General features: G+C 74.9%; 44 protein-coding genes (1 of these 44 only partly in view). 26 read left to right on the top strand and 18 right to left on the bottom strand.

Annotation, left to right across the window (positions count from 1 at the left end; translation table 11 throughout):
* The first annotated feature begins 217 nt into the window (after positions 1-217).
* Complete coding sequence (locus tag ACWDD9_RS33540) at positions 218-2,329, top strand: phosphocholine-specific phospholipase C (protein ID WP_380745641.1); 2,112 nt, start codon at positions 218-220, stop codon at positions 2,327-2,329.
* An 80-nt stretch (positions 2,330-2,409) separates the two neighbouring features.
* Here ACWDD9_RS33540 and pcp read toward each other — a convergent pair whose 3' ends face one another.
* From pcp to ACWDD9_RS33510, 6 genes are all read right to left on the bottom strand, one after another.
* A complete protein-coding gene (gene pcp, locus ACWDD9_RS33535; protein WP_079272827.1) occupies positions 2,410-3,093 on the bottom strand; it encodes a pyroglutamyl-peptidase I in 684 nt (227 codons plus the stop codon).
* Positions 3,094-3,223: 130 nt separating this feature from the next.
* On the bottom strand, positions 3,224-4,417 hold the full coding sequence (locus tag ACWDD9_RS33530) for an alpha-hydroxy-acid oxidizing protein (RefSeq protein ID WP_449813679.1): 1,194 nt from the start codon (positions 4,415-4,417) through the stop codon (positions 3,224-3,226).
* A gap of 146 nt (positions 4,418-4,563) precedes the next feature.
* Positions 4,564-5,796: an MFS transporter gene (locus ACWDD9_RS33525; RefSeq protein ID WP_449813678.1), complete on the bottom strand. Its 1,233-nt coding sequence runs from the start codon at positions 5,794-5,796 to the stop codon at positions 4,564-4,566.
* A gap of 152 nt (positions 5,797-5,948) precedes the next feature.
* Positions 5,949-6,677, bottom strand: coding sequence for a MerR family transcriptional regulator (locus tag ACWDD9_RS33520; RefSeq protein WP_449813677.1), 729 nt, complete (start codon positions 6,675-6,677; stop codon positions 5,949-5,951).
* A 63-nt stretch (positions 6,678-6,740) separates the two neighbouring features.
* The gene (locus ACWDD9_RS33515; RefSeq protein WP_449813676.1) at positions 6,741-7,655 is read right to left on the bottom strand and encodes an alpha/beta fold hydrolase; all 915 of its coding nucleotides are present in this window, start codon (positions 7,653-7,655) and stop codon (positions 6,741-6,743) included.
* A 95-nt stretch (positions 7,656-7,750) separates the two neighbouring features.
* Positions 7,751-8,743, bottom strand: coding sequence for a GlxA family transcriptional regulator (locus ACWDD9_RS33510; protein ID WP_449813675.1), 993 nt, complete (start codon positions 8,741-8,743; stop codon positions 7,751-7,753).
* Positions 8,744-8,855: 112 nt separating this feature from the next.
* Here ACWDD9_RS33510 and ACWDD9_RS33505 point away from each other — a divergent pair, with 112 nt between their 5' ends.
* The 8 genes from ACWDD9_RS33505 (at position 8,856) to ACWDD9_RS33470 (ending at position 21,947) form a co-directional block, all read left to right on the top strand.
* On the top strand, positions 8,856-9,497 hold the full coding sequence (locus tag ACWDD9_RS33505; protein ID WP_449813674.1) for an HD domain-containing protein: 642 nt from the start codon (positions 8,856-8,858) through the stop codon (positions 9,495-9,497).
* A 201-nt stretch (positions 9,498-9,698) separates the two neighbouring features.
* On the top strand, positions 9,699-11,162 hold the full coding sequence (locus tag ACWDD9_RS33500) for a DUF2079 domain-containing protein (RefSeq protein WP_449813673.1): 1,464 nt from the start codon (positions 9,699-9,701) through the stop codon (positions 11,160-11,162).
* Positions 11,163-11,307: 145 nt separating this feature from the next.
* Positions 11,308-11,733, top strand: a complete 426-nt coding sequence (locus ACWDD9_RS33495) for a GntR family transcriptional regulator (protein WP_449813672.1) — start codon at positions 11,308-11,310, stop codon at positions 11,731-11,733.
* Positions 11,734-11,817: 84 nt separating this feature from the next.
* Positions 11,818-12,750, top strand: coding sequence for an ABC transporter ATP-binding protein (locus ACWDD9_RS33490; protein WP_449813671.1), 933 nt, complete (start codon positions 11,818-11,820; stop codon positions 12,748-12,750).
* Positions 12,747-13,745, top strand: coding sequence for a hypothetical protein (locus ACWDD9_RS33485; RefSeq protein WP_449813670.1), 999 nt, complete (start codon positions 12,747-12,749; stop codon positions 13,743-13,745). Before ACWDD9_RS33490 ends, ACWDD9_RS33485 begins: the two co-directional genes overlap by 4 nt.
* Before the next feature lie 293 nt (positions 13,746-14,038).
* Positions 14,039-18,655 (top strand): AAA domain-containing protein, encoded by a 4,617-nt coding sequence (locus ACWDD9_RS33480; protein ID WP_449813669.1) that lies wholly within the window; start codon positions 14,039-14,041, stop codon positions 18,653-18,655.
* Positions 18,652-19,503 (top strand): hypothetical protein, encoded by an 852-nt coding sequence (locus ACWDD9_RS33475; RefSeq protein ID WP_388052165.1) that lies wholly within the window; start codon positions 18,652-18,654, stop codon positions 19,501-19,503. Before ACWDD9_RS33480 ends, ACWDD9_RS33475 begins: the two co-directional genes overlap by 4 nt.
* Positions 19,504-19,784: 281 nt before the next feature.
* Positions 19,785-21,947, top strand: a complete 2,163-nt coding sequence (locus ACWDD9_RS33470; protein ID WP_449813668.1) for a DEAD/DEAH box helicase — start codon at positions 19,785-19,787, stop codon at positions 21,945-21,947.
* A gap of 5 nt (positions 21,948-21,952) precedes the next feature.
* Here the strand turns inward: ACWDD9_RS33470 and ACWDD9_RS33465 are convergent, their stop codons facing one another.
* Complete coding sequence (locus tag ACWDD9_RS33465) at positions 21,953-22,606, bottom strand: response regulator transcription factor (RefSeq protein ID WP_387974116.1); 654 nt, start codon at positions 22,604-22,606, stop codon at positions 21,953-21,955.
* Entirely contained in the window at positions 22,594-23,919 is a 1,326-nt protein-coding gene (locus ACWDD9_RS33460; protein ID WP_449813667.1) for a sensor domain-containing protein, read from the bottom strand. Before ACWDD9_RS33460 ends, ACWDD9_RS33465 begins: the two co-directional genes overlap by 13 nt.
* Before the next feature lie 168 nt (positions 23,920-24,087).
* Between ACWDD9_RS33460 and ACWDD9_RS33455 the strand changes: the two genes are divergently transcribed.
* Positions 24,088-25,113 carry a hypothetical protein gene (locus ACWDD9_RS33455; protein WP_449813666.1) on the top strand — a complete coding sequence of 342 codons (1,026 nt, stop codon included), beginning with the start codon at positions 24,088-24,090 and terminating at the stop codon, positions 25,111-25,113.
* Positions 25,114-25,196: 83 nt separating this feature from the next.
* On the opposite strand, the gene ACWDD9_RS33450 is transcribed toward ACWDD9_RS33455, so the two are convergent.
* The 3 genes from ACWDD9_RS33450 to ACWDD9_RS33440 form a co-directional block, all read right to left on the bottom strand.
* Positions 25,197-25,949 carry an FAD:protein FMN transferase gene (locus ACWDD9_RS33450; RefSeq protein WP_449813682.1) on the bottom strand — a complete coding sequence of 251 codons (753 nt, stop codon included), beginning with the start codon at positions 25,947-25,949 and terminating at the stop codon, positions 25,197-25,199.
* A gap of 32 nt (positions 25,950-25,981) precedes the next feature.
* Positions 25,982-26,452, bottom strand: a complete 471-nt coding sequence (locus tag ACWDD9_RS33445; protein ID WP_388052154.1) for an FMN-binding protein — start codon at positions 26,450-26,452, stop codon at positions 25,982-25,984.
* A 92-nt stretch (positions 26,453-26,544) separates the two neighbouring features.
* Complete coding sequence (locus ACWDD9_RS33440; RefSeq protein WP_449813665.1) at positions 26,545-27,924, bottom strand: ferredoxin reductase family protein; 1,380 nt, start codon at positions 27,922-27,924, stop codon at positions 26,545-26,547.
* A 227-nt stretch (positions 27,925-28,151) separates the two neighbouring features.
* Here ACWDD9_RS33440 and ACWDD9_RS33435 point away from each other — a divergent pair, with 227 nt between their 5' ends.
* The gene (locus ACWDD9_RS33435) at positions 28,152-28,868 is read left to right on the top strand and encodes a response regulator transcription factor (RefSeq protein WP_449813664.1); all 717 of its coding nucleotides are present in this window, start codon (positions 28,152-28,154) and stop codon (positions 28,866-28,868) included.
* Positions 28,869-28,945: 77 nt separating this feature from the next.
* Entirely contained in the window at positions 28,946-30,376 is a 1,431-nt protein-coding gene (locus tag ACWDD9_RS33430) for a sensor histidine kinase (protein ID WP_449813681.1), read from the top strand.
* Here the strand turns inward: ACWDD9_RS33430 and ACWDD9_RS33425 are convergent.
* Positions 30,357-31,406, bottom strand: a complete 1,050-nt coding sequence (locus tag ACWDD9_RS33425) for a GlxA family transcriptional regulator (protein WP_449813663.1) — start codon at positions 31,404-31,406, stop codon at positions 30,357-30,359. The two genes, ACWDD9_RS33430 and ACWDD9_RS33425, sit on opposite strands and share 20 nt — an antisense overlap.
* A gap of 165 nt (positions 31,407-31,571) precedes the next feature.
* On the opposite strand from ACWDD9_RS33425, the gene ACWDD9_RS33420 reads away from it, so the two are divergent.
* Together ACWDD9_RS33420 and uppS are read left to right on the top strand one after the other, a co-directional pair.
* Positions 31,572-32,162 (top strand): cysteine hydrolase family protein, encoded by a 591-nt coding sequence (locus ACWDD9_RS33420; protein WP_074005777.1) that lies wholly within the window; start codon positions 31,572-31,574, stop codon positions 32,160-32,162.
* Positions 32,163-32,318: 156 nt separating this feature from the next.
* The gene (gene uppS, locus ACWDD9_RS33415) at positions 32,319-34,076 is read left to right on the top strand and encodes a polyprenyl diphosphate synthase (RefSeq protein WP_449813662.1); all 1,758 of its coding nucleotides are present in this window, start codon (positions 32,319-32,321) and stop codon (positions 34,074-34,076) included.
* On the opposite strand, the gene ACWDD9_RS33410 is transcribed toward uppS, so the two are convergent.
* Positions 34,021-34,701, bottom strand: coding sequence for a hypothetical protein (locus ACWDD9_RS33410; protein ID WP_181970893.1), 681 nt, complete (start codon positions 34,699-34,701; stop codon positions 34,021-34,023). The genes uppS and ACWDD9_RS33410 overlap by 56 nt on opposite strands.
* A 339-nt stretch (positions 34,702-35,040) precedes the next feature.
* Between ACWDD9_RS33410 and ACWDD9_RS33405 the strand changes: the two genes are divergently transcribed.
* From ACWDD9_RS33405 to ACWDD9_RS33385, 5 genes are all read left to right on the top strand, one after another.
* Positions 35,041-36,036 (top strand): hypothetical protein, encoded by a 996-nt coding sequence (locus ACWDD9_RS33405; protein WP_449813661.1) that lies wholly within the window; start codon positions 35,041-35,043, stop codon positions 36,034-36,036.
* Positions 36,037-36,340: 304 nt separating this feature from the next.
* The gene (locus ACWDD9_RS33400; RefSeq protein WP_449813660.1) at positions 36,341-37,120 is read left to right on the top strand and encodes a DUF2071 domain-containing protein; all 780 of its coding nucleotides are present in this window, start codon (positions 36,341-36,343) and stop codon (positions 37,118-37,120) included.
* On the top strand, positions 37,117-37,911 hold the full coding sequence (locus ACWDD9_RS33395) for a class I SAM-dependent methyltransferase (protein ID WP_449813659.1): 795 nt from the start codon (positions 37,117-37,119) through the stop codon (positions 37,909-37,911). The genes ACWDD9_RS33400 and ACWDD9_RS33395 overlap by 4 nt, the downstream gene beginning before the upstream one ends.
* Positions 37,908-38,384: a hypothetical protein gene (locus ACWDD9_RS33390; protein WP_449813658.1), complete on the top strand. Its 477-nt coding sequence runs from the start codon at positions 37,908-37,910 to the stop codon at positions 38,382-38,384. The genes ACWDD9_RS33395 and ACWDD9_RS33390 overlap by 4 nt, the downstream gene beginning before the upstream one ends.
* A gap of 48 nt (positions 38,385-38,432) precedes the next feature.
* On the top strand, positions 38,433-38,939 hold the full coding sequence (locus ACWDD9_RS33385; RefSeq protein ID WP_147409341.1) for a hypothetical protein: 507 nt from the start codon (positions 38,433-38,435) through the stop codon (positions 38,937-38,939).
* A gap of 25 nt (positions 38,940-38,964) precedes the next feature.
* Here ACWDD9_RS33385 and ACWDD9_RS33380 read toward each other — a convergent pair whose 3' ends face one another.
* Together ACWDD9_RS33380 and ACWDD9_RS33375 are read right to left on the bottom strand one after the other, a co-directional pair.
* The gene (locus ACWDD9_RS33380; RefSeq protein ID WP_387829590.1) at positions 38,965-39,612 is read right to left on the bottom strand and encodes a response regulator; all 648 of its coding nucleotides are present in this window, start codon (positions 39,610-39,612) and stop codon (positions 38,965-38,967) included.
* The gene (locus tag ACWDD9_RS33375; protein WP_387829592.1) at positions 39,597-40,817 is read right to left on the bottom strand and encodes a sensor histidine kinase; all 1,221 of its coding nucleotides are present in this window, start codon (positions 40,815-40,817) and stop codon (positions 39,597-39,599) included. The genes ACWDD9_RS33380 and ACWDD9_RS33375 overlap by 16 nt, the downstream gene beginning before the upstream one ends.
* Before the next feature lie 109 nt (positions 40,818-40,926).
* Here ACWDD9_RS33375 and ACWDD9_RS33370 point away from each other — a divergent pair, with 109 nt between their 5' ends.
* On the top strand, positions 40,927-41,724 hold the full coding sequence (locus tag ACWDD9_RS33370) for an ABC transporter ATP-binding protein (protein WP_449813657.1): 798 nt from the start codon (positions 40,927-40,929) through the stop codon (positions 41,722-41,724).
* On the top strand, positions 41,724-44,099 hold the full coding sequence (locus tag ACWDD9_RS33365) for an FtsX-like permease family protein (RefSeq protein WP_449813656.1): 2,376 nt from the start codon (positions 41,724-41,726) through the stop codon (positions 44,097-44,099). Before ACWDD9_RS33370 ends, ACWDD9_RS33365 begins: the two co-directional genes overlap by 1 nt.
* 28 nt (positions 44,100-44,127) lie before the next feature.
* Here ACWDD9_RS33365 and ACWDD9_RS33360 read toward each other — a convergent pair whose 3' ends face one another.
* Positions 44,128-44,892 carry an alpha/beta hydrolase gene (locus tag ACWDD9_RS33360; protein WP_369808358.1) on the bottom strand — a complete coding sequence of 255 codons (765 nt, stop codon included), beginning with the start codon at positions 44,890-44,892 and terminating at the stop codon, positions 44,128-44,130.
* A gap of 201 nt (positions 44,893-45,093) precedes the next feature.
* On the opposite strand from ACWDD9_RS33360, the gene ACWDD9_RS33355 reads away from it, so the two are divergent.
* Positions 45,094-45,900: a mechanosensitive ion channel family protein gene (locus ACWDD9_RS33355; protein ID WP_049659068.1), complete on the top strand. Its 807-nt coding sequence runs from the start codon at positions 45,094-45,096 to the stop codon at positions 45,898-45,900.
* 38 nt (positions 45,901-45,938) lie between these two features.
* On the opposite strand, the gene ACWDD9_RS33350 is transcribed toward ACWDD9_RS33355, so the two are convergent.
* Complete coding sequence (locus ACWDD9_RS33350; protein WP_049659067.1) at positions 45,939-46,292, bottom strand: DUF6401 family natural product biosynthesis protein; 354 nt, start codon at positions 46,290-46,292, stop codon at positions 45,939-45,941.
* A gap of 164 nt (positions 46,293-46,456) precedes the next feature.
* Here ACWDD9_RS33350 and ACWDD9_RS33345 point away from each other — a divergent pair, with 164 nt between their 5' ends.
* The 3 genes from ACWDD9_RS33345 to ACWDD9_RS33335 all read left to right on the top strand — a co-directional run bounded on the left by ACWDD9_RS33345 (position 46,457) and on the right by ACWDD9_RS33335 (position 49,306).
* Entirely contained in the window at positions 46,457-47,383 is a 927-nt protein-coding gene (locus ACWDD9_RS33345) for an LLM class F420-dependent oxidoreductase (RefSeq protein WP_449813655.1), read from the top strand.
* 135 nt (positions 47,384-47,518) lie between these two features.
* Complete coding sequence (locus ACWDD9_RS33340) at positions 47,519-48,214, top strand: AAA family ATPase (protein ID WP_449813654.1); 696 nt, start codon at positions 47,519-47,521, stop codon at positions 48,212-48,214.
* Positions 48,215-48,307: 93 nt separating this feature from the next.
* Complete coding sequence (locus ACWDD9_RS33335) at positions 48,308-49,306, top strand: zinc metalloprotease (protein ID WP_449813653.1); 999 nt, start codon at positions 48,308-48,310, stop codon at positions 49,304-49,306.
* Positions 49,307-49,319: 13 nt separating this feature from the next.
* On the opposite strand, the gene ACWDD9_RS33330 is transcribed toward ACWDD9_RS33335, so the two are convergent.
* Complete coding sequence (locus ACWDD9_RS33330) at positions 49,320-49,703, bottom strand: hypothetical protein (protein ID WP_449813652.1); 384 nt, start codon at positions 49,701-49,703, stop codon at positions 49,320-49,322.
* Between the two features lie 148 nt (positions 49,704-49,851).
* On the opposite strand from ACWDD9_RS33330, the gene ACWDD9_RS33325 reads away from it, so the two are divergent.
* Positions 49,852-50,147: the 5' portion of a universal stress protein gene (locus ACWDD9_RS33325; protein WP_049659205.1), read on the top strand. It continues 166 nt past the right edge of the window; 296 of the gene's 462 nt are visible here — the first part of the coding sequence; the start codon lies at positions 49,852-49,854; the stop codon falls past the right edge of the window.

Genomic DNA, 50,147 nt, shown 5'->3' with positions numbered 1-50,147 from the left:
GTACTGCAGGGGGGACCCTGTGGGAGAGTAGGACGCCGCCGAACAATTCTTCAGAAGAACCCCCATCCGGGTCCCGGATGGGGGTTCTTCGCGTTGTCGGGGTGTTGGTCGAATGATCATGCGGCGTTCGCTGGAGGACCGTGTACATGACGGTTCGTGGGCCCCTATGGTCGAGCCTTCTCGTCCGACCATGCACTCACGACGCGAAGGACACCACGTGGCCTCCATCGACCGGCGCCGTTTCCTCCAACTGGGCGGTGCCTCCGCGGCCGCCGCCGGCCTCGCCGCTTTTCCGCCCGCGGTTGCCAAGGCCATGGCGCTGCCCGCGATCGGCAGGACCCGTTCGATCGAGGACGTCGAGCACGTCGTCATCCTGATGCAGGAGAACCGTTCCTTCGACCACTACTTCGGCACCCTGCGCGGTGTCCGCGGGTTTGACGACCCCCGGCCCACGCTGCTGCCGAACGGCCGGCCGAACTGGCACCAGCCCGCCGCCGCCGTGAAGACCGGCCGCTACCACGACCGCGGCCTGCCGGCCTCCGAGCAGGAGGTGCTGCCCTGGTACATCGACCCCCGGAACACCACCGAGTACCAGGCCGGTACCGACCACGGCTGGAGCAGCGGCCACCTCGCCTGGAACGAGGGGCGCCACGACCAGTGGGTGAACCAGAAGCAGGACGTCATGACGATGGGCCACCTCAAGCGCCAGGACCTGCCGTACCACTTCGCGCTGGCCGAGGCCTTCACCGTCTGCGACGCGTACTTCTGCTCCGTCCACGCCGACACCGCCCCCAACCGGATCTACCTCTGGACCGGCACCAGCGACCCGCGCAACGCGTACGGCCGCCGGCCCAACGGGCCCGGCCTGTGGGAGCGCAACGACACCAACGGCTACACCTGGACGACGTACCCCGAGCGCCTGGAGTCGGCCGGGGTCAGCTGGAAGCTCTACCAGGGCGGTTCGGGCGAGCCGGGCACGCCGACGGACAACTACACCGACAACTCGCTGATGTTCTTCGAGCGGTACCAGGTGGCCGAGGGCGCGTCGGGTCCGCTGGTGGAGAAGGGGGCCACCGACCACACGCTCAAGGAGTTCCGGGCCGACGTCGAGCAGGGCCGGCTGCCGCAGGTCTCCTGGATCGTCCCGCCGTACAAGTACAGCGAGCACCCCTCCGCGACGCCCACCGACGGCGCGTACTACATCAACCTCGTACTGGACGCGCTCACCGCGAACCCCGAGGTCTGGGGGCGGACCGTCTTCCTCATCAACTACGACGAGAACGACGGCCTGTTCGACCACGTCGTCCCGCCGATGCCGCCGGTCGCCAGCCGTCCGGGCGGCCCGGGCATGGTCTCCGCCGACCTGGAGGCGAGCCTCGGCGACGAGCTGCTGGACCTCTCGAAGTACCCGGGCGAGATGAGCCCGCTGGTCCCCGGCGCAGACCCGGGCGGACTCCAGCCGATCGGCCTCGGACCGCGGGTGCCGCTGATGGTCATCTCCCCGTGGTCGCGCGGTGGTTGGGTCTGCTCGGAGACCTTCGACCACACCTCGGTCCTGCGGTTCCTGGAGGCCCGATTCGGCATCGAGGAGCCCAACATCAGCGCCTGGCGCCGGTCGGTCTGCGGCGACCTCACCTCGGCGCTCGACTTCCGGGGCACCGACGCGCGGCGCGTCCGGATCCCGGTGCCCGCGCCGATCGCCTCGCAGGGCAAGCCCTACCAGGTGCCGCTGCCGCAGCGGATGCCCACCCAGGAACCGGGCACCCGGCCCGCCCGCGCCCTCCCGTACGACCTGCGGGTCAACGAGGAGGAGACGGACACCGCCGGGCAGTTCCGGCTCGAACTGGAGAACCGGGGCTCGGTCGGCGCGTGGCTCTACGTCTACGACCGGACGGCGCCGACGGCCGCCCCGCGCCGCTACACCGTCTCGGCCGGCGACACCTTCGCCGACTTCTGGCCGCTGACCGGCGCCGGCGACTACCACCTGGCCGCCCACGGCCCGAACGGCTCGGTGCAGGAGTTCGAGGGCACGGCCCGGGCCGGGCTGGTGGCGCGCTTCGACCCGTCGAAGAACCAGGTGCGCGTCACGGTCGCCAACCACGGGCCGGTGGCCAGGACGGTCACCGCCGAGAACGCCTACGCGAAGGGCTCGAAGCAGAGCCGCTCCCTCCGCCCCGGCGCCTCGGCCCGGTTCACCTTCGACCTGCCCGCCGACCGCCGCTGGTACGACGTCACGGTCGCGGCCGCGGACGGTCCGGCCTTCCGCCGCCGCTGGGCCGGACACCTGGAGAACGGCCGCCCCGGCACCAGCGACCCCGGCCCGCGCTGACCGGACGGGCCTCCGCGGACGGAACCGGCCGGCGCTGACGGGCCCTCGTCGACCGGTCCGGTCGACGGGGGCCCGGGCGGTCAGCCGCCCCGGCGGGGCAGCCAGGTCCGTCGGCGCGGGCCGGCCACCGTGCCGACGGGCGGCGAGTGGAGGGCGGCCACGGCGCTGCGGATCAGGATGCGCACCCCCTCGGCCGCCGTCTCCGCCGACATCGACGCGCTCGTGTCCCGGCCGGACACCTGGCTCGGCAGGTACGGCAGACGCGCGAACCCTCCGCGCAGCTCCGGGCGTTCGGTGGCGATCAGGTGCGCCAGCCCGTAGAAGACGTGGTTGCAGAGGTGGGTGCCGGCGGTGTGCGAGACGGTGGCGGGGATCCCGGCCAGCTGGACCGCCGCCACGCAGGCCTTGACCGGCAGCGAGGAGAAGTAGGCGGCCGGGCCCTCCGGCACGACCGGCTGGTCGACCGGCTGGTTGCCCTTCCGGTCGGGAGCGCGGACGGCGTCGTCGAGGTTGACCGCCACCCGCTCGACCGTGAGGTCCGGGCGGTTGCCGCCCTGGCCGGTGGCGATGACCAGGTCCGGCTCGAACCGGGCCACCGCCCGGCGCAGTTCGGCGATCGAGTCGCCGTACACCCAGGGCAGCCCGGCGAACTCCAGGGCCACTCCGGCCGGCGGACCGGCGGCGACCAGCCGGCCCGCCTCCAGGGACGAACTCAGGGGATCGCGGCCGAACGGTTCGAAGGCGGTCAGCAGGACGCGGATGATGGCGGACCTCCCAGCGTACGGGAACGTACGGAACCGATTTGTGCCTTCGAGCGTAGGGCCGTCCCGAATGTCCCGGCAAGCCCCGCAGGTCGGGGTCGGGCACCGTTGGACACCGGGACTTCACCCGGCGTCAGGTCCGGCGCAGCGCGCCGTCCGCACGGAGCGAGTCGAGGGTGGGGTAGCCGTCGACGGCCATCAGGAGGTCGGCCTCGGCGAGCAGCGAGCGCAGCACGTGGACGATGCCGTCGGTGCCCTCCAGCGCCAGGCCGTAGGCGTACGGGCGGCCCACGCCGACGGCGGTGGCGCCGAGGGCGAGCGCCTTGACGACGTCGGTGCCCGAGCGGACGCCCGAGTCGAAGAGGACGGGCAGTCCGTCGGCGGCCGCGACCACGTCGGGGAGCACGTCGAGGGCGGCCAGGCCGCCGTTGGCCTGGCGGCCGCCGTGGTTGGAGCAGTAGACGCCGTCGACGCCGCCGTCCCTGGCGCGGCGCACGTCCTCGGGGTGGCAGATGCCCTTGAGGAGGATCGGCAGGTCGGTGAGCGAGCGCAGCCAGGGCAGGTCGTCCCAGGTCAGCGGGTTGCCGAAGACGCCGGCCCACTCCAGGACGGCCGCCCGCACGTCCTCCTCCGGCGTCTTGGCGAGGCGGGCGCGGAACACCGGGTCGGAGGTGTAGTTGGCCAGGCAGTGGCCGCGCAGCTGCGGGAAGTTGGCGGTGGCCAGGTCGCGCGGGCGCCAGCCGGTGACCCAGGTGTCCAGGGTGACGACGATGCCCCGGTAGCCCGCGGCCTCCGCCCGGTGGACCAGGCTCTCCGCCAGTGCCCGGTCGGTGGGGGTGTAGAGCTGGAAGAAGCCGGGGGTGTCGCCGAACTCGGCGGCCACCTGCTCCAGCGGATCGACCGTCAGGGTGGAGGCGACCATCGGGACGCCGGTCCGGGCGGCGGCCCGGGCGGTGGCCAGGTCCCCGTGGCCGTCCTGCGCGCACAGGCCGATCACCCCGATCGGCGCCATGAACAGCGGGGTCGGCAGCCGCTGGCCGAACAGCTCCACCGACAGGTCCCGCGTGCTCGCGCCGACCATCATCCGCGGCACCAGGCCCCACCGCCCGAAGGCGGCGGCGTTCGCGCGCTGGGTGGCCTCGTCGCCCGCGCCGCCCGCGACATAGGAGAGCACCGAGGGCGGCAGTGCCGCGCCCGCCCGCGCCTCCAGCTCGGCGAAGGCCATCGGCATCGTCGGCAGGACGCCGCCGAGCCCGCGCAGGTAGATCTCGGTCTGGTAGTCGCCGAACCGCCCCTGGAACGCGGGGTCACTCTGCTGGTCGACCATCCGCCGGCCGTCCTTCCGTCCGCACCCGCCCGGGACCGTCCCGGCCGACGCCGCCCGCCCACCCCGCAGGACGGGCGGGCGGGTCGACGGCACCCCGGCATTCTCGCCACGAACCGTGCCGACGGCCAGGGTCGGGGCGCGGGTGTTCAGGGTGTCGGCTCGGGACGCACCCGGTGGCCGTACCGCCACACGGTGGCCGCGGCGAGCAGGGCGACCGCCCCGCCGAGCAGCATGACCGTGGCGGGGGAGGAGTGGTCCACCACCAGCCCGCCGGTCAGCGCGCCGATCGAGAAGCCGGCCTGGAACGCCGAGGTGAAGACCACCCCGGCACCCTCCGGGGCGTGCGGGGCGGCGGCGAGGAACCAGCTGAGCGAACAGACCGGGACGGCGCCGTACGCCACGCCCCAGAGGGCCAGCAGGACGGCGGCGCCCGGACCGCCGGTGCCCAGCAGCGGCAGCAGCAGGGCCGCGGCGGCGAGCAGCACGGCCGCCGTGCCGAACACCGGACGCAGTGCCCCGGCCGCCCGGCCGCCGGCCAGGACGTTGCCGAGCAGTCCGGCGGCGCCGTAGCCGAGCAGCAGGGCGGTGACCAGGCCGGGGCCGGCGTGGGTGGTGCCGGTGAGGAACGGGGTGACGTAGGTGTAGCTGCCGAAGTGGGCCGGCACGATCAGGAAGGTCACCGCGATCCCGGTCCGGGTGCCCCGGCAGGCCAGCAGTGCGCGCAGCACGCCCAGTCCGGTGGCGGTCAGCGGGGGCAGCGGCGGCAGCGACCGCAGGAGGGCGGCCAGCGCGAGCACGGTCAGCGCCGCCATCGCCAGGAAGGCCGCCCGCCAGCCGGCCACGGAGCCGAGGAACACCCCTGCCGGCACGCCGAGCACCGAGCCGAGCGGGACGGCGGAGAAGATCAGCGTGTTGGCCCGGGCCTGCCGGTGCTCCGGGACGAGGCGCGGGGCGAGCCCGGAACCGATCGACCAGAACGCCCCGATGACCAGACCGAGGGCGACCCGGGCGGCCAGCACCGCCCAGTAGGCGGGGGCCAGGGCGCTGAGCAGGTCCGCCAGGGTCAGGACCAGCAGCAGCGCGCAGAGCATCGTCCGCCGGTCCGCACGCCTGGTCGCGACGGTCACCACGGGGGCGGCCACCGCGGCGACGATGCCCGGCAGGGTCATCATCAGCCCGGCCGTGCCGTCGGAGATCCGGAAGGTGGCGCCGATCGGGGTCAGCAGGCCGATCGGGAGGATCTCGGTGGTGACGATGGAGAAGACGCCGGTCGTCACGGCGAGGACGGCGAGGGTGCCGCCGCCGTTGCGGGGGCGGGACTTCGGGGTGGGCGGCTTCGGGGTGGGCTGGGTCGAGCTGAGGGTGGTGCCGGTCGGCATGCCGGAGGTCCCGTCGGTGGGTGGTGGGTGTGTCACCCGAAGTCCACCAATCCGACCGGGGGTTGGGCTGGCGTGAATCCGACGTCAACGCTTCCGCGCGGGGCCGGCGGTCCGGCGTCGCCCTGCGGTTCGGCGCGGCCCGGGGCCCGGTGCTAGTCGGCGGCGTGGCGCTGTCTGGCGCGGTGCGCGATCTCGCCGAGGATGCGCTGCCAGGTCGGCGAGGCCTCGGCGAGCCGGGAGAAGATCACCGCCTGGTTCCCGGGCCGGCTGCTGTCCCGCCCGTGGGCGACCTCCCACGCGTCCAGGTCGTCGATCAGCCGGTCCACGCGCGGATCGTCCGGTGCCCAGTCGAGCGACTGGTCGCAGAGCAGGAACAGCCGCGTCGTCTCGGGGTCGTCGAAGCTTGCGTTCTTCTCCTGGATGCCCCGGCGCATGGCCTCCGGGTCCAGGGCCTGGTGCAGGATCCAGGTGTCGCGTTCGAGCCGTACCGACTGTTCGCCGACCCCGAGCGCGCGCATCCGGTCCAGGATGGCGACCACCTCGGGTGGCAGGGCGAGCCGTTCGCCGCTCGCCAGGTCGGCGATCCGGCGGCGGTGCTCGGCGAGCTGCTCGATCCGGCGCTCCAGTTCGGCGTCGAGCTCGGCGACGGCGGCGGCGAACTCCTCGGGCCGTGCCCGCAGCATTTCGTCGATCCGGGCCAGCGGCACGCCGGCGTCGGCGAGCGTCCTGATCCGGATGAGGTCGACCGCCGCCTGCGCGCTGTAGCGGCGGTAGCCGGAGCCGTCGCGTTCGGGCTCGGGCAGCAGTCCCACCTGGTGGTAGTGGCGCACGGTGCGTACGGTCACGCCGGCGGTCGCGGCGAGTTGACTGATCGTCAGCACCGGTGCGCTCCTGTCGTGTTGACGGCCTGCGGCCGGGGTGGTGCCAGGGGCTGGGGTCGAAGTCTAGGCGCGGCCCGCCCGGTCCACGACGTCGCGGATCGCCTGGACCACGGCGTCGGCCCGCTCGAAGACGAACTGGCTGTGGCCGGTGTCGGGGAGGATACGCTGCTCCCCGTCCGAGACGGCGTCCACCATGGCCGCGTACAGCCGCGTCTTGCCGTCGTGCATCGCCCGCAGGGCCTCCTCGGACATCAGTGCCTGCTGGCCGGGGTCGACGCCCAGCGGGGTGAGCGCGATCAGCGGGACGTCGGGCAGGTCCGCCCCGGCCCGCAGCTCGACGGCCAGGTCGGCCATCGAGGCGCGCTCGGCGATGCCGGCGTGGATCCAGCGCTCGCTCACGTGGTACTCGACCACCGCGTCCCGGACGTCCGCCGGGAAGTCCACGAGCAGTTCCGCGGCCATCTGCCGGATGCCCGGGAGTGCCTGCCGCAGCTGCTCCTCGGTGGGCGACAGCCGCACGCTGGCGGCCAGGCTCGCCTCGGCGGGCATGTAGTCGTCCCAGTCCCGGTGGAAGGCGTCCAGCCAGACCAGCCCGGCCACGTCCTGCGGGTAGCGCTGGGCGAAGCCGTGGGCGTAGGCGCCGCCGAGCGAGTGCGCGACCAGGACGTACGGGCCGGGGACGCCCTGGGCGTGCAGCAGTTCGTGCAGTTCGGTCGCCACCTCGGCGGCGGTGCGCGGCAGGGCGGCGTCGTCGCTGAAGCCGGTGCCGCCGCGGTCGTACACCACGGCGGTGGTGAACCGCGAGGCCCCTTGCTGGACGCCGAAGTAGTCCAGGCCGATGGCGCTCGCGCCGGGCAGGAGGACGACCGCGGGCCCGCCCGTGCCCTGGCGGTGCAGGTAGAGGCGGCGGCCGTCGATCTCCTGGAAGCCGCCGACCGGGGGGTGGAGCGGAGTGCTGGAGGTGCTCTCGTTCGTCATGTGGCAAGCCTGCAACCCTGACGTAGCGTCAAGGTCAAGCGTCCGGTCGCGGGACTTCCCCGGGAGGGGTCGGGCCGCCGGTGCGGGGGTGCCCGTCAGGGGCTCGGGGCGTTCGGGGCGGCCGTGGTGGTGAAGCGGTTGCGGAACTCGGTGGGCGTGGTGCCCAGCCGGCGGGCGAAGGCGCGGCGCAGGGTCTCGTCGCTGCCCAGGCCGCTGAGCCGGGCGGCGGCGGTGATGCCGTGGCCGTCGAGGAGCAGCTGTTGGGCGCGGTCGAGGCGGACGCGCTCGACCCAGCGGGCCGGGGTGGTGTTCAGCTCGGCCTGGAAGAGCCGGGTCAGGTGGCGGGTGCTGACGGCGGCCGCGGCGGCCATCGCGGGCAGGCTGTGGTCGGCGCCCGGGTCGGTGAGGACGGCGTCGGTGAGCGTGCGCAGCAGGCCGCTGCGGGCCGGCGGGGTGGCCAGGGCGGTGGAGAACTGCGACTGGCCGCCCGGGCGCTGCACGAAGACGACCAGCTCGCGGGCGATGGCGCGGGCGGCCTCGGCGCCGTGGTCGTGCTCGACCAGGGCGAGGGCGAGGTCGATGCCCGCGCTGATGCCGGCGCTGGTGTGGTAGCGGCCGTCCCGGACGTGCAGGGCGTCGGGTTCGACCCGCACCCCGGGGTGGCGGAGCGCGAGGGCGGTGGCGTGGCGCCAGTGGGTGGTGGCCCGGCGGCCGTCGAGCAGCCCCAGCGCGGCGAGCACGAAGGCGCCGCTGCACACCGAGGCGACCCGCCGCGCCCGCCCGGCGAGGCCCTCCGCGACGGCGAGCAGGGGCGCGTCCGGGCCCCGGGCGGCCAGGTGGTCGGCGCCGGCGACGACCAGGGTGTCGAGGGGTTCCCGGGGGCCGAGTGCTCCCTGGACGTCGTCCGGTGCGGCGGTGTCCGCCAGGGCCACGCCGTTGGAGGCGGTGACGGTGCCGCCGCCCGGGGAGACCAGGACGGTCCGGTAGGGGTGGCCGAGCCGGCCGGCCTGGTGGAACACCTCCAGCGGACCGCTGACGTCGAGCAGCGTCACCCCGTCGAACACGAGGAAGGCGACCAGGCGCGTCATGTCTGAATCCGAGGTCCGGCTGTCCGTACCGACATGGCGGCAGCGTACGCCACCGGGCGAGGGTGGAGGAGTCGACCGAACAGCCCCCGAAACGAATGAACGCGGAGGAACCATGACGAACGAGACGATCGCGGGCGTGCGCGTCCCGGACAGCGCCCTGGCCCGGGAGGCGACCGAACTGGTGCGGGAGGCGGCCTCGCCCCTGCTGTTCGACCACTCGCGCCGGGTGTTCCTGTTCGGGGCGCTGCGCGGCGCCGAACAGGGGCTGGAGTTCGACCCGGAGCTGCTGTACGTGGGCGCGATGTTCCACGACCTCGGCCTCACCGGCCGCTTCGCCCGGACCGACCAGCGGTTCGAGATCGACGGTGCCGACGAGGCCCGCCGCTTCCTGGCGGCCCACGGCATCACCGGCGAGCCGGCGCAGCGGGTCTGGACCGCCATCGCCCTGCACACCACCCCGGAGATCCCGCTGCACATGGCGCCGGAGATCGCCCTGGTCACCCGCGGCGTGGAACTGGACGTGCTGGGGATCGGCTACCACGCGATCTCCGCGGAGCAGCGGGCCGCCGTGGTCGCGGCCCATCCGCGGCCCGACTTCAAGAACCGCATCCTGGCCGCGTTCACCGACGGCATCAAGGGCCGCCCGGCCACGACCTTCGGCAACGTCAAGGCGGACGTGCTCGCCCACTTCGTGCCCGGCTTCGAGCGCGGCGACTTCGTGGAGGTGATCAAGGGCTCCGAGTGGGAGGAGTGAGCCGGGGCGGGGCCCTCGGCTGAGGGGTTCTGGTCGCGGGCGCTGGCCGTGGGCGTTGGTTGCGGGCATCGGTCGGGGGCGTTGGACGCGGGCTTCTGAGGGCAGCCCGGGGGCCCGGTCGGCGTCGCTCGGCCGGGTTTGACGGGGGATCGGGGTTCCACCACCCTTCCACTAATCGAATAGTGAAAGGGTACTTTGCCGATGCCCGCTCCCTCCTCCGTGTCCCGGGCCGTTCCGAGCACGGCCGCTCTTCCGTCCGTACCGTCCCGCGCCCGCCGCCCCGCCCCGCTCGCGTGGGGCCTGGCGGCCGGGTTCGCCGCGCTGTACGCCTGCGTCGCCGTCAACCGGCACCGGCGCGGCCTCACCAAGGCCTACGACCTGGGCATCTTCGAGCAGGCCGTCCGGGCGTACGCCCACGGGCAGGCGCCGATCGTGCCGCTCAAGGGCCCCGGCTACCACCTGCTCGGGGACCACTTCCACCCGCTGATCGCGGTCCTCGCCCCCGCCTACCGGGCCTTCCCGAGCCCGCTCACCCTTGTCGTCGCCCAGGCGCTGCTGATGGCGCTGGCCGTCGTCCCGCTGACCCGCTGGGCCCACGAGGTGGCCGGGCCGCGGGTGGCGCTGCTCGTCGGCTGCGCCACCGGGGCCTCCTGGGGGATCGTCCGGGCGGCGGCCGACGACTTCCACGAGATCGCCTTCGCCGTCCCGCTGATCGCCTTCGCCGCCACCGCACTCGGCCGGCGCCGGCCGCTCGCCGCCGCGCTCTGGTCGCTGCCGCTGCTGCTGGTCAAGGAGGACCTCGGGCTGACGGTGGCCGCCGTCGGGGTCCTGATCGCTTGGCAGGCCCGGCGGGAGCGGCACAGCAGTCCACTGCCCGGACTCGCCCTCGCCGCCGTCGGGCTCGCCGCGACCGCGCTCACCGTGCTCGTCGTGCTCCCGGCGTTCAACCCGAGCGGGGGCTTCGACTACTGGCGGCAGCTGGACGGCGGCGGGCAGGGCGGGCAGGCCTCGCTCTGGGAACTGCCACTGCGGCTCGGCTGGCCGCCGGTCAAGTGGCTGCTGCTGTTCCTGCTCGCCGCCACCGCCGGCTTCATCGGCCTGCGCTCGCCGCTCCTGCTGCTCTGCGCGCCCACCCTCGCCTGGCGGCTGTTCTCCTCCAACTCGCACTACTGGGGCGTCAGTTACCACTACAGTGCGGTGCTGATGCCGATCGCGTTCGCGGCCCTGGTGGACGTCCTGCGCCGGGTTGACGCGCGCCGCCGCGTCGAGGTGCGCCGGGCCAGGCGCGGACTCGCCGTCAGTGCCCTGGTGGCCGCCGTGACGCTGCCGCTCTACCCGCTGCACGAGGTGGTGATGCCCGAGGCCTGGCGCACCTCGCCCCGGCTCACCGAGACCCGGGCGCTGCTCCACCGGATACCCGACGACGCCACCGTGGCCGCCTCCAACCGGCTGGCGGCCCAGCTCACCCGCCGGACGGAGGTCACCCTGGTGTGCCGGGCTCCGGAGGGCCCTGGCCCGCAGTGGGTGGCCGTCGACCTGCGCGACCCGAGCGTGCAGGCCCCGTGCGCCACCGCCGACACCGCCCGGATGCTGGCCGTCTACCGGGAGCGCGGCTACCGGCCGCTGGTCGAGCAGGACGGCCTGCTCCTGCTGCAACGCCCCTGAGCCGCCTCCCGGGTCGGACAACCCCCGAGCACCGGACAACCCCAGACCCGACAGCTCCAGACCGGGCACCCCCGGGTCCGGCTTGACCCGCGCGGCGCCGTGCGCCACCATTCCACTATTGAACTAGTGAAAGGCTGAATCGCCGGTGATCGAGTACCGCATCGAGCGGCGCAGCGGCGTCTCCACCTACCAGCAGATCGTGCAGCAGACCAAGCAGGCCCTGCGGCTCGGACTGCTCCAGCCCGGAGACAAGCTGCCGACCGCCCGAGAGGTGGTCGAACTGACCGCGATCAACCCCAACACCGTGCTGAAGGCCTATCGCGAGCTCGAACGCGAAGGCCTCGTCGAACCCCGCCCGGGGCTCGGCACCTTCGTCCGGCGCTCGCTCGCCCGGCCGGAGGCGGCGGCGGACGGGCCGCTGCGGGCGGGCCTGGTCGGGTGGGTGGACCAGGCCCGGGAGGCCGGACTGGAGCGCGAGGACATCACCGCGCTGATGGCCTCCGTCCTGGAGCAGCGCTTCGACACCGGGGTCTCTGCTTCTGGGACCTCCGACTCCGACACCGGGGCCTGAGGTCCCGACGCCGGGGCCCGAAACCCCGACACCGGGGCCTGCGGCTCCCCGGCAACACCGAACCGAGAACAGTGGGGGGACCGGGTGGACGACCCGACGACCACGGCGCCCGCGACGGCGCCGGCCCTGGAGGCCGAAGGCCTCGGCAGGAGGTACCGCGGCGGCTGGGCGCTGCGCGGCTGCGACGTCACCGTCCCGGCCGGGCGGATCTGCGGCGTGGTGGGCCCCAACGGCGCGGGCAAGAGCACCCTGCTCTCCCTCGCCGCCGGCCAACTCGCGCCCACCGAGGGCAGGGTGCGGGTGCTCGGCGCCACCGCCGGTGCGCCCGAGCTGCGCGCCCGGGTCGCCTACGTGCCGCAGGACAAGCCGCTCTACCCGGGCCTCACCGTCGCCGAGACGCTGCGGATGGGCCGCGAGCTCAACCCGGTGTGGGACGAAGCCGTGGCCCAACAGATCGCAGAGCAGGGCGAGTTGAACCCCAAGGCGCGGATCGGCTCGCTCTCCGGCGGCCAGCGCACCCGGGTCTGCCTCGCCCTCGCCCTCGGCAAGCTCCCCGACCTGCTGCTGCTCGACGAACCGATGGCCGACCTCGACCCGCTCGCCCGGCACCAGCTGATGGGCACCCTGATGTCGGTCGCCGCCGAGCGCGGCGCCGGGATCGTACTGTCCTCGCACATCCTCCCCGAGCTGGACGGCGTCATCGACCACCTGCTCCTCGTCCAGCGCGGACGCGTCCGGCTGGCCGGTGACCTGGAGGAGATCCTCGACGGGCACCGACTGGTCACCGGGCCGGCCGCCCAGGGTTCCTCCCTGGCCGCCGAGACGGTGGTCGAGCAGCGCGTCAGCGGCCGCCGGGCCGTCGCCCTGGTCCGCACCGACGAGCCGGTGGACGGCGACTGGGAGAGCGAACGCCCGAGCCTGGAGGACCTGCTGCTCGGCTACCTCCGGGCCTCCGCCGACACCTCCGCCGACAACCCGAACCACGTGAAGCCCGACCCGAACGGGGTGGCCGCATGAGCACCGACCTCCTGCCCGACCGGGCCCCCACCTCCGCACCCGCCGACCGGCGGCCCGCCACCCCCGCCCTGCGCGGGCTCATATGGCTGACGCTCCGTCAGAACCGCTTCCTGCTCTGGACCCTGGGCGCGCTGCTCGTCCTCGCGGTGGCGGACCTCGTCTGGATCCACGTCGCCCTCCGCCACATCATCGGCGTCCTGCGGCGGACCGGCTGCTACTACCCCGACTCCTGGTCCGAATCCGAGTGCTGGGCCCTCCTCGCACCGATCAACCGCCCCAACTTCTGGTACCTGGAGGTCCTCCAGCCCGCCGTCACCGTCCTCCCGCTGCTGATCGGCGTGTTCATCGGCGCCCCGCTGCTGGCCCAGGAGTACGAACGCGGCACCATCCGGCTGATCCGCGCCCAGTCCGTCAGCCCGGCCCGCTGGCTGGCCGTCCGCCTCGCCGTCCCCGGCCTCGCCGTCCTGGCCGTCAGCGGTGTGATCGCCGTCCTGATGACCTGGGTGTGGTGGACGGACATCGCACACGGTCCGGACGCCTTCGACCCGCCGTTCCAGTTCTTCACCTACCCGGCCATCGGCCTCGCCCCGGTCGCCTGGTCCCTGTTCGCGCTGGCCCTCGGTGTCCTGGTCGGCCAACTCGTCCGCCGCACCCTCCCCGCGATGTTCGCCACCGGCGCCCTCGTCGCCACCGCCCACGGCCTGGTCGTCTGGGCCCGCCCGCTCTTCTACCCGGTCGTGGAACAGGTGGCCCCCGTGGGCACCGCCCAGCCCACCAACGCCTGGCTCATCGACCAGGGCGTCATCTTCCCCGACGGCACCCGCGTCACCACCGACTCCTGCGCCCTCAACACCACCTGCAACACGGCCAGCGCCTCCTGGCTCCGCTTCCACCCGGCCGCCCACCTCACTCCCATCCAACTCGTCGAAGCCGGCATCCTCCTGGCCCTTGCCGCGGCCCTCCTGATCGCCGTCTTCCGCCGCATTCGCGCCTGAGGCGACGGTTGTCCGCGGCGACGAAAACCGTCGCCGACAGTTCCTATTCCTCGTCAATCCCCCGGCATCGCCGGGGGATTTTCCATGTCCGAAACCGCCTGGTCGGGCGGCTCTTCAGGTGTTCGATGACAGGAAATACGTTCGCTTTCCGGTGCCGTTGAAATGGCCATCCGAATTTCCGCCGAGTGAAAGTCGGCCATCGGTCGGCGGGAATTCGGCCACTCTGGCCCGACCGGCTTCCGGTCCCCGAGGCCGCCCCCATGCTGGAACGTTCGTCACCGACTGAAGGGAGAATGGTGAGCGTTCCACGACGACATGCGGGTGACCCCGATGTCATCGGTCAGACCGCCGCGCTGGTCGGATTCCTGCGCGAGGTCGTGCAGAGCAGCCATCAGCGGCTCCGGGACACGCGTTCCTGGGGGCCGCTCTGGCTGGCCGACCTGCCGGCGAAGGTGCCCCGGCCGTCCGGGGACGACGACCGTCCGTTGTTGGTCCTGGACCACGTTCCGCAGGCCGCGGCGCCGGAACTGCCGCCGGTGCTGGAGGGGTGGGTCGACGAGCGGCTGTGCCAGGACGCCGATGCCGAGGACCCGCCGCTCGCGGAGGAGGGTCCGTACCGGACCGGGGAGCCGGCGGCGGGTGGAGTCGACGGGTGGCAGGGCGACGAGGCGGTCGTCGCGCGGAAGGAAGCCGCGGAGGTCCTGCGGGCGTACGGGCCGTGGCTCGCGCGCTGGCGGATCTGGGCCGAGCGGGAGCGGTCCGAGCGGTCGCAGCGTCAGCTCTACGAGAAGGTCTACCACTGGCACCAGCAGTTGGCGCGGCAGGACGACCAGCAGGAACTCGTGCTCGCCGCAGGCCTGTTGAGCTGGCGGGAACCGAACGGCGGGGTGATCCACCGGCACGTGCTCTCGCGGCGGGTGGAGACCCACGTGGATCGGCGGACCGCGCAGATCACCGTACGCCTCACGGAGAGCGGAGCGGTCCGGCTGGAGGACCGGGACTTCCTGGACGCGGACGACGGCTGGGTGCCGGAGCGTGCGGCGGCGTTCAACGAGGAGCTCTCCGCGCTGCCCTTCCACCTGTTGAGCGAGGAGGCGCTGGAGTGCCTCTCGCAGTGGCTGGACCTGGTCCTGCCCAGGCCGGTGGCGTTCAGCACCAACTGGCGTCCGCCGGCGGGACCGGATGAGGGCGCCAGGCTGACCTTCGCGCCCGCCCTGCTGAAGCGGCCCAGGGACCGCAACGAGGTGTTGAGGTTCTACGACCGGATCGCGGAGAGCGTGGTGTCCGAACGCCGGGCCCCGCTCGGGCTGGCGCAGTTGGTGATGTCGCTGAACCCCGAGGACCGGCAGAACTGGGGCGGGCGGCAGGCGCCGGCGCTCTTCGGCGACGAGCCGCTGTTCCCCGGCAAGACCAATGCCCAGCAGCGTTCCGTACTCCAGCGGCTGCAGCGGGACACCGGCGTGGTGGTGCAGGGCCCGCCCGGCACCGGAAAGACGCACACCATCGCCAACCTGGTGTCCGCGCTCCTGGCCCAGGGCCAGCGGGTGCTCGTGACCAGCGCCAAGGACCAGCCGCTGACCGTGCTCCGGGACAAACTCCCGGCGGCTGTCAGGGACTTGTGCGTGTTGCTGCTCAGCACCACCAGCCAGGACGGTGCCAGCGAACTGGAACGCACCATCAACGCGCTGAGCGATCGGGTGGCGGCGGGCGACACCGACCAGCTGCGGGACGAGATCCAGCGGCTGACCCAGCGCCGGTACGAGGTGCGCAGCCGGATCAAGCTGCTGACCGAGCAGGTGGTCTCGCTGCGGGAGGCGGAGGTCTACCAGCACCCGGAGGTCGCACCGGGCTACTCGGGGACGCTCGCCGCGGTCGTGCGGAAGGTGCAGGACGAGGCGGTGCGGCTGGGCTGGATCGGCAGGCTGCCGAACCGGGCGCCGGAGGCACCGCCGCTCTCGCCCGTCCAGGCGGAGGAACTGCTCGCGCTGCTGCGGGACGGCGCCGGGCAGTGGACGGAGTCCGGGGTGTTCCCGGCGGCGGAGACGCTGCCGACCTCCGGCCAGGTCGCGGCGGCCCTCGCGGTGAGCCAGTTGAGCGTCAACGGTCTCTCACCGGCGGCGATCGAGGTGCGCAACGTCCTGGCCGCCCTGGAGACCTCCACCACGGACCGGCTGACCGAGCTGCTGGGCTCCGGCCGAAACCGACTGCACCGTCTGGGTGTTCACCGGGAGGCCGCGCGCTGGGGCGACGAGGGCTGGGTGGAGCGCGCGCTGACGGACCGGCTGGCCCGGCGCCACCCCGATCTCTGGCGGCGTGTCGCCGACGTCGCGCGCGTGCTCCCCGAGGTGGCCGAGGGCCTCGACCGGGTCGGTCTGCGCACGGTGGTCCTCCCGGACCTCCTGGTCCCCGAGCGCGCCCGCCGGATGGCGGCCACGATCCCGGCCCTGATGGAGCAGCTGTCGGCGGGCCGCAGGCTGCGGACCCGGTTCGCGTTCAGGGCGCAGCGGGAGGCCGAGGAACTCCTCGGCAGTTGCACGGTGGACGGCAAGGTGCCGGCCTCCGCCGACGATCTCGGCGCCGTGCTGGCCCATCTGCACGCGCACGCGGCCCTCGCCGCGGTGGCGGCCCGCTGGGAGCAGGTGGGTGCGGCAGTGCCGGAAGCGCCGCTGGAGGTGCGACTGGCCTCGCTGTCCGAGCGCTACCGGCACCTCGCCGAGGTCGACGGATTCGGCCGGATCCGTGAGCAGGTCGACGAGCTCCTGGTCCACCACGGGGTCTACCTCGACCTGACCCGGCCGCAGGCGTGGCAGGACTTCGCCGAGGCCGTCGCGGCCCTGGCCGGCCGGCAGCGCGCGGAGGAGGCCGCGGAGCGGCTCGGCCGATGGGACCGGCTCCTGCGCGGCGGGGAGGACGGCGTGGCCGCGCCGGTCGAGGCGCTCGCCATGGCGCAGGCCCTGCGCGACCGCGACGTCGACCAATACACCAAGGAGCTCGAAGCGCTCGCGGCAGCGCAGCAACGGGACCAACGGCGGCGTCGCTGCGTGGAGTTGCTCGACGGACTGCGCAGCGCGTCGCCCGCGCTCGCCGGCCGGCTCGAAGCGGAGGCCGAGGACCCGGCCTGGGACGAGCGGCTCGCCCGGCTCCGGGACGCCTGGGCCTGGGCGAAGGCGTCCGAGTTCATCGACGACGAACGCGCGCCCGGCCGGGAACAGCGCCTCGACGGTGAACTCACCGAGCACGAGGCAAAGTTGGAGGAGCTCACGGGAGACCTGGCCGCCGCACACGGCCGGCTGCACTGCCTGGTGCGGATGACCCAGGAGCAGCGCTCGGCACTCCAGGCCTACCGCACGCACATGGCGTCGTACGGCAAGGGCAAGGGCAAGAGCGCCTCCCACTTCAAGGCGGCCGCCCACAGCGCGATGCAGGTCGCCCAGGGAGCGGTGCCGGCCTGGGTGATGCCCATCGCGCGGGTGGCGGAGATGATCAAGCCCAGGCAGGACGCCTTCGACGTGGTGATCGTCGACGAGGCCAGTCAGGCCGGCATGGACGCGCTGTTCCTGCTCTGGCTCGCGCCGAGGATCATCGTGGTCGGCGACGACAAGCAGTGCACGCCACCGGTCACCGGGCTGGGCCGCACCCAGCAGATCCAGGACCGGCTGTCCGCGCACCTGCCGGAAGTCCCCGCCCACCTGCGCCAGTTGTACATGCCGCACTCCAACCTGTACCAGCTGCTGTCGACGTTCTTCCCGTCCACCATTCGCCTGCAGGAGCACTTCCGCTGCATGCCCGAGATCATCGGCTGGTCCTCGGAGACCTTCTACACCCCGCCGGGCCTCATCCCGTTGCGGCAGTACGGCGGTGAACGGCTCGACCCGCTGCTGACGCACTACGTCGAGGGCGGGGTCACCGAGGGACGCGACGGACGGATCCGCAACCCGAAGGAAGCGGAGGCGATCGTGGACTGCCTCGCCGAGCTGGCCGCGGACCCGGCGTACGAGCACAAGACCATGGGCGTGATCGTGCTCCAGGGCTTCGGCCAGGTCAAACTGCTGGAGCAGCTGATCGAACAGCGACTGCCGGCCCCGGTCCGGGAGCGCCACCGCATCCGGGTGGGAACCCCGGCCCAGTTCCAGGGCGACGAGCGGCACGTCATCCTGCTGTCGATGGTGGTCGACCGGGTGCGGAAGATCGCCGGCGGCATGCGCAGCGAGCAGCAGGCCTACAACGTGGCGGCCAGCCGCGCCCAGGACCAGATGCGGCTCTTCTACTCGGTGCCGCCGGACCAGCTCAAACCCGGGGACCTGCGGCTCAACCTCCTGGGCTACATGCAGAACCCGCCGGCCGCACTGGCGGAGGCGGCCGACCTCGGCGCCGTGCTGCCCGACGTCCGGCGCCCGCCCTTCGACTCCCTCTTCGAACAGCAGGTCTACCTGCGGCTCAAGGAGCGCGGCTACCACGTGGTGCCCCAGTACCCGGCGGGCAGCAAGCGCATCGACCTGGTGGTGATCGGCGCGCGCGGCCGCCTGGGCGTGGAGTGCGACGGCGACTACTACCACTCGACCCTCGACCAGATCCGGCACGACCAGCAGCGCGACCGTGAACTCCAGCGGGTCGGCTGGCGGTTCTGGCGCATCCGGGAGAGCGAGTTCAGGTTCGACCCGGACGAGGCCCTGGCGGGCCTGTGGGAGGAACTCGACCGGCAGGGCATCCGCCCGGCGAACTACTCCCGGCCCTCCCCGCCGCCGGGGGACACGCGGCCGTGGACGCCACTGGAACTGCCGGAGGGCGACGAACTGCCCGACGAAGGCGCGGAGAACCACGAGCCGCCGGGGCAACAGGGCCCCGACGACGGGGACGGTGCCGAATCCGCCCCCGCCCCTGACACCGATTCGACCGGAGGAACGGCATGACCCAGACGCACAGCCGGCAGGACGACCGCACGCTGGACGAGAACACCCTGGAGGAACTCGCCCGCGTCGTCGCGGGCGACGACGACCTCCTCTACCGCCGCGGCTTCGAGATCGCGGCCTTCCTCAAGCGGGCCGGCTGGCAGGAGGTGCCCGAGTACGACGGCCAGTACCGCAGGGAGTGGGCCGCCGAACTGCTGATGGCCCGGCGCGACCAGCCCGGGGAGATCGAGAAGGTGCTGCTCAGGCTGGCCGATCCGCGTGAGTACCTCGAGGAGCCCGGCCTGCTCACCGAGGTCGTGACGGCGGTCAACACCTTCCTCATCCACGAGGGGTACCGGCTGGAGAACCCCGGCGGCAGCCCCAGGCTGGTGTCGTGCGATCCGGCACTGGCGCACCCGACGCACTACGGCTCCGCCGAGCTGAAGGTCGTCATGGCGGACCTCATCGCCGACGAGGCCATGGCGGAACTGCTCCAGTGGCGTCTGGACGAGGCCCGCACCTGCTACGCCAACGGCGCCCACGTCGCGGCGATCATCATGCTCGGCTCGTTGATGGAGGGCGTGCTGGTCCAGACCGTCGTGGAACGGGACCCCTCCCTTCTGGGCCGCAAGTCGGAGGACCGCATCAACCTCCACGATCTGATCGTGGCGTGTCACGGGGTCGGGTGGATCGGCGCGGACATCGAGAAGTTCAGCCACGAGCTGCGCGAGTACCGGAACTTCGTCCACCCCAAGGCCGAGGCTCGCGAGAGCCACCGGCCGGACCGCGACACCCTGGCCATCTGCTGGCAGGTGGTCAACGCGGCCCTGAACGACCTCGCCGACACGCACCCCGGCCGTGCCCGGTAGCAGTGCCGGTGCAGGGCACACGCGTCGCGGTCGGAGTGGTCCGAGGAGTCGTGGGACTTCAGGAAGCGGCGGCGGCCGGTCTCGCTGAAGCAGGACGGGGCGGCCGCGGCGATTCGGGTTCCGCGGTGACGCCCGAGCCGTAGGTGCGGGGGCCGGCGGCTTCGGTGGAGGGGGTTGGTGTCCACCGGGGCCGCCGGTCGGTCGTGGGCCAGGACGGCGGGGAGTGGTGGGTGGGATCATGGTGCCGTCCTGGGTGTGCGGAGTGAGGCGGGGATCGGGTGGTGGGGGAGCGGCGGCGGGTCGGGGTGGTCCTGGCCGAGGCGGAGGGGTTGCGGGCGGCGGCCGGGGCGGTGGTGGCGGACCACCGGGAGGCCGTGGAGCAGGTGCGGGTGGCGTACGTCGGGGTGCGGGACCGGCTGGTGCGGGAGGAGTTGGGGGCCATCCCGGTGGCGCGGCTCCGGGACGTGACGGAGGGGCGGCTGCGGGTCGGGGCGCTGGAGGCGGCCGGGCTGGGGACGGTGCGGCAGGTGGTGGAGGCCTCCGGCTACACGCTGCGGCTGATCCCGGGGGTCGGGGCGCAGACGGCGGCGCAGGCGCTGGCCGCGGCCGGGCAGATCGCCCGGGCGGTCGAGCAGACGGTGGCGGTGCGGCTGGACGTCGAGCGGCAGGACGCGATGAGCTCCGCGCTGGTCGTGGCGCTCCAGCGGCTGGTGGCCGCGGGGCCGGAGGCGCGGCGGGCCCGGGAGACCGCGGAGCGGGTCCTGGCCGAGGTCGAGCCGCTGGTGGCGGCCGCGGGGCCGGCCCGGGGGGTGCTGCGCGGGCTGTTCGCCGGGCGGGAGCGGCGGGCGCAGGCGCAGGCGGCGGTCGAGTCCCTGGCGGAGGCGCTGGTCGGGTTCGGGGCGCGGGAGGTCCCGGTGCTGTTCGCCCAGGCCTCGGTCGACCTGCTGCGTCCGTCGCTCGACCCGGTCGAGGCGTGGACGGACTTCGAGCTCCGCTCGGCCGACTACTACGGCGTGCTCGGCGGGATCGTCGAGGAGGCCGGGGTCGAACTCGCCGCCGCTGAGGGGTTCCTGCCGGAGGACCTGTCGGACCGGGTGCGGGCCGAGCCGCTGGACGACGCCCACTGCCGGGTCTCGCTGCGCGGCTACCAGGCGTTCGGGGCGCGGTTCGCGCTCGCCCAGCGGCGGGTGATCATCGGGGACGAGATGGGCCTCGGCAAGACGGTGCAGGCGATCGCCGTGCTGGCGCACCTGCGGGCCCGGGGGAGCACCCACTTCCTGGTGGTCTGCCCGGCCAGCGTCCTGATCAACTGGATCCGGGAGGTCGAGTCGCGCAGCACCCTGCGGGCGTTCCGGGTGCACGGACCGGAGCGGGAGGCGGCGCTCGCCGAGTGGCTCCGGGACGGCGGGGTCGCGGTGGTGACCTTCGACGGGCTGCGCCGCCTGGAGGCGTCGGAGGTGGCGGAGTCGGCCGCGGTCGGGATGGTCGTGGTGGACGAGGCGCACTTCGTCAAGAACCGTGCCGCGCAGCGCTCCCGGGCGGTGGCGGCCTGGGCGGAGCGGGTGGAGCGGGTGCTGTTCCTCACCGGGACGCCGATGGAGAACCGGGTGGAGGAGTTCCGCACCCTGGTGGAGTACCTCCAGCCCGCGCTGGTGCCGCTGGTCCGGCAGGGTTCGGCGGCCGCCGGGCCGGCGGCCTTCCGCAAGGCCGTCGCCCCGGCCTACCTGCGTCGCAACCAGCAGGATGTGCTCACCGAGCTGCCCGAGGTGGTGCACGTGGACGAGTGGGAGGAGTTCTCGCCCGCCGACCTCGCCGCCTACCGGTCGGCCGTCGCGGCGGGCAACTTCCCGGCGATGCGCAGGGCCGGTTACGCGGACCCGGTGGAGTCGGCCAAGCTGAAGCGGCTGCTGGAGATCGTCCGGGAGGCGGCGGACGGCGGGCTGAAGGTGGTGGTCTTCTCGTTCTTCCGGGACGTCCTGGCGGCCGTCCAAACGGCCCTGGACCAGCGGGCGTTCGGGCCGATCGACGGCTCGCTGGAGTCGGCGCGGCGGCAGGACGTGGTGGACGGCTTCAGCGCCGCGCCCGGGCACGCGGTGCTGCTCTGCCAGATCCAGGCCGGGGGCGTGGGCCTGAACATCCAGGCGGCCTCGGTGGTGATCCTGTGCGAGCCGCAGGTCAAGCCGACCCTGGAGGAACAGGCGGTGGCCCGCTCGCGCCGGATGGGGCAGGTCCGCCGGGTGCGGGTGCACCGGCTGCTCGCCGCGGACAGCGTCGACCAGCGGGTGCTGGACCTGCTGCGGGCGAAGGGCCGGCTGTTCGACGAGTACGCGCGGCGCAGCGAGGTGGCGGAGTCGACGCCGGAGGCGGTGGACGTGTCGGAGCAGTCGCTGGCGGCGCTGATCGTCGAGGAGGAGCAGCTGCGGCTGGCGGCCGCCGAGGGCTGAACGCGTCAATCGGCGAGTGTGCGCAGGTAGGTGAGGACGGCACGGACCCGGCGGTGGCCGGTGTCGGGGGTGGGCATGCCGAGCTTGCCGAAGATGCTGCCGATGTGCTTGTTCACCGAACTCTCGGCGAGGAAGAGGAGCCGGGCGATGGTCGGGTTGTTGTGGCCCTCGGCCATCAGGGCGAGCACCTCGCGCTCGCGCGGGGTGAGGGTGGCCAGCGGGTCGGGGCCGGTGCGGTGGGCCATCAGCTGGGAGATGACCTCCGGGTCCATCGCGGTGCCGCCCTCGGCGACCCGCCGCAGCGCCTGGAGGAACTCCTCGGCGCGGCCGACCCGGTCCTTGAGGAGGTAGCCGACGCCGGTGGCGCTGTCGGCGAGCAGCTCGGCGGCGTAGGCGCGTTCGACGTACTGGGAGAGGATCAGGACGGGCAGCGCGGGCAGTCGGCGGCGGGCCTCGACGGCGGCGCGCAGGCCCTCGTCGCGGAAGTCCGGGGGCAGCCGGACGTCGACCACGGCGACGTCGGGGCGGTGGTCGAGCAGGGCGGGCAGCAGGTCGTCGCCGTGCTCGACGGTCGCGCACACCTCGTGTCCCTCGCTGTGCAGCAGCAGGACCAGGCCCTCGCGGAGCAGGGCGTTGTCCTCGGCGATCAGGATCCGCACGGGATCTCCACTTCCAGGATGGTCGGGCCCCCGGGCGGGCTGGACAGGCGGGTGGTGCCGTCGAACGCGGCGGCCCGGCGGCGCAGTCCGGGCAGCCCGCTTCCGGCGCCCTCGACGGCGCCGCCCCGGCCGTCGTCCTCGACCCGGACGGCGATGGCGGCAGTGGTGATCCGCAGCCGGACCAGGGCGCCGCGGGCGCCGCTGTGCCGGGCGACGTTGGCGAGCGCCTCGGAGACCACGAAGTAGGCCGCGGCCTCGGCGGCGGCCGGTGCGCGCGGCGGCGGGTCGGCGGACTGATCGGCGGAACGGCCTGCGGATGTCTCGGAGTTGTGCAGCTCGACCCGGGTCGGTACGGCGCAGCGGGCGGCGAGCGACCGTACGGCCTCGGCCAGGCCGCGGTCGGCGAGCAGCGGCGGGTGGATGCCGCGTACCAGGGTGCGCAGCGACTCCAGGGCCTGTTCGGCGACGAGTTGGGTGGAGTCCACCAACGCGGCGGCCTGCTCGGGGCGTTGGTCGAGCGCGCGGCGGATCATGCCGAGCCGGAGCGAGACGGCCACCAGGTTGGCCTGGGCGCCGTCGTGCAAGTCCCGTTCGATCCGGCGCAGTTCGGCGGCATGGGCGTCCAGCGCCTCGGACCGGCTGGTGGTCAGCTCCCGGACGCGGTGGGCGAGCGAGACGCGGGGCCGGGCGACCAGCAGCCGGCCGGAGGCCCGGGCGTGCAGGTCGGCGAGCGGCGGCAGCGTGACCAGGGCGACGGCGGCGTAGCCGACACCGCCCAACGCGGCAGCGGCGGCCATCGGCCAGGAGTCGACGGTCAGCAGGATGATCTTCCCGCGCTCGTCGGGTAGCAGTTGCCACCACACCGGTGCCGTCAGCCAGTTGAAGGCGTGGCTGCACAGGGTGAGGGCGCCGGCGCACAGGGCCGTCCCGGCCGTGCCGTGGGCGAGCAGCCAGAGCAGGTCCTTGTCGACGGCCGGGTCGCGTAGAGACGGCCGGTCGCCGTACGGCGTGTGCAGCCGCTCGCCGCCGAGCCGGGCGCCGGCCCGGCGTCGGTGGAAGTCGGCGGAGCGGCGCAGCAGGCGCAGGGCCGGCGGGAGGAGCGGCAGTCCCACGCCGACCAGGCAGAGGGCGAGGACGACGAGCAGCAGGCAGAGCCCGACCAGCGCGGCCAGACCGGTGCCGAGGCAGAGCAGGAGGTAGCGGGCGGCGGCGGGGAAGCGGCGAGCCGCGGACCGGGCGAAGGCGCGCGGGCCCGGGCGGCCCGGGCGGACGGTCGGCCGGGCCGTGGACCCGTCAATCCTGGGCGTCCGCACGACTGTTCAGTGCCTCCGAGCCCCGAGCCGACTTTTCGATCACCCTAGCACCGGCCCCGGGACCGGCCTGGAATCGCTCCGCAGGCCGCCCCGAGGGCGAAGGCCCTTCCGCCGCCGCGCGGGGCGCCTCCACAATGGGCGGATCGATCGCGGAAGTGGGGGACCGGGATGGAGTGGCTGCTGGGGATCGGTGGAGCCCTGCTGCTCGGCGTGGTGACCAATCTGGTGTACGACTTCGCCAAGTTCGGCGGGTCCCGGCTCGGCTCCCGGGTGCCGGTGCCGCGGGTCCGGCGGGCGAGCCTGACGGCGGCGGCCCGGGCGCACGACGTGCGGGCGGACGGGCTGGCGCCGCTGATCACCTGGTCAGCGGCCCGGCCGCTGGTGCCGGGCACGCTGGTGACGGCGCACCGCGGGCGGGTGGAGCGCCCGCACGCGCTGGACGCGGCCGGGTGGGCCGAGGAGGTGGCGCGCCAGCGGGCGGCCGGTGCGGCGGGCCGGACGGCGTACATCTCGCGGCTGACGGTCGATCACGGCGAGCACGGCGGCGCGCGGGTCTGCGAGGTGGACATCGCCGAGAGCGACTACGCGGAGTGCATGGCCACCACCCGGCTGGGCCGGGAGGACCCGGCGGCGGCCCGGCTGCTGCGCGCGGCCCTGGACGAGGGACTGACGAGCTTCGTGGCCGTCGCCCCGCCCACGATGGTCAGCGCCTGCGTCGCGGTGCGGGACCGGCTGGGCCGGCTGCTGCTGCTCCGCCGCTCGCTGGCGGTCAACACCTTCCCGGCGCAGTGGACGGTCGGGATCAACGAGACGATGAAGTACCGCGACGAGCCCGGCGCCGCCGAGGACTTCTACGGGCTGGTCCGGCGGGCGCTGGAGGAGGAGCTGGGGCTGCTGCCGGGCGACGTCGGGCCGACCGTGATCACCTGGCTGGGCTGGAGCGAGCCGGCCTCCTGCTACACGCTGGTGGCCACCGTCCGGTCCCGGCTCGACGCGGCCGGGATCGACCGCCGCCGCGAGGCCTGCCACAGCACCTTCGAGCACGACATGGCCGTCTGGGTGCCCTTCACCCGCCGTACGGTCTCCGAGCTGGTCGAGGGCGGCACCTGCCCGGACGGCTCGCGGCGCTGGTCGTACCTCGCGCCGCTGGTCGCCTGGGAGGCCTGGCGGGCGGCGCAGCAGGAGCGGGCGTAGGCCGGAGCGGTCGTTCCCGGGAACGGGCATTCCCGGGAACGACCGTTCCGCATGCGGAACGATCGTTCTCGGGGCGGCCGCGGTCAGCCGACGGCGGCCCGCCAGTCCGCCGGACCGCTCGCCGGGAGGTGCCCGGGCAGGCCCGGCGTCCAGCGCTTCGAGCCGTCCGGCAGGACGGCCAGGGCCTCGATGCCGGGTCGGCGGGCGGCCCAGGCGAGGGCGCGGTCCGGGCCCATCGCGAACGCGGCGGTGGCCCAGGCGTCGGTGCGGGCGATGCCGGTGCCCGGGGCGCCGACCAGGGTGAGCGAGGCCAGGCCCCGGGCCGGGCGGCCGGTCTGCGGGTCGAGGATGTGCGCGCCGCGCTCGGCGGTGCCGGAGGTGGCCACGGCGAGGTCGTGACCGGCGAGGACGGCGGCCAGCAGCCCCGGCTGCCGGGGGTCGGCGATGCCGATCCGCCACGGGCCGCCGGCGGTCTGCACGTCCCCGCCGCCGCTGACGCAGTACTGCCGGGCGCCGGAGGAGCGCAGCAGGCCGGCCGCCTGCTCGACCGCCCACCCCTTGACCCAGCCGCTCGGGTCCAGCCGCCCGCCCGGCCGCTCGCTGAAGTGGCCGTCCGTCTCGGCGGCCACGTCGCGGCAGGCCGCCAGCACGGCGCGGACCTCCGGATCGCAGTCGTCCAGGGCGAGTTCGCCCCGGTCGAGGCGGCTGATGTCGCTGTCCGGCCGGTAGGTGGAGAACACCGCGTCGATCCGGTGCAGCCGTTCGGCGATCCGCTCCAGCGCGGCGGCGGTGCCGGGGCCGGGGTCGCGGACGGCGATCGAGAAGACGGTGCCCATCACGGGCTCGGCGTGGCGCAGCACGGGGCGCCTCAGCCCTTGGCCCGGTCGAGGGCGCTCTGCAGGGAGCGGACGTAGCCGTCGCTGGTGTACGTCGCGCCGCTGACCACGTCGATGGCGGCGCTCTGCGCGGATATCGCCTCCTGGTTGAGCACGGGCAGCGCGGAGCTGTTGATCTCGCGGTCGCGGCGCTCGGAGTTCGGGTACTTGACCACGTCGACGGCGGTGATCCGGCTGCCGGCCAGGGTGACCTGCACCTGGACCGGCCCGTACCGGGTGTTGACGGTGTCGCCGCTGACCTTCCGGGTGGCGCCCGTGCCCGCGGCGGAGGCGGAAGAGGAGGGTGCTGGGGCCTCCGACGGCTGCGAGACATCGGAACCGGAACCGGTACCCGCCCCCGAGCCGATCACCGGGGCGGGCCCGGCCGCCTCGTGCGGCTTGAGGGACAGCAGCAGCACCACCCCGGCCGCGGTGGCGGCGCTGGTGACGACGGCTCGGCGCATGGAAATCAACGCTCCTCAGGTGCTTGGCGAGCCGAACGGGCTCAGCGGGCGGAAGGACTCGGCGGGCGAACGGGCTCCGCGAGCGGACGGGCTCAGAACGAAAAGCTCTCGTGGTGGATGCGCCCCCGCCGCACCCCCGCGGCCCGCAGCGCGCGCACGGCCTCCTCGGCCATCGCCTCCGGGCCGCACAGGTAGACCTCGTGGTCGGCGAGGTCCGGGACCAGCCGGGCCAGCGCGGCCCCGAGGTCGCCGACCTGCTCGCGCGAGCCGAGCAGCTCGTGCACCGCCGCACCGCGCCGCCGGGCGACATCGTCCAGTTCCGCCCGGAACAGTACGTCCTGCGGCCGCCGGGCCCGTTGGACCAGGGTCAGCTCGCCCGGCAGCGTCTCGAACAGGGCGCGCAGCGGGGTGATCCCCACCCCGGCGCCGAGCAGCAGCACCCGGCGCTGCCGCAGCCGCCGCCCGGTGAACGCCCCGTACGGGCCCTCGGCGCGCACCCTGGTCCCCGGGCGCAGGGCGGCCACGGCGGCGCTGTGCCCGCCGAGGTCCTTGACCGTGAAGCGCAGGAAGCGCGGGTGGGGCGGCGCGGACAGCGAGTACGGGTTGGCGGCCCAGCGCAGCCCGGGGGCCTGGAACTGGAGCCGGAAGAACTGGCCCGGCTCGGCGCGGAGTCCGTCCAGCCGCCGCCCGGTCAGGAAGAGCGACACCACGCCGGGGCCCTCCGGCCGTACCTCGGCGACGGTCAGGCCGTGCCGCCGGTCGAGCAGCCACGGCCGCAGCAGCCGGAACCAGCCGAGCAGCGCCGCCGTCCCGAAGTAGAGCGCGTACCAGGCGGCCCGGCCGGGGCCGCCGCCCAGGTCGGCGCCGGTGGCGAGCTGGTGGGAGAAGGCCAGCGCCACCGCGAGGTAGGTCGCCAGGTGCAGGTAGTACCAGGTCTCGTACGGGAGGCGGCGTCGCGCGATCCGGGCGGAGACGGCGCCGGTGCCGAGCAGCAGCAGGGTGCCCAGGGCGGCCTTGACCATCTCGGGGTAGTGGAAGACGATCTCCACGCCCTCGCCGACCACCCCGCGCCCGTCGGTCAGTGCGTAGCCCCAGACGACCGCCAGCACGTGCACCGAGACCAGGGCCACCATCCACCGCCCGCCGAAGGCGTGCCAGCGCGCCAGCCGGTCCGCCCCGACCCCGCGCTCCACCGGCGGCAGCCGGGCCATCAGCAGGAGCAGCACCGGCGCGGCGTAGCCGGCCAGCAGTCCGGTGATCCGGCCGGCGCCGGTCAGCCAGCCGGCCGCGCCGACCACCGCCGGGGTGCCCGTCCACCAGAGCGCGAGCACGCCGAGCGCGCCCACGGCGACCAGGCCGAGCGCCGCGCGCGGGTCGAGGGCGAACGGCGGTCGTGGTGCTGCCCGGTGGCTCGGGCGGTCGGGTGACGGCCGGGGCCCGGGCCGCGACGTCGGTGCGGCGGCAGTGCTCATCGGGAACCTCCTCAGCGCCCGGCGGCGAGGGCCGCCGGGCCGCCCACGATCGCAGCGCAAGCTCTGAGCCGGCTCTGAGTCGGCCGGCCGGCGGGGCTCGCTGTGAAGGTGTTCGCGCAGGTCAGCAGCATTGTGATGGTCTACGAACCACTTTCCGGGGTCTCAGCGCTTTCTCATCGGGGCGGGTCAGGATGAGCACCGCGCAGCACGAGCCCGAGGGAGCCCCCATGGACGAGACCGCCGGCCGCCCGGACTGGCGGGTCCTGGTCGTCGACGACGAACCGGACCTGGTCGAGGTGGTGTGCGGGGCCGTCCGCTACGAGGGCTGGCAGGCGCGCGGCGCGACCACCGGCCTGGCCGCCGTCGAGGCCGCCGCGGCCTGGCGGCCGCACGCCGTGGTGCTGGACGTGATGCTGCCCGACCTCGACGGCCTGGAGGTGCTGCGCCGCATCCACGCCGGGCAGCCCGAGGCGCGGGTGCTCTTCCTCACCGCCCGGGACGCCGTCGAGGAGCGGATCGCCGGCATCGCGGCCGGCGGCGACGACTACGTGACCAAGCCGTTCAGCCTGGCCGAGGTGGTGGTCCGGCTGCGGGGCCTGCTGCGCCGGGCCGCCCCGCCCGCCGCGTCCGGGCAGCCGCCCCCGCACGCCCTGGTGCTCGGCGACCTGGTGCTGGACGACCGGGCCCGCGAGGTCACCCGGGGCGGGGAGGCGGTCGAGCTCAGCCCCACCGAGTACGCGCTGCTCGCCCACCTGATGCGCCACCCCCGGCAGGTGCTCAGCAAGGCGCAGATCCTGGACGCCGTCTGGTCGTACGACTTCGGCGGGCAGGCGCACATCGTGGAGCTGTACATCAGCTACCTGCGCAAGAAGGTGGACGCGGGGCGCAGTCCGATGATCCACACGGTGCGCGGCGCGGGCTACCTGATCAAGGCCGCGACGTGAGCGGCGCGCAGGCCCGCGACGCGAAGCGCCAAAAGTCCCGCGACGCGAAGCGCCCGGGGTCCCGCGTCGCCCGGCTGGTGCCCCGCACCCTGCGGGCCCGGCTGATCGCCGGACTGCTGGTGCTGCTCGTCGTCACCTGCGCCGCCGTCGGCCTCGCCACCACCGCCGCGCTGCGCCACTTCCTGGTCGACCGGCTGGACCAGCAGCTCACCGAGTCCGGCGGACGCTACGCCGCGAGCCTGGAGCACACCGCCCAGGGCGCCGGCCCCGACACCCGGGCCCAGACCCCCGGCACCCTCGGCGTACGGCTGCTCGACGGCCGGGTCACCGCTGCGGGCGTGGTCGACGGGGACGCCGACGACGTGGACAGCCCCGGCGACGAGGACGACCGGGTCGCCTTCACCCCCGACCAGCAGCACACGCTGGCCGCCCTGCCCGTCGACGGCCCGGCCCGCACCCTCGACCTCGGCCGGGCCCTGGGCCGCTACCGGGTCCGCGCGGTCACCGGGCGGGACGGCGACGTGCTGGTCAGCGGTCTGCCGCTGCGCCCGGCCGAGGACACCGTCGAGCGGCTGGCGACCCTGGAGCTCACCGTCTTCGCGATCTCCGTCGCCGCAGCCGGTGCTGCCGGGGCCGCCTGGGTCGGCGTCTCGCTGCGCCCGCTGCGGCGGGTGGTGGGCATGGCCGAGCGGGTCAGCGCGCTGCCGCTCGCCAGCGGTGAGGTGATGCTCGCCGAGCGCGTGCCCGACGACGACCCGCGCACCGAGGTCGGCCGGGTCGGCGCCGCGCTCAACCGGATGCTCGGGCACGTCGGCGGCGCACTCGCCCGCCGCCACGCGGTGGAGGAGCGGCTGCGCGGCTTCGCCGCCGACGCCAGCCACGAGTTGCGCACCCCGGTCGCGGCGGTCCGCGGCCACGCCGAGCTGGCGCTGCGCCACCCCGGGCCGGTGCCGCCCGAGGTGCGGCACTCGCTGGAGCGGATCGACGCCGAGGCGCTGCGGATGGGGGCGATCGTCGAGGACCTGCTGCTGCTCGCCCGGCTGGACGCCGGCCGCCCGCTGGCCGAGGAGGAGGTGGACCTGACCCGGACCGCCCTCGACGCGGTGGCAGACGCCCGTGCCGTCGGGCCGGAGCACCGCTGGCGGCTCGTCCTGCCCGAGGAGCCGGTGCTGGTGCGCGGGGACGGGCACCGGCTGAGCCAGGTGGTGGCCAACCTGCTGGCCAACGCCCGGAGCCACACCCCGCCCGGCACCGAGGTCGAGCTGCGGCTCGAACGGGCGGACGGCCAGGTCGAGTTGAGCGTCACGGACGGCGGCCCGGGGATCGCGCCGGAGCTGGCAGACCGGGTCTTCGAGCGCTTCGTCCGGGGCGACCGGGCCCGCTCCCGGGCCACCGGCTCGACCGGGCTCGGCCTGGCGATCGTCCGGGCCGTGGTCGGGGCGCACGGCGGCACGGTGACGGTGGCGAGCCGGCCCGGCCGTACGGAGTTCACCGTCCGGCTGTCGTGACGGTCGTCCTGGCAGCGGTGGGGATCGCGGTGGGTGCGGCAGCCGTCCGGAAGCGCTGCCGGTAGTCGGTCGGCGTCGTCCCGAGGCGGCGGCGGAAGGCGCGCACCAGGGTGTCGACGGTGCCGAACCCGCAAGCGGTGGCGATGCGTTCGAGCGTCGCGTCGGTGGACTCCAGCCGGTGGCGGGCCAGTTCGACCCGGGCCGACTCGACGTAGGCGCTCGGGGTGGTGCCCAGCTCGGTCTTGAAGATCCGGGTCAACTGCCGTTCGCTGACGTGGGCGTGGGCCGCGAGGTCCGGGACGGTGAGCCGGCCGGAGAGGTTGCGCAGGATGTGGTGGCGCAGCTCCTCGATCCGCCGGGTGGTCGACACGGGCTCCAGCGGGACGCTGAACTGGCTCTGACCGCTGGGGCGTTTGAGGTACATGACGAGCTGGCGGGCGACCCGCAGGGCCAGCTCCTCGCCGAAGTCCTCGGCGACCAGCGCGAGCGACAGGTCCAGGCAGGCGCTGATGCCCGCGCCCGTCCAGACCTCGCCCTCGCGGATGAAGATCGGGTCCGGGTCGACCTCGATCTCCGGGTGCTCCTCGGCGAGTTGGCCGGCCGTGGACCAGTGGGTGGTGGCGCGCCGCCCGTCCAGCAGTCCGGCGGCGGCGAGCAGGTGCGCGCCGACGCAGACGCTCGCCACCCGGCGCGAGCGGGCGGCCAGCGTGCGGACCCGGTCGACCACCGCCGGGTCGGTGAGCGCGCGGACCCGGCGGCGCTCGTCCACCTCGACCGAGCCGGGCACCAGCAGGGTGTCGATCCGGCTCCGGGCGGCCTCGTCGAAGGTGAGGTCGGGCAGGATGCGCACGCCCGCCGAGGTGGTGACCGGCGCCGCCGACTCGGCGGCGAGGACGACCCGGTAGCCGGTCGCGTCGTCGGTCTCCCGGCGGACCAGGGAGAACACCTCGGGCGGGCCGGTCACGTCGAGCAGGTCGACGCCCTCGAACAGCACGATGACGATCAGCCGTTGCGCAGCCGGTGCGGGCACTGCCTGCTCCCCTCGTTCCCCGGGGCGCTCTTCCCCGTCGATGTCGGAATCTGCATGTTAGGCGACATTGCCGACACGCGAGCGCCGCCCGTAGCGTTCTCGAAGCCGGCCGCACCAGGTGTGACCTGCGAGATCCCCGACTCCCGACCGTGAAGGCGGCACCCCATGCCCACGACGACCCTGCGCACCCTCAACGGCCTCGACGAGCAGCCCGCCGCGCTCGGCGACTCGACCCTGATCATGATCGACTACCAGAACACCTACGTGCGCGGCGTGATGGAACTGGAGGGCTGGCAGGAGGCGCTCGACGCCGGTGCTGACCTGCTCGCCCGGGCCCGGGACGCCGGCGCCCCCGTGATCCACGTGATCAACGACGGCGGCGAGGGCACCCCGTACGACATCCGGGCCGAGATCGGGCGGATCCACCCGAGCGTGGCCCCGGCCGAGGGCGAGCGGGTGGTGGTCAAGCAGGCCCCGGACGCCTTCGTCGGCACCGAGCTGGGCGAACTGCTCGACGCCGCCGGCCGCCGGGACGTCGTCGTCGCCGGGTTCATGACCCACATGTGCGTGGCCTTCACGACGGCCGGCGCCTTCCTGCGCGGCAACCGCCCGACCGTCGTGGCCGCCGCCTGCGCCACCCGCCCGCTGGACTCGGCGGGCACCGGGCTGACGGCCACCCAGGTCCACCGCGCGGCGCTGGCGACGATCGGCGACCTGTACGGCGTGGTGGTGGAGTCCCCGGCCGACCTCGGCTGAGGCCGGACCGGACCGGACCGGACCGTGCGCGGAGCCGGGGCCGACGGCCGGGGTCCGCCCGGATCGCCACCGATCCGCCGCCGCCTCGTTGACCAGACGGTGCACGGCGAACAGCGGTGCACGGTGCGCGGTGGCGGAGAGGGGCGGGGAACGGGCATGGCGGCGAACGGGGCGGCAGCGGTGGGCGGTCCGCCGGAGCTGGCGGAGTCGTACCGGCTCTGCGAGCGGGAGGTGGCCGCCCACCAGGCCCCGCTGCGGGCGATCAGTGACACGCTGCCGCCCGAGGTGCGGCCGTACTTCCACGCCGTCAACGGCTTCGCCTCCCGGTCCGACCGGATCGCCGACGACGCCGCTGCCGACTCCGACTCCTACGGTGACGAGGACGCCCAGGGCGCCGCCGACCCCGCCGAGCGCGAGCGCCGGTTCGCCCGCTGGCGGGCCGACACCCTGGCCGACCTCGCGGCCGGCCGCAGCGACCACCCGCTGCGCCGGGCCTTCGTCGACACCGTGCGGCGCTGGGAGCTGGACCGGGCGCTGGTCGAGGAGTTCCTGGACGCCACCCGGGCCGACGGCGCCCGCCCGCCCGCCTTCGAGACCCACGCGGACCAGCGCCGCCACCTGCGGGGCGTCGCGGGGACGGTCACCGAGCTGTGGGCCCCGCTGCTGGGCGCGCGGGGCCCGCGGGCGGCGGGCGCGATGTCCGCGCTGGGGGAGGCCTGCCAGCTGGCGGACATCCTGGAGGACCTCCCGCTCGACCTCGCGGCCGGCCGCTGCTACCTGCCGCAGGACGACCTGCGCCGACTCGGCCTGACCGTCGCCGACTTCGGCCGGGACACGAGTCAGGACGACCGCCGACCCGACCGCCGACCCGACCGCCGCGCCCCCCTGGACGAGCTGGTCGAGAGCCAGCAGAGGCACCTGCACCGCCTGCTGGAGCAGGCCCTGCCCGCCACCTGGCTCGCCGCCCCCGGCTGCCGCCCGTTCCTGCACACCCTGCTGCTCGGCGCCCAGCTCCAGTACGACGAAGTGACCCTGCTGCGCTCACGCGTCCTGACCGAGGGCCTCACCCCGCTGAGCTCCGACGGCACCACGCCCCACCGCCGCGCCCGGCCCGCGCCTCCCGAGGGCGCGCCCGCCCACGTCGCCGTGATCATGGACGGTAACCGCCGCTGGGCCGAGGCCCGTCGGCTGCCCGCCCGGCACGGCCACCGGGCCGGGCAGCGGGCCGCGCTGCGCCTGGTCAACGCGGCGCTGCGACTGGGCATCCGCCACCTGAGCCTGTACGCGTTCTCCACCGAGAACTGGGACCGCCCGCCCGAGGAACTGACCGCGCTGTTCGACTCGCTGGCCGACGGCCTCACCCGCAGCGCGGAGGGCCTGCACGCGCTCGGCGTACGGATCCGCTGGTGCGGCCGGCGGGACCGGGTGGACGAGTCGCTCGCCTCCTCCATCGCGCTGGTGGAGAGCCTGACGTCGAACAACGGCACGCTGACCCTGACGGTCTGCGTGGACTACGGCGGACGGGAGGAACTGGCCGCCGCGGCACGGAGCCTGGCCGCCGAGGCGGTGGCGGGCCGGATCAGCCCGGAGGCGATCGGCCCGGCCGACCTCGCCCGGCACCTGTACGCCCCGGACCTCCCGGACGTGGACCTGCTGATCCGCACCTCCGGGGAGCAGCGGATCAGCAACTTCCTGCCCTGGCAGCTCGCCTACGCCGAGCTGCTGTTCGACCCCACGCCGTGGCCGGACTACGACCTGGCCCGGCTGCGCGGGGCGGTCCGGGCGTACGCGGTGCGCGAGCGGCGCTTCGGCGGCGGCGTGCCCGCCCAGTCCCGGACGCCCCGCCGCGACCGGCCCGCTACGGCTTCTGCTCCTGGGCGGCCGGAGGAGGGGTGTACGTCCCCTGGGCCGTGACGTAGGCCAGCACCGTGTCCACGGTGACCGGGTGCGCACCGAAGTTGGCGGTGTACGCGTCCACCGCCTCCTGGGTGGGGCGCAGCGGCACCCCGCTGAGCCGGACCTTCATCGGCTTCCCGGCCGGCACCGGATCGGCCGTCAGCTTGCCCTCGGTGAGGCCGCAGCGGAAGGCCGAACGGTGCCCCATCTCCGCCCCGCTCACCTCGCACCGGCCCGAGCCCAGGCCGTCCTTGATCGCGCCGGACAGGTTGACCACCCGGTAGTCGCCCTTGGAGGTGCGGACGGAGACCCCGCCGTCCAGCGCCCCGTCGCCGTGCGCCTTCGGCGGGTTGGCGAGGGACGGGTCGCCCACGGCGGAGCGGATCGGCAGGTGGACCGCCGGGCCCCGTTGGTCCAGCACCATGCGCGCCGGGGCGACGACGTCCACCATCGCGTGGAAGCGGTCCAGCTGGGCCTGTGCCTCCGGGGTCCAGCGCACCTCCACCCAGCCGTCGGAGAGCGTGCCCAGACTCCCGGTGCGGTCGGTGCCGCCGTCAACGGCACCGGCCGCCGTCCCGGTGAGCCACCCCAGTAGCGGGGCGCCCAGCGCCGCGCCCAGCAGCGAACGCCGCGTCGTGCCCATCGTCCCGAACCGTCCTTCCCTGGCCGCCCGGTACGGCCCCGGAAGCGATCATCCGTCCACCGACCGTCTCCGGGGCCGAGGCGGGGGACGAAACCACTCGTGCGGGGGGAGCGGGGAGCGGGCCGGGGTGGTTCGTCCGGGCGCGGAAGCCCCCCGGGACGGCCGCCCGCCGGGTGCCCGCCGGGTGTCCGGTCCGGCTCTCGGGTCTCCCGCCCGAGAGCCCTGAATCCGGGCCCGCCGACAGCCCGATGCTCGCCGGACGGCGGCCTGCCCGGCAATGGATTCGGTTCTCGCCGAACGGTCTTGCGGCGGTGCCGCATCCGGGCGACGATCGCGACCGTGCTGCGAATCTTCTTCGGTACGGACGACCTGGAGCGGCTCCGGGTGGCGGAGCGCCCCGACATGTCGATGGAGCTCTCCCTGAGCGTGCACGCCCTGGTCAGCGGGGTGCGCGACCCGCGTTTCCAGGCCTGGCGCGAGCAGCTGCGGGCCTCCTGGAACCCGCGCACCGCGCTGCTCTTCGACCTCTACACCCCCACGGCGATCCCGGAGTTCCTCGCGGTGCGGCGCGACCCGGGCGCCACCGAGAGCGCCACCGCCCAGGCGCCCGAGGCGCCGCTGCGCGACCACCTGCGCTCGGTCGGCGGGGAGCGGCAGTTGAGCGCCTTCGCCCGGGGCGTCGCGGCCGGCGACCGCCGGGCCCGCAGGCTACTGGGCAACGTCACCGCCGACTACCAGACCCGGGCGATCGACCCGTACCGGCGGCAGATCGAGACCATCGTCACCACCGAGCACGGGCGCCGGCGCCGGATCGCCGAGCCGGACCGGGTGCTCGGCTCGCTGCACCCGACGGTGTCCTGGCGCCGCCCGGTGCTGAGCTTCCCGCTGGCCGGCGGATGCCGGCACGACGTGCGCCTGGACGGCCGGGGGCTGCTGCTCCAGCCGTGCGTGTTCGGCCCCCGCCGGCCCGTCATCGCCCGTTTCGAGGACCCGGCCCAGCAGCCGGTGCTCCTCTACCCCGCCCGGATCGGTGGTCCCTTGCGCGCCGAGCCCGAGCCGACCCCCAGCCGCACCCTGACCGCGCTGCTCGGCCAGACCAGGGCCGCCGCCCTGGAGGCCATCGCGGCCCACGGGCCCTGCTCCACCAAGGACCTGGCGGGCCATCTCGACATCTCCACCGCCTCCGCGAGCGAGCACGCCACCGTCCTGGCCGACTCCGGCCTGACCACCAAGGACCGCACCGGTCGCTCCGTCACCCACCGCCCCACCGCGCTCGGCCACGCCCTGCTGGCCGGCCGCGTCCCCGCCCCGGACCCCGAGGACGACCTGGCCTGACCCCGCCTCCGCCACGCCCGGGGCCCTTCTCCGCCACGCCCTGACCCCGTCTCCGCCACGCCCGGTGCCCTTCTCCGCCACGCCCTGACCCCGCCTCCGCCACGCCCGGGGCCCGCGCTCGCGCAGCGCGGGCCCCGGGCGTTCGCGTACCCCGCCCACCCCTCCGACCCCAAAGTTGAACACGTTCAAAGTCGTGCGCCATGATGAGGACGCGCGAGAACACCCCGCCGCGGCCCGCGGCGAAGGGCGGTCCCGTGCTGCCCCGTCACGCTCCGAACCCCCCTACCCGACCACGGAGTCGACCGTGCGACACCTGCTGCAACGCCACCCCTTCGCGATGCGCACCCGCTTCGCGCACTCGCTCGTCCTCACCTACGCCCTGCCGCCCCGCCTGCTCGCCCCGCTGGTGCCGCCCGGCCTCGCCCTCGACACCTACACCGACCCCGACGGCGCCGAGCACGGCTTCGTCGCCGCCGCCGTCGTGGACACCCGGGCACTGCGCCCGGCCGCCCTGCCCGCCCGCCTCGGCTGGGACTTCATCCTGACCGGCTACCGGGTCTTCACCCGCTTCCCGACCCCCGGCGGCCGCACCATGCGCGGCCTGCGCATCCTGCGCTCCGACACCGACAGCCGGATGATGGCGCTCGGCGGCAACGCCTTCTCCCGCTACCACTACCGGCACGCCCGGATCGGCACCCGGGTGGTCGACGGGACCCTGGAGTTCAAGGTGGTCAGCGGCGACGGCCGCGCCGACCTGCACGTGCGCGCCGACCTCGGCAGCGCCCCCGCCGCCCTCCCGCCGGGCAGCCCGTTCGCGGACGCCCGCGCCGCGCGCCGCTTCGCCGGCCCGCTGCCCTACACCTTCGAGTACGAGCCGCAGACCCGGTCGATGATCGTGGTCAAGGCCACCCGCGCCCACTGGGAACCCGCCCCGGTGGCCGTCGAGGTGCCCCGGCTCACCTTCTTCGACCACGGCCCGCTGGCCGGCAGCCGGCCGGTGCTCGCCAACGCCTTCCACGTCGCCGGCCTCGACTACGGCTGGCACGCCGGGGAGCGCCGCACCCTCACCGGAGCCGCCCGATGACCGCCCCCGCCGCCTCCGTCCCCGCTCCCGCCCCCGTGCCGGACGGCCCCCGCCCGTCGGGTGTGCGCGAGGTCGTCCGCTACAACTGGCCGATGTACGCCGCCGGCGCGTTCACCGTCGTCGCCGGCGGGGTGCTGGCCCGCCGGCTACCCGGCCCCGCCGCCGCGCTCGCCCGGGCGGCCGCCGCCACCGCCGCCGGGTACCTCGCCCTCGGCACCCTCGCCACCTGGTGCGTCTACGACCGCTCCGGGCTCCACAGCTACGACTGGCTGCCCGCCCTGCTGCCCGACGGCCCCGGCGACCACCTGGTGATCAGCACCGGCCTGGACGAGGCCGGCCGGCCGCTCGCCGCCCGCCACCCCGGGGCCCGCGGACGGCTCGCCGACCTGTACGACCCGGCGCTGACCTCCAGCGGCTCGATCCGCCGCGCCCGCCGCCACGCCCCGCCCGCCCCCGGCGGCATCCCGGCCCGGCCGGACGCCCTGCCCGCCGCGACGGGCACCCTGGACACCGTGTTCGCCGTCTTCGCCGCGCACGAGCTGCGCCGCCCCGCCGACCGCACCGCCCTGTTCGCCGAAGCCGCCCGCACCCTGCGCCCTGGCGGCACCCTGCTGCTGGTCGAGCACCTGCGGGACGCCGCCAACACCGCCGTCTACGGCCCCGGCGCCTGGCACTTCCTGCCCCGGGCCACCTGGCTCCGGCACGCCGCCGAGGCGGGCCTGCACCCGGCCGCCGAACGCCGGATCGCCGGCCTGGTCACCGCCTTCGCCCTCCGGAAGCCCGCCTCATGACCGGGCCGACCGGACTGGCCGAGGTGACCGCCCTGGCCGAACTGACCGGTACGCCCGGACTCCTCACCCTCGAAGCCCAGTTGCGCCTGGTCGGCGCCGCCCTCGTGACCGCCGGCCTGGTCCACGCCGTCCTGCCCCGCGCCATCGGCTGGCCCGCCGACCTCGCCGGCACCACCCTGCTGACCCGCCAGGTCTCCTACGCCCACCTCTTCTTCATCGGCCTCGCCTGCGCCCTGCTCGGCCTGCTCCCGCTCTGCCTGGCCCCCGACCTGCTCGCCGGCGGCCGGCTCGGCACCGCCCTGCTGGCCGGCCAGACCCTCTTCTGGGGCCTGCGCTGGCTCTTCGAGTTCGCCTACTTCTCGCCCCGCCTGTGGCGCGGCGACCGCCTGCGCACGGTCGCGCACCTCGGCCTCTCCGCGCTGTGGACCTGGGTGACGGCGGTCTTCGCGGCCGCCCTCTGGCACACGGTCTAGGATCAGTCCCGACCCCGGCAGCCCACACAACCCCTCAAGGATCATGCGGTGACCGTTGCTTTCCCCCGTGCTCGCGCCGTGCGGTCGGCCCTGTCGGCCGGCGTCGTCCTGCTGGCGGCCACCTCCTGCTCCGGTTCGGCCGACGCCCCGCTGACCAGCGCCCAGGCCAAGCAGAAGACCGACACGTACTTCACCGAGATCTTCCTCGCCTTCCCGAAGCCGATCTCGCCGGTCGTCGACCGGGACGCCGAGGAGAAGTGCTTCAAGAAGGACGCCCCCTCGGAACCGGACGGCCGGGTCAAGGCCGTGACGTACCGCTTCCTTCGCGACATCCCGGCCGACCACCACGACACGATCTTCGACACCTTCCGCGGCCACCTCGTCGTGGCCGGGTTCAAGGTCACCGACAGCAGGCCCGGCGTGATCGTCCTCACCAACCCGGACAACGGCTTCAAGGCCTCCATCTCGGACGGCGACAACTGGCCCACCACGCTGGTCGTCGGCTTCGAGTCCCCCTGCGTCTGGCCCAACGGCACCAAGCCGCCCACCGGCTGATCCGGCCGCACCGCCCCCGCGGCCCTCACGCCCCCAGGTAGCGCAGCACCGCCAGGACCCGCCGGTGGCCGTCCACGTCCACCGGCAGGTCCAGCTTGGCGAAGATGTTGCCGATGTGCTTGTTCACCGCCGCGTCGCTGATGAAGAGTTCCGCCGCGAGCGTGGCGTTGGAGCGGCCCTGGGCCATCAGCGCCAGCACCTCGCGCTCGCGGGCGCTGAGGCGCTCCAGCGGGTCGTGCCGCAGCCGGACCAGCTGCTGGACCACCTCCCGGTCCACCACCGTCCCGCCGCCGGCCACCCGTTCCAGGCCGGCCATGAAGTCGGCCACCGCGCCCACCCGCTCCTTCAGGAGGTAGCCGACCGCCCGTCCGCCGTCCGAGTCCAACAGCCGTGTCGCGTAGGACTGTTCGACGTACTGGCTGAGCACCACCACCGGCAGCCCGGGGTACTCCCGGCGCAGCCGGACGGCGGCGCGCAGGCCGTCGTCGCGGTGGTCCGGGGGCATCCGGACGTCCGTGACCACGAGGTCGGGCCGCTGCGTGCGCACGGCGGCGGCCAGGGCGTCCGCGTCGCCGACGGCGGCGAGGACGTGGTGCCCGAAGCGGTGCAGCAGGCCGACCAGTCCCTCGCGGAGCAGGACGGCGTCCTCGGCGACGATCACCCGAAGCGGCACGGTATCTCCACGTGGAGCAGGGTCGGGCCGCCGGCCGGGCTGGACACCCGCATCCGGCCGTCGACGGCGGTGAGGCGGTCGGCGAGCCCGGTCAGCCCGCTGCCGAGCGCCGGGTCCGCGCCGCCGCGGCCGTCGTCGGCGATCTCCAGGACGAGCAGGTCCGCGTGGTAGCGGCCGGAGACCCGGGCGCGGCCGGCGCCGCTGTGGCGGGCGATGTTGGTCATCGCCTCGCTGATCAGGTAGTAGACGCCGGTCTCCAGCTGCCGGGGCAGCCGGACGGGCAGGTCCAGGTCGACGGTGACCGGGATCGGGAACCGTCCGGCCTGCTCCCGGACGGCGGCGGCCAGCCCGTGGTCGGCCAGCACCGGAGGGTTGAGGCCGCGTACGATCCGGCGCAACTCCTCGTGCGCGGTGCCGAGTTGCTCCTGCGCCCGGGCCAGCTGCGGGCCGAGCGGTGAGCCCGGCGGGACGTCCAGGTGCATCAGCCCGAGGGTCATCCCCAGGGAGACCAGCTGCTGCTGCGCGCCGTCGTGCAGGTCCCGCTCGATCCGCTGCCGCTCGGCGTCGAAGGCGTCCACCAGTCGCGCCCGGGAGGCCTTCACCTCCCGCAGCCGCGCGCCCAACTCCGCGTCGCGCGGGGCGAGCAGGGTGCGGGCGAGGGCCGCGCGGGCGCCCGCCCAGGAGGTCACCGTGTACGGCGAGGCGAGCAGCACGAGGGCCCCGAAGACCGACCACGGCCAGGTGGCGCCGTCGAGCGACGAGAAGCAGAGCGCCGGCACCCCGAAGGAGAAGAACAGCACCAGCAGGTCCAGCCACCACAGCGCGGCGGCCGAGAGCAGGGTGAAGCCCAGTTCGCGCCAGGTCACCGGTTCGGTCAGCCGGGTGGCCGCCCAGGCGCGCGGCCCCGGGGCGTCCGGCGCCCGGTGCGGGTCCTCCGCAGGGTCCAGGTCCACCAGCCGCAGCCGCCACCGCTCGACGGCCGCGACCGCCACCGCCGACAGCACCACCCCGACCAGCGGCGCCACCCCGACCAGCACCACCAGCAGCACCGCCCCCGCCACCAGGCCGGCGGCCAGCACCACCAGCGCCGCGGCCCCCACCAGCACCCCGCTCGCCAGGTACGCCAGCGAACGCCACGGCCACGCGGAGCCGAGGAAGCTCAACGGCCGTTGGGCCATCGCCTGCCATGCCGTTCTCGGACGCATGCGAAGAACGATAGTGGGGTGGTCCGTCGGGCGGGGTAGTGCAGGCACTACCTTCCCGGTGGTGCCCGGATCAGTGCCCCCGGTCCGCGGGTCCGCTGGAATCCTCGGCATGACGAACCATCGGGAACCCAGGGCGGAGCGGGGCGCCGCCGAACCACACGGAGTGGTGGAGCTGCACGACGTCCGCAAGGTGCACGGCAGCGGCGAAGGGGCGGTGACCGCGCTCGACCGGGTCACGCTCGGCTTTCCGCGCGGCACCCTGACCGCGATCATGGGGCCCTCCGGCTCCGGGAAGTCCACGCTGCTCCAGTGCGCCGCCGGACTGGACCGGCCCACCGGCGGCCGGGTGCTGCTGGCCGGCCTCGACCTCGGCGCCCAGAGCGAGCGCCGCCGCACCGAACTGCGGCGCGGGCGGATCGGCTTCGTGTTCCAGGCGTACAACCTGGTCGAGTCGCTGACCGCCGCCCAGAACGTCGAACTGCCCTCGCGCTTCGCGGGCCGCCGGAAGGGCGGGACCGTCGGCCGCGAGGAGGTGGCCGCCGCGCTGCGCGCCGTCGGGCTGGCCGAGCGCGCCGGGCACCGGCCGAGCCGGCTCTCCGGAGGCCAGCAGCAGCGCGTCGCCCTGGCCCGCGCCCTGGTCACCCGCCCCGACGTGCTCTTCGCCGACGAGCCCACCGGCGCCCTGGACACCCGGACCTCCGGCGAAGTCCTGCGCCTGCTGCGGCGGTTGGTGGACGAGCAGGCACAGACCACGGTCGTGGTCACCCACGACCCGGCAGCCGCCGCCGTCGCCGACACCGTGGTCTTCCTCCAGGACGGCCGGATCGCCGACCGGCTGGACCTCGACGGCGACCACGCCCGCGCCGCCGCCGCCGTCGCGGCCCGCATGGCCCGGCTGGAGGCGTGATGCTGATCGTCGCCAACGTCCGTGAGCGCTGGTCGAGCCACCTCGCGTGCTGGCTCGCCGTGCTGGTCGGCGTCGGGCTGATCACCGCCACGCTGACCGTCCACGAGTCCGCCCGGCCCGCCGTCCAGCCCCGCCTCTCCGCCGCCACCGCCCTGGTGCTCCCGCCGCAGGCCACCGGCCGCGGCGGCAGTGCCGAGGACCGCGTCCCGTGGAACGCCGCCGAGGCGGGGGCCCTGACCGACCGGCTGCGCGCGGCGCCCGGCGTGGCGGCCGTCGTGGTGGACCGCGCCTTCTACGCCCAGGCCGTCCGGGACGGCAGGCCGGTCCCCGACGAGGGCGCGGCCGAGGCGGGCCACGGCTGGTCCTCGGCGCGGCTGGCCCCCTACCGGCTGCTCACCGGCCGGGGGCCGGAGGCCGCCGACGAGGTGGTGGTCGACCGGTCCCTCGGCGTCCCGGCCGGCGCCCGGCTGACCGTCAACCTCACCGCCGGGCGCACCGAGTTCACCGTCGTCGGCACGGTGGACGGCCCCGGGTACTACCTCAGCGACGCCGCCGCCGCGCAGCGCGACCCGGGCGTCCGGACGATCGCCCTGCTCCCCGCCCCCGACACCCCGCCCGCCCGCCTGGCCGCGGCCGCCCGTACGGCCGTCGGCGACCGGGCGGCCGTGGTCACCGGCGAGGGCCGCGCCGCGCTCCAGCCCCGCCACGTCGAGCACCGGCGCTTCCTCGGCACCCAGGTGATCGCCGCGCTGGCCACCCTCGGCCTGTTCACCACCGGCTTCGTGGTCGCCTCGATGCTCGTCCTCGCCACCGGCCTGCGGCGGCGCGAACTCGGCCTGCTGCGCGTCCTCGGCGCCACCCCGGGCCAACTGCGCCGGATGGTGCTCGGCGAGGCCGCGCTGGTCGGCCTGCTCGGCTCGGCGGCGGGCTGCCTCGCCGGGCTCGCGGCCGCCCCGCTGCTGCGGGACGCCCTGCTGCGTCTGGACGTCGCCCCGCCGGGGCTCACCGTGCGGGTGACGGCCTGGCCGCTGCTCACCGCCGCCGCGACCGGCGTCGGCGTCAGCGTGCTCGGCGCCTGGGCGGCGAGCCGCCCCGCCGCCCGGGTGGCGCCACTGCAGGCACTGCGCGAAAGCCGCACGGGGGAAGGGCAGTTGGGCCGCACCCGGCTGATCGGCGGACTGGCGGTGCTCGGCCTCGGCACCGGTTGCGCGGTGCTCACCGCGACCGCCGCCGCGGACCGCCGGATCAGCCTGGCGATCACCGCCACCATGCTGCTGATCGCGGCGGCCGCCCTGCTCGCCCCGGTCCTGGTCGGCCCGGTGGGCCGGGTGGTGACCGCACCACTGCGACGGCTCGGTACGGCCGGCCCGCTGCTGCTGCGGGCCGGGCTGACGGCGGGCGCGTCCCGCGCCGCCGCGGCGGCGGCACCGTTGATCGCGGCGGTCGGTTTCGCCGTGCTGCTCGGCGGCGCGGTGGAGACGATGCGGGCGGCCTACCCGGCCGGCCAGGCGCTGCGGCTCTCCGGCCAGGCGATCGTCACCAACGACGGCACCCCGGGCCTCACCGACGAGGCGGCCGACGCCCACCCGGTCGGCAAGGCCGCCCTGCCGACCCGCGCCTTCGTCCACCGCGCCGACGGGACGACCGTCGTGATCGACGCCCTCGGCTCCCGCGACCCGGCCTGGAGCCGGCCCGGCGAGGCGGTGCTGGGAACGTCCATGGCGCGTTGGCTGGGCGTGACGGCCGGGCAGCGGTACCCGGTCCGCTTCGCCGACGGGGCGACCGTCCCGCTGCTCATCGCCGGGATCCTGCCGGACGACCCGGCCCGCGGCGACTTCGTCCTCGCCCGGAGCCTGGTCCGCGGCCACGACCCGGCCGCGCTGGGCGACGACCTGTTCGTCCCGGCGGAGGCGGATCCGGTGGCGGTCGTCCCGGGGACGGCCGTCCACGACGCCGTCCGCTACGCCCTGGACGACTACGACACCGACGCCCGGCTGACCGACAGCCTGGCCGCCATGCTGATCGCCGTGGCCGTCGGCTACAGCGCGATCGCCACCGCGAACAGCACCGCCCTGTCCGCCCACGGTCGGCGCCGCGACCTCGCCGTGCTGCGCTCGACCGGCGGCACCGTCCGCCAACTGGTCCTGCTGGCCGCGGGCGAGGCGGCCGTGGTGACCGCGATCGGCACCCTGCTGGGACTGCTGGCCACCCTCCCGCCGCTGGCCGGTCTCGCCTCCGGCCTCGCCCAGAGCACCGGAGCCCCGGTCACGCTCCACCTGGACCCGGCGGCGCTGGCCTCCGTGGTCCTCGCCTGCCTGCTGCTGTCGGGTACGACCGCCGGCCTGGTGACCTGGCGGGTGCTGCGCCGGGCCTGAGGAACCGGCCCCGCGGGGCCCCGGTGCCTCAGGGGTTGGCCGGGAGGGCCGGGGCGCGGCGGGGCTGGGGTGGGAGGGGGAGGGTGAGGGCTTCGCGGGAGGCGGGTGGGAGGGCGAGGGCGGAGGCGGTTTCGGCGGGGAAGGGGTGGAGGCCGAGGAGGGCGGTGGTGAGGCGGGTGGTGGCGCGGTGCCAGTCGGGGAGGCGCTGGAGCATGGCGTGGCCGCTGCCGGTGACGGTGTAGCCGCAGACCCGGGCACCCGCGGCGCGGCTGCGGGCGGCGAAGGCGCGGGTTTCGGCGGGCGGGGTGACGGTGTCGCGGTCGCCGTGCAGCAGGAGGACGTCCCGCCCGGCGAGTTGGTCGCACGGGTCCTCGGGCGGGCACCACGGTGCGAGGGCGACCAGGCCGGTGACGGAGGGGTGTCCGCCGGCCTGGAGGGCGGCGCGCCCGCCCATCGAGTGGCCGACCAGGACGGTCGGCACCGGCCCGAGCAGCGCGGTGAGTTCGTCGAGCGCGGCGGTCGCGTCCCGTGCGGCGTCGGCCCGTTCGCCGTTCCAGCCGCGGTGGCGGTAGCGGACGGTGCCGATGGCCACCCCGTCCCGCGCGGTCGCCCTGGTGAGCGCGCGCAGGAAGCCGTGCATCCGCAGCAGCGGGAGGTTGAGGCGCCCGGGCCGGGCGACGTTGTGCTCCTCGCCGCCGTGCAGGACCAGGACGGCGGCCCGGGCCGCTTCCGGTCGGACCCGCCAGTGCAGCGCCCGGTGGTCCACCGCGTGCTCCGCCGCCGTACCGCCCACTTGCCGCACCGTCCCGTCCGTCCCGCCCCGTGGCCCGTCCCCCCGGACCGCCACTGTACGCGTGCGGACGGCCGGAGCATTCACCCGAGGGGACCATCCCGGACACCGGGCGCGCGCGGCCGGGGCGGGCGCCTGCTATCCACGAAGGGTGGGGGGCCGAAGCGCCCGCTCGTGGCGCCGTGTCACCGAGTGGAGGACTCCGTGGCTCAGCAGCTCGCACTGTCCGTCGATTTCGGGTCGGGCTTCACCGAGGCCTGGTCGAAGATCGCCAAGGTCATTCCGCAGTTCATCGCCTTCCTGGCGATCCTGGTCGTCGGCTGGTTCGTGGCCAAGGCGATCGCCAAGATCCTCGACCGGGTGCTGCGCAGGGTCGGCTCCGAACGGGTCGCGGAGCGGTCCGGAGTGGCCGCCCACCTGCAGGGTTCCAAGTACGACATGACCGGCATCATCTGCAAGGTCGTGTACTACATCGTCCTGCTGATGGCCCTGCAGCTGGCGTTCGGCGTCTTCGGCTCGAACCCGATCAGCACGATGATCCACAGCATCGTCGCCTGGCTGCCGCGCGGCATCGTCGCCGTGGTGATCGTGGTGGTCGCGATGGCCATCGCCAACGCGGTGCGCGACATCGTGGGCAGCACGCTCTCCGGCGCCTCGTACGGCCGGACGGTCTCCACCCTGGTCTGGGCGTTCATCGTCGGCCTCGGCGTGATCGCCGCGCTGGGCCAGGCCGGGATCGCCACCTCGATCACCGGGCCGGTCCTGATCGCCGCGCTCGCCACCATCGCCGGTGTGCTGGTGGTCGGTGTCGGCGGCGGCCTGATCATCCCGATGCGCCAGCGCTGGGAGCGGTGGCTGGACGGCGCCGAGCGGGAGACCGCCCGGCTGCGCGGCACCGCCTACCAGGCCGGCCGCTCCGACGCGCTGTCCAACCAGCCGGTCCGGCCGACCACCCAGACCGGTCCGGGCACCCCGCCCGCGCCGGGCATCGAGGGCGACCAGAACCGGTAGCCCGCCGCACCGGGCGGTCCGGGAGGGCCTGCCGGGGCTCAGACCCCGAGCAGGCCCTGCTCGCGGACCAGCCAGCAGATCGCGGTGAGCCGGATCACGGCGTAGTCGTGGCCGACCGGCTCCCGCCAGCCGATCTCGGCGAGCGCGTCCAGGAAACCCAGCGCGTAGTCCGACAACTCCTCACGGTCCAGGGGCCGGGGCGCGAGCTCCGGCCCCTGCGCGTACAGCAGCTCCCGCAGCATCGCCGCGTGCTGGTCGACCGCCGCGACGAAACCGGGCTCGAAGGCGAACTCGGCCAGCCGGGGCGTGAAGGCCGTCACGATGCCGGGCAGCGGACAGCCGGCCGGCTCGTCGGGGGAGCGCCGGAAGGACTCGTCGGGGGTCGCGAACATCCGTCCACGGTAGGCGACCCTCCGAGCGGGAACGGGCGCCCGTGACGGTTCCGTACTGAGACCTTGGCCACCCCTGCCGCCCCACCCGGCCGGATCGGAAACGGTCCGTGGCGCGGCGGACGCGCTGTGCCGATCACCGGTCGGTCCGTACCAGAATGGCCGGCATGGATCTCCGCGTCTTCACCGAACCCCAGCAGGGTGCGAGTTACGGCACCCTCCTCAAGGTCGCCCGCACCGCCGAGGAGCTCGGGGCCTTCAGCGCCTTCTTCCGCTCCGACCACTACCTGAAGATGGGCGACGTCGACGGCCTGCCCGGGCCCACCGACGCCTGGATCACCCTGGCCGGCCTCGCCCGCGACACCAGCACCATCCGCCTGGGCACCCTGATGACCGCCGCCACCTTCCGGCTGCCGGGCGTCACCGCGATCCAGGTCGCCCAGGTGGACGCGATGAGCGGCGGCCGGGTCGAGTTCGGCCTCGGTGCCGGCTGGTACGAGGCCGAGCACACCGCGTACGGTATCCCCTTCCCGAAGGAGAAGTTCGGGCGGCTGGAGGAGCAGCTGGCGATCATCACCGGGCTGTGGAACACCAAGCTCGGCGACACCTTCGACTTCGCCGGCGAGTACTACACGCTGACCGACTCGCCGGCCCTGCCCAAGCCCGCCCAGGAGCACGTCCCGGTGCTGGTCGGCGGCCTCGGCCCCAAGCGCACCCCGGCCCTGGCCGCCCGCTTCGCCGACGAGTTCAACCTGCCGTTCGCCTCGGTGGACGACACCGCCGCCCAGTTCGGCCGGGTCCGCGCCGCCGTCGAGGCGGCCGGGCGCTCCGCCGACGACCTGGTCTACTCCAACGCCATGGTGGCCTGCGTCGGCCGCGACGACGCCGAGGTCGCCCGCCGGGCCGCCGCGATCGGCCGCGAGGTCGACGAGCTGAAGGAGAACGGCCTGGCCGGCACCCCGGACGAGGTGGTCGAGAAGATCGGCCGGTACGCGGCGGTCGGCAGCGAGCGGTTCTACCTCCAGATCCTCGACCTGGACGACCTCGACCACCTGGAGCTGATCGCCTCCCGGATCGCCCCGCAGCTGGGCTGACACCCGCCGCCGGGCCTCGACGCCACCACGCTCCGGGCCCGGCCGTGGTCGTCCGTACCCGCTCCGACCTCCGCCCTTTACTCGTTCTTGGGAATGAGCGATGCTCCTCGAAGGGGAACGGCGGGGGGAGACCGGGTGAGTGGGACGCGAACGGTGCGGACGGCGGCGGCGCCGAGGGTGCCGCCGCCGCGCACCGCCGGGGAACGGGTCGTCCTGCCCGCCTCCTACGAGCCGTCCGATCCGTCCGCGCCGCACGACCCGAGCGCCCGGCACGAGCTGCGCGGGCCCGGGCCGGCGGTCCTGCGCTACCCGGCCGGGGACCTGCTGGTCGTCACCGGCCTGCCCGGCAGCGGCAAGAGCACCCTGATGCGCCGCTGCGTCCGCGCCCCGCTGATCGACTCCCAGCTGGTCCGCGAGGAGTACGCGGCCCGGCTGCCCGGCCGCCTGCCGTACGCGCTCTACCGCCCGCTGGCCCGGCTCGCCCACTACCTGCGGTTGCGCCGGGCCGTGCTGGACGGCGGGCCGCTCGCGGTGCACGACTGCGGCACCCAGCCCTGGGTGCGCGCCTGGCTGGTGCGGGCCGCCGCCCGGCAGGGCCGCCGGGTGCACCTGCTGCTGCTCGACGCCGACCCGGCCGAGGCGCTGGACGGGCAGCGGCGGCGCCGGCGCGGCGTCTCGCGCTACGCCTTCGCCCGGCACCAGGCCGCCGTCGCCCGGCTGCGCCGCCGGATCCTGGAGACCGGACGGCCGCCCGCCGGCTGTGCGTCGGCCGTGGTACTCGACCGGGCCGCCGCGCGCGCCCTGCGGGGGATCGACTTCACGGCGTCGTAGTCTCGGCGGGTCCGCGCCGGGCGCCGGCGGGTCCGGCCGGAGCAGGCCACGGGCGCGGCCGACACCCCGTCAACTCCCCTGTCAGGAGCGCTGATGCGCCGTACTGCCCGGGTGCGCTCGCGTGCCCCACGCCTGTTCCCCTGCGCCGCCGCGCTGGTCGCCGCGGCCGGTCTGAGCCAGTTCGCCGCACCGGCCGCGCACCGCGCCGCCGTCGCTCCGGCGGTGGAGCGGTGCGCGGACGACGGCGTCGGTCCGGACGACGCCGTCGGTGCGGGCGGTGTCGCGGCGCGGCTGCCGGCCGGCAGCCGGCCGGACCGGGACCCGAACGCGGTCAGCCCCCGGCAGGCCCGGGCGATGCAGGCGGACCTCGCCCAGCGGCTCGCCGAACTGGGCGTCGGCCGGGTCCGGTCCGCCGCCCCGACCACGATCCCGGTCTACTTCCACGTGATCCACGACGGCGACGAGGGGCGGCTGGACGCGGCCGCCGTCGCGGGCCAGATCGACCACCTCAACGAGAGCTACGGCGGCCAGGGCGAGGGCAACGTCCCGAGCCCGTTCCACTTCGAACTGGTCGGCACCGACTGGAGCGACAACGCCTCCTGGTACACCGGCATGACCCCGGGCTCCTCGGCCGAGCAGGCGATGAAGACCGCCCTGCGCAAGGGCGACCAGGGCACCCTCAACCTCTACACCGCCCGGCTCGGCGATTCCCTGCTCGGCTGGTCGACCTTCCCGAACGCCTACCGGACGCACCCGACCGACGACGGCGTGGTGGTGCTCGACGCCTCGCTGCCGGGCGGCTCCGCCGTCCACTACGACGAGGGCGACACCGCGACCCACGAGATCGGCCACTGGCTCGGCCTCTTCCACACCTTCCAGAACGGCTGCCGGGCCCCGGGCGACTACGTGGAGGACACCCCGGCCGAACGCACCGCCGCCTCCGGCTGCCCCGAGGGCCGGGACACCTGCCCCGGCCCGGGGCTCGACCCGATCCACAACTTCATGGACTACAGCTACGACTCCTGCATGACCAGGTTCACCCCGGGACAGGTCCAGCGGATGGCCAACATCTGGGCGGCCTACCGGAGTTGACGATGACAGCGGATCAGCAGTGCACCACGAGGTAGAGCAGCGTCCGGTCGCCGGAGGCCCGGAACTCGTACGCCAGGTACTCCAGGGCGGAGGCGTCCAGCCAGGCGGCCGGCCGCTCCTCGGGGGTGAGCAGGGCGGGCACGAAGACGCCCGGGGAGGCCTCGTGCAGCCGGCCCCACAGGCCCAGCGTCATCTCGTCCGCGTCGACCGCCAGCCGCTTCGCCAGTCGCTGGTCCACCGGGCCGCGGGCCAGCCGCCAGTAGCGCCCCCCGGCGTCCACGAAGCCGCCCGACGCGAGCGGGTCGTCGAGGTTCCAGTACTCGTGCTCCTCCTTCGGCGGCAGGGCGGCCAGGACCTCGGCGAAGCCGCCGGCGCGGCGGCGGGGCTTGTGCGGCATCCGGGGATCCTCGCAGGCGTCGCGGGCCGCGCGCACTGGAATTGAATGCGGCGGGCCGCTTCCGGCGTGGCAGATACCGACCGTTTGTCCGATTTGATCTATGTTCGGAGGGTCGGGACCGATCAGGAGCAACCGAAGGAGCAAGGGCATGAGTGCCAATCCCCGGATCGTCGTCGGCGTGGACGGCTCGCCCGCCTCGGAGCAGGCGCTGCGCTGGGCGATCGACTACGCGCGGGCCGTCGGCGGGACGGTCCACGCGATCGCCGCTTGGGAGTACCCGGCCTTCTACGGCTGGGCCGGCGCGGGCGTGCCGACCGTCGAGGCCTTCAACCCCGAGGAGCTCGCCGGGAAGACCCTCAGCGAGACCGTCGCCAAGGTGGCCGGCGACGACGCCGGCGTGCGGATCACCGAGAGCGTGATGCCCGGCAACGCCGCCCAGGCGCT

The sequence above is a fragment of the Kitasatospora sp. NPDC001119 genome (assembly GCF_053598475.1).
The sequence above is the reverse complement of the archived record's forward strand: the minus strand, read 5'-3'. Positions and strand labels throughout refer to the sequence as shown.

What these genes read in the sequence shown, in the direction of transcription:
- ACWDD9_RS33530 (WP_449813679.1), bottom strand. Translation starts at nt 4,417, where the DNA reads ATGGTCGACCAGCAGAGTGACCCCGCGTTCCAGGGGCGGTTCGGCGAC.
- ACWDD9_RS33525 (WP_449813678.1), bottom strand. Translation starts at nt 5,796, where the DNA reads ATGCCGACCGGCACCACCCTCAGCTCGACCCAGCCCACCCCGAAGCCG.
- ACWDD9_RS33515 (WP_449813676.1), bottom strand. Translation starts at nt 7,655, where the DNA reads ATGACGAACGAGAGCACCTCCAGCACTCCGCTCCACCCCCCGGTCGGC.
- ACWDD9_RS33510 (WP_449813675.1), bottom strand. Translation starts at nt 8,743, where the DNA reads ATGACGCGCCTGGTCGCCTTCCTCGTGTTCGACGGGGTGACGCTGCTC.
- ACWDD9_RS33505 (WP_449813674.1), top strand. Translation starts at nt 8,856, where the DNA reads ATGACGAACGAGACGATCGCGGGCGTGCGCGTCCCGGACAGCGCCCTG.
- ACWDD9_RS33500 (WP_449813673.1), top strand. Translation starts at nt 9,699, where the DNA reads ATGCCCGCTCCCTCCTCCGTGTCCCGGGCCGTTCCGAGCACGGCCGCT.
- ACWDD9_RS33485 (WP_449813670.1), top strand. Translation starts at nt 12,747, where the DNA reads ATGAGCACCGACCTCCTGCCCGACCGGGCCCCCACCTCCGCACCCGCC.
- ACWDD9_RS33480 (WP_449813669.1), top strand. Translation starts at nt 14,039, where the DNA reads ATGGTGAGCGTTCCACGACGACATGCGGGTGACCCCGATGTCATCGGT.
- ACWDD9_RS33475 (WP_388052165.1), top strand. Translation starts at nt 18,652, where the DNA reads ATGACCCAGACGCACAGCCGGCAGGACGACCGCACGCTGGACGAGAAC.
- ACWDD9_RS33455 (WP_449813666.1), top strand. Translation starts at nt 24,088, where the DNA reads ATGGAGTGGCTGCTGGGGATCGGTGGAGCCCTGCTGCTCGGCGTGGTG.
- ACWDD9_RS33450 (WP_449813682.1), bottom strand. Translation starts at nt 25,949, where the DNA reads ATGGGCACCGTCTTCTCGATCGCCGTCCGCGACCCCGGCCCCGGCACC.
- ACWDD9_RS33445 (WP_388052154.1), bottom strand. Translation starts at nt 26,452, where the DNA reads ATGCGCCGAGCCGTCGTCACCAGCGCCGCCACCGCGGCCGGGGTGGTG.
- ACWDD9_RS33440 (WP_449813665.1), bottom strand. Translation starts at nt 27,924, where the DNA reads ATGAGCACTGCCGCCGCACCGACGTCGCGGCCCGGGCCCCGGCCGTCA.
- ACWDD9_RS33435 (WP_449813664.1), top strand. Translation starts at nt 28,152, where the DNA reads ATGGACGAGACCGCCGGCCGCCCGGACTGGCGGGTCCTGGTCGTCGAC.
- ACWDD9_RS33420 (WP_074005777.1), top strand. Translation starts at nt 31,572, where the DNA reads ATGCCCACGACGACCCTGCGCACCCTCAACGGCCTCGACGAGCAGCCC.
- uppS (WP_449813662.1), top strand. Translation starts at nt 32,319, where the DNA reads ATGGCGGCGAACGGGGCGGCAGCGGTGGGCGGTCCGCCGGAGCTGGCG.
- ACWDD9_RS33410 (WP_181970893.1), bottom strand. Translation starts at nt 34,701, where the DNA reads ATGGGCACGACGCGGCGTTCGCTGCTGGGCGCGGCGCTGGGCGCCCCG.
- ACWDD9_RS33395 (WP_449813659.1), top strand. Translation starts at nt 37,117, where the DNA reads ATGACCGCCCCCGCCGCCTCCGTCCCCGCTCCCGCCCCCGTGCCGGAC.
- ACWDD9_RS33390 (WP_449813658.1), top strand. Translation starts at nt 37,908, where the DNA reads ATGACCGGGCCGACCGGACTGGCCGAGGTGACCGCCCTGGCCGAACTG.
- ACWDD9_RS33375 (WP_387829592.1), bottom strand. Translation starts at nt 40,817, where the DNA reads ATGCGTCCGAGAACGGCATGGCAGGCGATGGCCCAACGGCCGTTGAGC.
- ACWDD9_RS33370 (WP_449813657.1), top strand. Translation starts at nt 40,927, where the DNA reads ATGACGAACCATCGGGAACCCAGGGCGGAGCGGGGCGCCGCCGAACCA.
- ACWDD9_RS33365 (WP_449813656.1), top strand. Translation starts at nt 41,724, where the DNA reads ATGCTGATCGTCGCCAACGTCCGTGAGCGCTGGTCGAGCCACCTCGCG.
- ACWDD9_RS33350 (WP_049659067.1), bottom strand. Translation starts at nt 46,292, where the DNA reads ATGTTCGCGACCCCCGACGAGTCCTTCCGGCGCTCCCCCGACGAGCCG.
- ACWDD9_RS33345 (WP_449813655.1), top strand. Translation starts at nt 46,457, where the DNA reads ATGGATCTCCGCGTCTTCACCGAACCCCAGCAGGGTGCGAGTTACGGC.
- ACWDD9_RS33335 (WP_449813653.1), top strand. Translation starts at nt 48,308, where the DNA reads ATGCGCCGTACTGCCCGGGTGCGCTCGCGTGCCCCACGCCTGTTCCCC.
- ACWDD9_RS33330 (WP_449813652.1), bottom strand. Translation starts at nt 49,703, where the DNA reads ATGCCGCACAAGCCCCGCCGCCGCGCCGGCGGCTTCGCCGAGGTCCTG.